Annotated in this window: 51 protein-coding genes, 2 tRNA genes, 1 other RNA gene and 2 pseudogenes (2 of these 56 only partly in view); 31 read left to right on the forward strand and 25 right to left on the reverse strand. The window is 50.1% G+C overall.

The genetic code is table 11. The features are described 5' to 3' along the window. The 4 genes from dauA to lolB form a co-directional block, all read right to left on the reverse strand. A protein-coding gene (gene dauA / locus OGV85_RS17005; protein ID WP_003020797.1) for a C4-dicarboxylic acid transporter DauA crosses the window boundary here: on the reverse strand, positions 1-879 show its 5' portion. It extends 804 nt beyond the left edge of the window; only the first 879 of its 1,683 coding nucleotides appear in the window; it begins with the start codon at positions 877-879; the stop codon falls past the left edge of the window. A gap of 124 nt (positions 880-1,003) precedes the next feature. Next, positions 1,004-1,951, reverse strand: coding sequence for a ribose-phosphate diphosphokinase (gene prs, locus OGV85_RS17010; RefSeq protein WP_001518537.1), 948 nt, complete (start codon positions 1,949-1,951; stop codon positions 1,004-1,006). A gap of 266 nt (positions 1,952-2,217) precedes the next feature. After that, a complete protein-coding gene (ispE, locus tag OGV85_RS17015) occupies positions 2,218-3,069 on the reverse strand; it encodes a 4-(cytidine 5'-diphospho)-2-C-methyl-D-erythritol kinase (protein WP_044700194.1) in 852 nt (283 codons plus the stop codon). Further along, positions 3,066-3,689: a lipoprotein insertase outer membrane protein LolB gene (gene lolB / locus OGV85_RS17020; RefSeq protein WP_003020792.1), complete on the reverse strand. Its 624-nt coding sequence runs from the start codon at positions 3,687-3,689 to the stop codon at positions 3,066-3,068. The genes ispE and lolB overlap by 4 nt, the downstream gene beginning before the upstream one ends. Before the next feature lie 211 nt (positions 3,690-3,900). On the opposite strand from lolB, the gene hemA reads away from it, so the two are divergent. From hemA to kdsA, 6 genes are read left to right on the forward strand one after another with little or no spacing between them, the layout of a single operon-like run. Further along, positions 3,901-5,157 (forward strand): glutamyl-tRNA reductase, encoded by a 1,257-nt coding sequence (gene hemA, locus OGV85_RS17025; protein ID WP_003020789.1) that lies wholly within the window; start codon positions 3,901-3,903, stop codon positions 5,155-5,157. 41 nt (positions 5,158-5,198) lie between these two features. Then, positions 5,199-6,281 carry a peptide chain release factor 1 gene (gene prfA, locus OGV85_RS17030; RefSeq protein WP_003020786.1) on the forward strand — a complete coding sequence of 361 codons (1,083 nt, stop codon included), beginning with the start codon at positions 5,199-5,201 and terminating at the stop codon, positions 6,279-6,281. Beyond that, positions 6,281-7,114, forward strand: a complete 834-nt coding sequence (gene prmC, locus OGV85_RS17035) for a peptide chain release factor N(5)-glutamine methyltransferase (RefSeq protein WP_032949424.1) — start codon at positions 6,281-6,283, stop codon at positions 7,112-7,114. The genes prfA and prmC overlap by 1 nt, the downstream gene beginning before the upstream one ends. After that, positions 7,111-7,503, forward strand: coding sequence for an invasion regulator SirB2 (sirB2, locus tag OGV85_RS17040; RefSeq protein ID WP_003020779.1), 393 nt, complete (start codon positions 7,111-7,113; stop codon positions 7,501-7,503). Before prmC ends, sirB2 begins: the two co-directional genes overlap by 4 nt. A gap of 2 nt (positions 7,504-7,505) precedes the next feature. Continuing rightward, entirely contained in the window at positions 7,506-8,315 is an 810-nt protein-coding gene (sirB1, locus tag OGV85_RS17045; protein WP_061548117.1) for an invasion regulator SirB1, read from the forward strand. A gap of 35 nt (positions 8,316-8,350) precedes the next feature. Then, complete coding sequence (kdsA, locus tag OGV85_RS17050; protein ID WP_003020772.1) at positions 8,351-9,205, forward strand: 3-deoxy-8-phosphooctulonate synthase; 855 nt, start codon at positions 8,351-8,353, stop codon at positions 9,203-9,205. Between the two features lie 99 nt (positions 9,206-9,304). Here the strand turns inward: kdsA and chaA are convergent, their stop codons facing one another. After that, on the reverse strand, positions 9,305-10,405 hold the full coding sequence (gene chaA, locus OGV85_RS17055; protein WP_003020769.1) for a sodium-potassium/proton antiporter ChaA: 1,101 nt from the start codon (positions 10,403-10,405) through the stop codon (positions 9,305-9,307). Between the two features lie 403 nt (positions 10,406-10,808). On the opposite strand from chaA, the gene OGV85_RS17060 reads away from it, so the two are divergent. Then, positions 10,809-11,504, forward strand: a complete 696-nt coding sequence (locus OGV85_RS17060; protein ID WP_003020766.1) for a gamma-glutamylcyclotransferase — start codon at positions 10,809-10,811, stop codon at positions 11,502-11,504. 54 nt (positions 11,505-11,558) lie between these two features. On the opposite strand, the gene OGV85_RS17065 is transcribed toward OGV85_RS17060, so the two are convergent. Together OGV85_RS17065 and OGV85_RS17070 are read right to left on the reverse strand one after the other, a co-directional pair. Further along, positions 11,559-11,804 (reverse strand): DUF1883 domain-containing protein, encoded by a 246-nt coding sequence (locus OGV85_RS17065; protein WP_003020763.1) that lies wholly within the window; start codon positions 11,802-11,804, stop codon positions 11,559-11,561. Between the two features lie 262 nt (positions 11,805-12,066). Beyond that, the gene (locus OGV85_RS17070) at positions 12,067-12,420 is read right to left on the reverse strand and encodes a DsrE/DsrF/TusD sulfur relay family protein (RefSeq protein ID WP_003020761.1); all 354 of its coding nucleotides are present in this window, start codon (positions 12,418-12,420) and stop codon (positions 12,067-12,069) included. A 175-nt stretch (positions 12,421-12,595) separates the two neighbouring features. Between OGV85_RS17070 and OGV85_RS17075 the strand changes: the two genes are divergently transcribed. Then, complete coding sequence (locus OGV85_RS17075; protein ID WP_044700186.1) at positions 12,596-13,981, forward strand: YchO/YchP family invasin; 1,386 nt, start codon at positions 12,596-12,598, stop codon at positions 13,979-13,981. A gap of 21 nt (positions 13,982-14,002) precedes the next feature. Here the strand turns inward: OGV85_RS17075 and narL are convergent, their stop codons facing one another. Next, entirely contained in the window at positions 14,003-14,653 is a 651-nt protein-coding gene (narL, locus tag OGV85_RS17080; protein WP_003020756.1) for a two-component system response regulator NarL, read from the reverse strand. Next, on the reverse strand, positions 14,646-16,442 hold the full coding sequence (gene narX, locus OGV85_RS17085; protein ID WP_003020754.1) for a nitrate/nitrite two-component system sensor histidine kinase NarX: 1,797 nt from the start codon (positions 16,440-16,442) through the stop codon (positions 14,646-14,648). The genes narL and narX overlap by 8 nt, the downstream gene beginning before the upstream one ends. 340 nt (positions 16,443-16,782) lie before the next feature. Between narX and OGV85_RS17090 the strand changes: the two genes are divergently transcribed. From OGV85_RS17090 to narI, 5 genes are all read left to right on the forward strand, one after another. Then, complete coding sequence (locus OGV85_RS17090; RefSeq protein WP_003020752.1) at positions 16,783-18,174, forward strand: NarK family nitrate/nitrite MFS transporter; 1,392 nt, start codon at positions 16,783-16,785, stop codon at positions 18,172-18,174. A gap of 515 nt (positions 18,175-18,689) precedes the next feature. Beyond that, positions 18,690-22,433, forward strand: a complete 3,744-nt coding sequence (locus tag OGV85_RS17095) for a nitrate reductase subunit alpha (protein WP_003841311.1) — start codon at positions 18,690-18,692, stop codon at positions 22,431-22,433. Continuing rightward, complete coding sequence (gene narH, locus OGV85_RS17100) at positions 22,430-23,968, forward strand: nitrate reductase subunit beta (protein WP_003020747.1); 1,539 nt, start codon at positions 22,430-22,432, stop codon at positions 23,966-23,968. Before OGV85_RS17095 ends, narH begins: the two co-directional genes overlap by 4 nt. Beyond that, the gene (narJ, locus tag OGV85_RS17105) at positions 23,965-24,675 is read left to right on the forward strand and encodes a nitrate reductase molybdenum cofactor assembly chaperone (RefSeq protein WP_003020745.1); all 711 of its coding nucleotides are present in this window, start codon (positions 23,965-23,967) and stop codon (positions 24,673-24,675) included. The genes narH and narJ overlap by 4 nt, the downstream gene beginning before the upstream one ends. Continuing rightward, positions 24,675-25,352: a respiratory nitrate reductase subunit gamma gene (gene narI, locus OGV85_RS17110; protein WP_003020743.1), complete on the forward strand. Its 678-nt coding sequence runs from the start codon at positions 24,675-24,677 to the stop codon at positions 25,350-25,352. Before narJ ends, narI begins: the two co-directional genes overlap by 1 nt. 236 nt (positions 25,353-25,588) lie before the next feature. Here narI and OGV85_RS17115 read toward each other — a convergent pair. The 5 genes from OGV85_RS17115 to OGV85_RS17135 form a co-directional block, all read right to left on the reverse strand. After that, positions 25,589-25,727: non-coding RNA, RtT sRNA (locus tag OGV85_RS17115), on the reverse strand. A gap of 44 nt (positions 25,728-25,771) precedes the next feature. Continuing rightward, positions 25,772-25,856: transfer RNA gene (locus OGV85_RS17120), tRNA-Tyr, on the reverse strand. 36 nt (positions 25,857-25,892) lie between these two features. Then, a tRNA-Tyr gene (locus OGV85_RS17125) sits at positions 25,893-25,977 on the reverse strand. Positions 25,978-26,133: 156 nt separating this feature from the next. After that, positions 26,134-26,976 carry a formyltetrahydrofolate deformylase gene (gene purU, locus OGV85_RS17130; RefSeq protein ID WP_003020737.1) on the reverse strand — a complete coding sequence of 281 codons (843 nt, stop codon included), beginning with the start codon at positions 26,974-26,976 and terminating at the stop codon, positions 26,134-26,136. Between the two features lie 54 nt (positions 26,977-27,030). Then, positions 27,031-27,486, reverse strand: coding sequence for a YchJ family protein (locus OGV85_RS17135; protein ID WP_003020734.1), 456 nt, complete (start codon positions 27,484-27,486; stop codon positions 27,031-27,033). 111 nt (positions 27,487-27,597) lie between these two features. Between OGV85_RS17135 and rssA the strand changes: the two genes are divergently transcribed. The 3 genes from rssA (at position 27,598) to galU (ending at position 30,726) form a co-directional block, all read left to right on the forward strand. Beyond that, positions 27,598-28,509 carry a patatin-like phospholipase RssA gene (gene rssA, locus OGV85_RS17140; RefSeq protein WP_003020732.1) on the forward strand — a complete coding sequence of 304 codons (912 nt, stop codon included), beginning with the start codon at positions 27,598-27,600 and terminating at the stop codon, positions 28,507-28,509. A gap of 90 nt (positions 28,510-28,599) precedes the next feature. Next, positions 28,600-29,613: a two-component system response regulator RssB gene (rssB, locus tag OGV85_RS17145; RefSeq protein ID WP_003841305.1), complete on the forward strand. Its 1,014-nt coding sequence runs from the start codon at positions 28,600-28,602 to the stop codon at positions 29,611-29,613. A 204-nt stretch (positions 29,614-29,817) separates the two neighbouring features. Continuing rightward, positions 29,818-30,726, forward strand: a complete 909-nt coding sequence (gene galU, locus OGV85_RS17150) for a UTP--glucose-1-phosphate uridylyltransferase GalU (RefSeq protein WP_003020727.1) — start codon at positions 29,818-29,820, stop codon at positions 30,724-30,726. Positions 30,727-30,862: 136 nt separating this feature from the next. Here the strand turns inward: galU and hns are convergent, their stop codons facing one another. Then, on the reverse strand, positions 30,863-31,276 hold the full coding sequence (gene hns / locus OGV85_RS17155) for a histone-like nucleoid-structuring protein H-NS (RefSeq protein ID WP_003020723.1): 414 nt from the start codon (positions 31,274-31,276) through the stop codon (positions 30,863-30,865). Between the two features lie 610 nt (positions 31,277-31,886). On the opposite strand from hns, the gene tdk reads away from it, so the two are divergent. Continuing rightward, on the forward strand, positions 31,887-32,504 hold the full coding sequence (gene tdk / locus OGV85_RS17160; RefSeq protein ID WP_003020720.1) for a thymidine kinase: 618 nt from the start codon (positions 31,887-31,889) through the stop codon (positions 32,502-32,504). A 236-nt stretch (positions 32,505-32,740) separates the two neighbouring features. Here tdk and adhE read toward each other — a convergent pair whose 3' ends face one another. Then, complete coding sequence (gene adhE / locus OGV85_RS17165; RefSeq protein ID WP_003020717.1) at positions 32,741-35,419, reverse strand: bifunctional acetaldehyde-CoA/alcohol dehydrogenase; 2,679 nt, start codon at positions 35,417-35,419, stop codon at positions 32,741-32,743. A 487-nt stretch (positions 35,420-35,906) separates the two neighbouring features. Between adhE and ychE the strand changes: the two genes are divergently transcribed. The 7 genes from ychE (at position 35,907) to OGV85_RS17200 (ending at position 43,831) form a co-directional block, all read left to right on the forward strand. Beyond that, positions 35,907-36,554: an NAAT family transporter YchE gene (ychE, locus tag OGV85_RS17170; protein ID WP_061547998.1), complete on the forward strand. Its 648-nt coding sequence runs from the start codon at positions 35,907-35,909 to the stop codon at positions 36,552-36,554. A gap of 771 nt (positions 36,555-37,325) precedes the next feature. Beyond that, positions 37,326-38,957 carry an oligopeptide ABC transporter substrate-binding protein OppA gene (gene oppA, locus OGV85_RS17175; RefSeq protein WP_003020712.1) on the forward strand — a complete coding sequence of 544 codons (1,632 nt, stop codon included), beginning with the start codon at positions 37,326-37,328 and terminating at the stop codon, positions 38,955-38,957. 122 nt (positions 38,958-39,079) lie between these two features. Then, on the forward strand, positions 39,080-40,000 hold the full coding sequence (gene oppB / locus OGV85_RS17180; RefSeq protein ID WP_003020708.1) for an oligopeptide ABC transporter permease OppB: 921 nt from the start codon (positions 39,080-39,082) through the stop codon (positions 39,998-40,000). A gap of 14 nt (positions 40,001-40,014) precedes the next feature. Further along, positions 40,015-40,923, forward strand: coding sequence for an oligopeptide ABC transporter permease OppC (oppC, locus tag OGV85_RS17185; protein ID WP_003020701.1), 909 nt, complete (start codon positions 40,015-40,017; stop codon positions 40,921-40,923). A gap of 11 nt (positions 40,924-40,934) precedes the next feature. Next, positions 40,935-41,948: a murein tripeptide/oligopeptide ABC transporter ATP-binding protein OppD gene (gene oppD / locus OGV85_RS17190; RefSeq protein WP_003020699.1), complete on the forward strand. Its 1,014-nt coding sequence runs from the start codon at positions 40,935-40,937 to the stop codon at positions 41,946-41,948. After that, a complete protein-coding gene (oppF, locus tag OGV85_RS17195; protein ID WP_003020696.1) occupies positions 41,945-42,949 on the forward strand; it encodes a murein tripeptide/oligopeptide ABC transporter ATP-binding protein OppF in 1,005 nt (334 codons plus the stop codon). The genes oppD and oppF overlap by 4 nt, the downstream gene beginning before the upstream one ends. Before the next feature lie 45 nt (positions 42,950-42,994). Then, entirely contained in the window at positions 42,995-43,831 is an 837-nt protein-coding gene (locus OGV85_RS17200; protein WP_003020693.1) for an ion transporter, read from the forward strand. Positions 43,832-43,868: 37 nt separating this feature from the next. On the opposite strand, the gene OGV85_RS17205 is transcribed toward OGV85_RS17200, so the two are convergent. After that, positions 43,869-44,198 (reverse strand): HI1450 family dsDNA-mimic protein, encoded by a 330-nt coding sequence (locus OGV85_RS17205; RefSeq protein ID WP_003020691.1) that lies wholly within the window; start codon positions 44,196-44,198, stop codon positions 43,869-43,871. A gap of 34 nt (positions 44,199-44,232) precedes the next feature. Then, on the reverse strand, positions 44,233-45,693 hold the full coding sequence (gene cls / locus OGV85_RS17210; protein WP_003020687.1) for a cardiolipin synthase: 1,461 nt from the start codon (positions 45,691-45,693) through the stop codon (positions 44,233-44,235). Positions 45,694-45,835: 142 nt separating this feature from the next. Here cls and OGV85_RS17215 point away from each other — a divergent pair, with 142 nt between their 5' ends. After that, entirely contained in the window at positions 45,836-46,009 is a 174-nt protein-coding gene (locus tag OGV85_RS17215; RefSeq protein ID WP_003020684.1) for a YciY family protein, read from the forward strand. A 236-nt stretch (positions 46,010-46,245) separates the two neighbouring features. Continuing rightward, positions 46,246-46,860, forward strand: a complete 615-nt coding sequence (locus tag OGV85_RS17220; RefSeq protein ID WP_008322523.1) for a serine acetyltransferase — start codon at positions 46,246-46,248, stop codon at positions 46,858-46,860. Between the two features lie 307 nt (positions 46,861-47,167). Here the strand turns inward: OGV85_RS17220 and OGV85_RS17225 are convergent, their stop codons facing one another. Beyond that, on the reverse strand, positions 47,168-49,177 hold the full coding sequence (locus tag OGV85_RS17225) for an acyltransferase family protein (RefSeq protein WP_061547997.1): 2,010 nt from the start codon (positions 49,175-49,177) through the stop codon (positions 47,168-47,170). 295 nt (positions 49,178-49,472) lie between these two features. Then, a complete protein-coding gene (locus OGV85_RS17230) occupies positions 49,473-49,769 on the reverse strand; it encodes a YciI family protein (RefSeq protein WP_003020675.1) in 297 nt (98 codons plus the stop codon). Between the two features lie 215 nt (positions 49,770-49,984). Between OGV85_RS17230 and tonB the strand changes: the two genes are divergently transcribed. Next, complete coding sequence (gene tonB, locus OGV85_RS17235) at positions 49,985-50,713, forward strand: TonB system transport protein TonB (protein ID WP_168150127.1); 729 nt, start codon at positions 49,985-49,987, stop codon at positions 50,711-50,713. 64 nt (positions 50,714-50,777) lie between these two features. On the opposite strand, the gene yciA is transcribed toward tonB, so the two are convergent. The 4 genes and pseudogenes from yciA to OGV85_RS17255 form a co-directional block, all read right to left on the reverse strand. Next, positions 50,778-51,179 (reverse strand): acyl-CoA thioester hydrolase YciA, encoded by a 402-nt coding sequence (yciA, locus tag OGV85_RS17240; RefSeq protein WP_003020670.1) that lies wholly within the window; start codon positions 51,177-51,179, stop codon positions 50,778-50,780. Positions 51,180-51,344: 165 nt separating this feature from the next. Then, complete coding sequence (locus tag OGV85_RS17245; RefSeq protein ID WP_003020667.1) at positions 51,345-51,884, reverse strand: septation protein A; 540 nt, start codon at positions 51,882-51,884, stop codon at positions 51,345-51,347. Between the two features lie 54 nt (positions 51,885-51,938). After that, the gene (locus OGV85_RS17250) at positions 51,939-52,682 is read right to left on the reverse strand and encodes a YciC family protein (protein ID WP_003020663.1); all 744 of its coding nucleotides are present in this window, start codon (positions 52,680-52,682) and stop codon (positions 51,939-51,941) included. Between the two features lie 28 nt (positions 52,683-52,710). After that, positions 52,711-52,797 (reverse strand): annotated as a pseudogene (locus OGV85_RS17255) (YkgJ family cysteine cluster protein); the annotation flags it as partial. Positions 52,798-53,080: 283 nt separating this feature from the next. On the opposite strand from OGV85_RS17255, the gene ompW reads away from it, so the two are divergent. Next, positions 53,081-53,734, forward strand: a complete 654-nt coding sequence (gene ompW, locus OGV85_RS17260) for an outer membrane protein OmpW (protein ID WP_003020660.1) — start codon at positions 53,081-53,083, stop codon at positions 53,732-53,734. 568 nt (positions 53,735-54,302) lie between these two features. Further along, on the forward strand, positions 54,303-55,019 hold the full coding sequence (locus tag OGV85_RS17265; protein WP_003020658.1) for a YebC/PmpR family DNA-binding transcriptional regulator: 717 nt from the start codon (positions 54,303-54,305) through the stop codon (positions 55,017-55,019). 72 nt (positions 55,020-55,091) lie between these two features. On the opposite strand, the gene OGV85_RS17270 is transcribed toward OGV85_RS17265, so the two are convergent. After that, on the reverse strand, positions 55,092-55,529 hold the full coding sequence (locus OGV85_RS17270) for a hypothetical protein (RefSeq protein WP_226794989.1): 438 nt from the start codon (positions 55,527-55,529) through the stop codon (positions 55,092-55,094). Between the two features lie 260 nt (positions 55,530-55,789). On the opposite strand from OGV85_RS17270, the pseudogene OGV85_RS17275 reads away from it, so the two are divergent. Next, positions 55,790-56,064, forward strand: a pseudogene (locus OGV85_RS17275) (hypothetical protein). 186 nt (positions 56,065-56,250) lie between these two features. After that, positions 56,251-57,671 carry the 5' portion of a GGDEF domain-containing protein gene (locus OGV85_RS17280; RefSeq protein WP_003020649.1) on the forward strand. The gene runs 64 nt beyond the window's last position, so the window shows 1,421 of its 1,485 coding nt (coding positions 1-1,421); its start codon is at positions 56,251-56,253; its stop codon lies beyond the right edge, outside the window.

The raw sequence follows: 57,671 nt of genomic DNA on the forward strand, positions 1-57,671 counted from the left end.
AGATTCGATCGCCCCGAGCATTGCCATCGAGAAGGCTGCCGGTAACAGCGCCTGTAACGAGCTCCAGCTCAGAGTAAAGTTTGACTCTGGCATATTCCACGGTAATACCAGTTGCGGCAGCAACTGTGGGATACCATTGCCCTGCGAGCCGTCAGCCAGAATATAGTGAAACTGAGATCCGATGGTGGCGACATGGCCGCCGGTCAGGTTCACGATACCCATTACCGCACAACCTGCCAGTAGTGCGGGAAGGTGGCCCGGTAATCGGATACCCAGACGCGGCCAGAAAATCAGGATCCCCAGTGTCACCACGCCAATCGCGGCATCACCCACGTTGATGGTCGGCAAGGCCATAAATAGCGCGCCCACCTTCTGCAAATAGTGCTCTGGCACGTGGGTCATTTGCAGGCCGAGAAAATCTTTAATCTGCATGGTACCGATGGTGATACCGATACCTGAGGTAAAACCTAACGTCACGGAGACCGGAATATATTCGATCAAACGACCAAAGCGGGCGAGGCCGAAAAGGATCAGGAATATCCCGGACATGAGCGTGGCAACCAGCAGGCCTGCCAGCCCAAACTGTTGCGACACCGGATACAGAATCACCACGAAGGCGGCGGTTGGGCCAGATACGCTAAAGCGCGAGCCCCCGGTAAGGGCGATAACAATCCCAGCAACGGCTGAGGTATACAGACCGTACTGCGGAGCAACGCCACTGCCTATTGCCAGCGCCATCGCCAGTGGAATGGCAATGATCCCAACCGTTATCCCGGCGATCAGGTCGCGGGTGAAGCGGGAAGCAGTATATTTTTCTTTCCAACAAGCGTCGATGAGGGCGCGGAAAGGCATCACATGTGAGGAAAATAATCTGTTCACAATAATGTTTCATCCATGGGCGCATCATCTGTCAACTGAATGGCAGGTGAAGGAGGCAAAAGTCATACAAATAAATATTACAGATAAAAAAACCCGCCGCAGCGGGTTTTTGAGCCGGGCTCGATTAATGCTCGAACATAGCAGAGATGGATTCTTCGTTGCTGATACGACGAATCGCTTCGGCCAGCATACCCGACAGGGTCAATGTACGCACGTTTGGCAGTGCTTTGATTTCGTCAGTCAGTGGAATGGTGTCACAGACAACGACTTCATCAATAACAGAGTTGCGCAGGTTGTTTGCCGCATTACCTGAGAAGATCGGGTGGGTTGCGTAAGCAAATACGCGTTTTGCACCACGTTCTTTCAGTGCTTCTGCTGCTTTGCACAGCGTACCGCCGGTATCGATCATGTCATCAACCAGCACGCAGTCACGACCTGCAACGTCACCAATAATGTGCATCACCTGAGAAACGTTCGCACGCGGGCGACGTTTGTCGATGATAGCCATATCGGTATCGTTCAGCAGTTTAGCGATAGCGCGGGCACGCACGACGCCACCGATATCTGGAGAAACCACAATTGGGTTGTCCAGGTTCAGCTGCAGCATGTCTTCTAACAGGATCGGGCTACCGAATACGTTATCAACCGGTACATCGAAGAAGCCCTGGATCTGTTCAGCATGCAGGTCAACGGTGAGGACGCGGTCAACGCCAACGCTGGACAGGAAATCAGCGACGACTTTAGCGGTAATCGGTACACGAGCGGAACGTACGCGACGATCCTGACGAGCATAGCCGAAGTAAGGAATAACGGCGGTGATACGGCCTGCGGAAGCACGGCGCAGCGCATCAACCATAACGACCAATTCCATCAGGTTGTCGTTAGTAGGGGCACAAGTGGACTGGATGATGAAAATATCACCACCGCGTACATTTTCATTAATTTGTACGCTGACTTCGCCGTCGCTAAAGCGACCTACAGCGGCGTCGCCGAGTGAAGTGTACAGGCGGTTGGCAATACGTTGTGCTAGTTCCGGGGTGGCGTTACCAGCAAAAAGCTTCATATCAGGCACGAGAAGAACCTCAGGCATGCGTCCATTGGTGGAAAGAATCTGCCGAAAACTGTGCGGGCCAGGCAGTATCCTCTCCATGCGGTGTATTAAAGAGCGCGATGCAACGTCTGGAACAGGGTGACGTTGTCACCGCAACTCAGCTTGCCCGGCTTACTCGTTATCCTTCGTGTTTCATGTTCGTTGGCATCAATTCCTCACATCAGTCACATACTTTTGTATGCTCCTGGCGGTTCGTCATTTCGCCATCTTCCTGAAACCAGAAGGATTTAGAGTAACGCTCTGTGCAATGGGGAGAGGTTGACGCCTTTCGCCACAAAGCCTTTGAGCCATTCCGGGGCTTGCTCAAGCACCTGGCGAGCACGAGACTCAGTGTCAAATTCAGCAAAGACACAAGCCCCTGTACCAGTCAGGCGCGACGGCGCGTATTCTAACAGCCAGGAAAGCGCCGCATCAACCTCGCGAAAACGTTTTCTTGCGATAACCTCGCAATCATTGCCGAATTCACATTTTAGTAACGTTTTTATTGACCTTTTTGGCGTGTTGCGCGGGAGGTCGGGATCGTTAAAAATCACCGGTGTCGGAATGCTGACTCCCGGGTGAGCAACCAGATACCACTTTTCTTCAGGCTCGACCGGCGTCAGAATTTCTCCTACGCCTTCGGCAAAGGCCGCATGGCCGCGCACGAACACGGGAACATCCGCTCCTAGGGTTAAACCGAGTGCCGCCAGTTCATCAATCGAAAGTCCACACTGCCAGAGATGGTTCAGCGCCACCAGAACGGTTGCCGCATTTGATGAACCACCGCCAAGACCGCCGCCCATCGGCAGGCGTTTGTCGATACTGATGTCCGCACCGCTCCCTTTGGGAAGGCGATTGCTTTCAGATGCCACCTTCATCAGCAAACGTGCCGCACGGACGATCAGGTTGTCTTCGTGCGCAACGCCTTCCACCGGGGTTAACAGGCGGATTTCGCCGTCGCCACGCAGCGCAATATCTATCGTGTCGCCATAATCAAGAAACTGAAATAGCGTTTGCAGCGAATGGTAACCGTCCGTACGTTGCCCGGTGATGTATAAAAACAGATTCAGTTTTGCCGGAGAGGGCCAATGAGTCATCATTTCACAATCCAGTTATCCATTTTTAGCTTAATACGCTGGGAGCCGTCCGACAGCTCCATGTTTGCCGGCATCGCTGGCTGCGTTTTGCTGTCGTAGGCGCTATAGACCACTTTCCAGCTTTTACCGTCTTTGCTGTAGTTCACTTCACTTAGACGATATTGATCATCGAGTTTGTAATCGGTGGCATCTCCCGGCAGACCCAGGATCCACTGGCGCAGGCTATTCAATGGGATAGGCATGCCGGTCAGTTTGCCGATCATCTCTTCAGCGTCGTCGGCGGTGTAGTGCTTACCTTTGTTATCGACAAGTTCAACGTTGCCCGGCTGCGCGTTGAGTTCCAGTTCCGTGCTGCCCAGCGGGTTGGTCAGCAGCAGACGATAGCGATCCTGACCGGTTTGCTGCCAGAAAAAGCGGGCATACACTTTCTGTTGATCGGAGATATAAGCGAACGCACCGCGCGTCTGATATTGGTTCAGGGCGCGTACTTCCTGCTGGTGCTGGCGCCACTGCGGGGAATCGGGGCTTTTGCCGGGACCTTTCGGCGCGTTGAGGGTACAGGCACTAAGAACCAGGGCCGCAAGGGGCAGCAGGCGAATCAGGCGAAAATCAGGCAGGGTCATAATGATGACAAATCCTTGAGATACGTTGCAGTTATAACTCTCAATGCTAGCGCCACCATCTGACATCGTCTACGTTCAAGTTATCTTAAATCGCTTAAATTTGTGCACTAAGCTATTACTCCAAAAGGGGTCAGTCTCTTTTATTGACCGCACGCATCCTGTATGATGCACCCAGTCTAACCTTATCAACGCTGGTACTATTCCCGCACACATGACCCTTTTAGCGCTTGGTATTAACCATAAAACGGCACCTGTATCGCTGCGAGAACGCGTAACGTTTTCGCCGGATACGCTCGATCAGGCGCTGGACAGCCTGCAAGCGCTGCCAATGGTGCAGGGCGGGGTAGTGCTGTCGACGTGTAACCGCACAGAGATTTACCTCAGCGTGGAAGAGCAGGATAACCTGCGAGAAGCGCTGATTCGCTGGCTGTGCGAATACCATAACCTCAATGAAGAAGACCTGCGAAATAGCCTGTACTGGCACCAGGACAACGACGCAGTCAGTCATTTGATGCGCGTTGCCAGTGGTCTGGATTCACTGGTGCTCGGTGAACCGCAAATTTTGGGGCAGGTGAAAAAAGCATTTGCGGATTCGCAAAAAGGCCACCAGAACGCCAGTGCGCTGGAGCGCATGTTCCAGAAATCATTCTCTGTTGCTAAACGTGTACGTACAGAAACTGACATCGGTGCCAGCGCCGTGTCGGTGGCGTTTGCCGCCTGTACTCTGGCGCGGCAGATATTTGAATCGCTCTCAACGGTAACCGTGCTGTTAGTCGGTGCGGGCGAAACCATCGAACTGGTAGCGCGACACTTGCGCGAGCATAAAGTGAAGAAGATGATCATCGCCAACCGTACGCGCGAGCGTGCGCAGGTGCTGGCGGATGAAGTCGGCGCCGAGGTGATTTCACTGAGTGATATCGACGCACGTTTGCAGGATGCCGATATCATTATCAGTTCTACTGCCAGTCCGCTGCCGATTATCGGTAAAGGAATGGTGGAACGCGCGCTTAAAAACCGCCGCAATCAGCCTATGTTGCTGGTGGATATCGCCGTACCGCGCGATGTCGAGCCGGAAGTGGGTAAATTGTCTAACGCCTATCTGTACAGCGTTGATGACCTGCAAAGCATCATTTCGCATAACCTTGCCCAGCGCAAAGCGGCGGCGGTGGAAGCCGAAACGATTGTGGAGCAGGAAGCCAGCGAGTTTATGGCCTGGCTACGCGCCCAGGGCGCAAGCGACACTATCCGCGAGTATCGCAGTCAGTCAGAACAGATCCGTGATGAACTGACCGCTAAAGCGTTGGCCGCTCTTCAACAGGGCGGTGATGCGCAAGCCATTATGCAGGATTTGGCCTGGAAACTGACCAACCGCCTGATCCATGCACCAACCAAATCACTTCAACAGGCTGCCCGTGACGGGGATAGTGAACGCCTGAATATTCTGCGCGACAGCCTCGGGCTGGAGTAGCAGCACACCAATCTTATTTTTTACAGGGTGCATTTACGCCTATGAAGCCTTCTATCGTTGCCAAACTGGAAGCCCTGCATGAACGCCATGAAGAAGTTCAGGCGCTGCTCGGTGATGCGGGTACTATCGCAGACCAGGATCGCTTTCGTGCGCTGTCGCGCGAATATGCGCAATTAAGCGATGTCTCTCGCTGTTTTACGGACTGGCAACAGGTTCAGGAAGATATCGAGACGGCTCAGATGATGCTCGACGATCCTGAAATGCGTGAAATGGCGCAGGATGAACTGCGCGAAGCAAAAGAGAAATGCGAGCAACTGGAACAGCATCTGCAGGTCCTGCTGTTACCTAAAGACCCCGATGACGAACGTAACGCCTTCCTCGAAGTGCGTGCGGGAACCGGTGGTGATGAAGCGGCGCTGTTTGCCGGCGATCTTTTCCGCATGTACAGCCGTTATGCTGAATCGCGTCGCTGGCGGGTAGAGATCATGAGCGCCAGCGAAGGCGAACATGGCGGGTTTAAAGAAGTCATTGCCAAGATTAGCGGCGAAGGCGTTTACGGGCGACTGAAGTTTGAGTCCGGCGGCCATCGCGTGCAGCGCGTACCTGCGACGGAATCGCAGGGGCGTATTCATACTTCTGCCTGTACGGTCGCTGTCATGCCGGAACTGCCGGATGCCGAACTGCCGGATATCAACCCGGCCGATCTGCGTATTGATACCTTCCGTTCATCAGGCGCGGGCGGTCAGCACGTTAACACCACCGACTCCGCAATCCGTATTACCCACTTACCGACCGGTATCGTGGTGGAATGCCAGGACGAACGTTCACAGCATAAAAACAAAGCCAAAGCGATGTCGGTGCTGGGGGCGCGAATTCGTGCCGCCGAAGTGGCAAGACGTCAACAGGCGGAAGCCTCTGAACGTCGTAACCTGTTGGGCAGCGGCGATCGCAGCGATCGTAACCGCACCTATAACTTCCCGCAGGGTCGTGTGACCGATCACCGCATTAACCTGACGCTCTACCGTCTGGATGAAGCGATGGAAGGCAAACTGGATATGCTGATTGAGCCGATTGTCCAGGAATACCAGGCCGACCAACTGGCGGCGTTGTCCGAGCAGGATTAATGGATTATCAGCACTGGCTGCGTGAAGCGATAAGCCAATTACAGGCAAGCGAAAGCCCGCGCCGCGACGCCGAGATTTTACTCGAGTTTGTCACCGGTAAGGGGCGCACCTTTATTCTGGCGTTCGGCGAAACGGTGTTAACCGAGGCGCAGCGTCAACGGCTCGATACATTACTGGAACGCCGTCAGCGGGGTGAGCCGGTGGCACATCTGACCGGCGTGCGCGAGTTCTGGTCGCTGCCGCTGTTTGTCTCTCCGGCTACGCTTATTCCACGCCCGGATACTGAGTGTCTTGTTGAGCAGGCGCTGGCTCGTCTGCCTGCCTCTGCGTGTCGTATTCTCGATTTGGGAACCGGTACGGGCGCCATCGCGCTGGCGCTGGCAACTGAGCGTCCGGATTGCGCGGTGACCGCGGTTGACCGCATGCCCGATGCCGTGGCGCTGGCAACTCGCAACAAACAGCATCTGGCCATCGACAATGTTTGCGTGCTGCAAAGCGACTGGTTCAGTGCTTTGCAGGGGCAGCAGTTTGACATGATTGTCAGCAATCCGCCGTATATCGACGAACAGGACCCGCACCTGGCGCTTGGCGATGTACGTTTTGAGCCGCTATCGGCACTGGTGGCGGGCGAGCAGGGTATGGCGGATATCGTGCATATCATTGACGAGTCTCGACACATGCTAACGCCCGGCGGCTATTTGTTGCTGGAGCACGGCTGGCAGCAAGGACAGGCAGTCCGTGACGCCTATACTCATGCCGGTTACCAGGCGGTTGAAACCTGCCGCGACTATGGCGGCAACGAGCGAATTACGCTTGGACGCATCCCATCATGAGTACTTTCAGCGTGTTACTCAACGTCCATCTCATCAGCATTGCGCTTTCAGTTGGTCTGTTAACGCTGCGTTTTTGGTGGCGTTACACCGACTCGCGCCTTGCCTGCGCGCGCTGGACGCGCATCGTGCCGCCGGTTGTCGATACCGTTTTATTACTCAGCGGCATAGCGTTAATGGTTAAAGCGCACATCCTGCCATTCACTGAGCACGGGACATGGCTGACTGAAAAGCTGTTTGGGGTTATCATTTACATCGTTTTGGGTTTTATTGCGCTCGATTATCGTCGGGCGCGCAGTCAGCAGGCGCGATTAGTCGCATTTCCGCTGGCGCTGGTGGTGCTGTACATCATCATTAAACTCGCCACCACAAAAATACCGTTACTGGGGTAAGCATGAGGTCGTTAGCTGATTTCGAATTTAATAAAGCGCCATTGTGTGATGGGATGATCCTGGCGTCGGAGTCTATCCGTCTGGATTTTCCAACACAAACTGTGTATGACGAACTGGAACGTCTGGTTAGTCTGGCGCAAGAAGAAATTAGCCAGCTCCTGTCTCAGGATGAGCAACTGGAAAAACTGCTGGCACTTTTTTACGGCGAATGGGGGTTTACGGATACCCACGGCGTCTATCGTCTTTCTGATGCATTATGGCTTGATAAGGTACTGAAAAATCGTCAGGGCAGCGCTGTATCTCTGGGCGCTATCTTGTTGTGGATTGCCAACCGACTGGAGCTACCGCTGGTGCCGGTGATTTTCCCGACACAACTCATCCTGCGTATTGAATCGCTCGATGGCGAAATGTGGCTAATCAATCCGTTTAATGGCGAAACGTTAAATGAGCACACGCTGGAAGTGTGGCTGAAGGGGAATATCAGCCCGGTCGCGGAGCTGTTTAACGAAGACCTGGATGAGGCGGATAATGCAGAAGTAATCCGCAAGCTGCTCGACACGCTGAAATCATCGCTGATGGAAGAGCGGCAAATGGAGCTGGCGCTGCGTGCCAGCGAAGCACTATTACAGTTTAATCCTGAAGACCCGTATGAAATACGCGATCGTGGATTAATCTACGCGCAGCTCGAGTGTGAACATGTTGCGCTGACCGATTTAAGTTATTTCGTTGAGCAGTGTCCGGAAGACCCGATCAGCGAAATGATTCGTGCGCAGATTAATACTATTTCGCACAAGCAAATTGTATTGCATTGATTAATGACACTTTACCTACCGTTTAAGGCGATCCTATGAAACAAAAAGTGGTTAGCATTGGCGACATCAACGTGGCAAATGACCTGCCGTTCGTGCTGTTTGGCGGAATGAACGTGCTGGAATCCCGCGATCTGGCGATGCGCATTTGTGAGCACTACGTAACCGTTACTCAAAAGCTGGGTATCCCTTACGTGTTCAAAGCCTCCTTTGATAAAGCCAACCGTTCTTCCATCCACTCTTACCGTGGACCGGGCCTTGAAGAAGGGATGAAAATCTTCCAGGAACTGAAGCAGACTTTTGGCGTAAAAGTGATCACCGACGTTCACGAAGCCAGCCAGGCGCAGCCTGTTGCTGACGTGGTGGATGTGATTCAGCTGCCGGCATTCCTCGCGCGTCAGACCGATCTGGTGGAAGCGATGGCGAAAACCGGTGCCGTTATCAACGTGAAGAAACCGCAGTTCGTAAGCCCTGGCCAGATGGGCAATATTGTGGATAAATTCCATGAAGGTGGTAACGATAAAGTTATTCTGTGCGACCGTGGCGCGAACTTTGGTTATGACAACCTGGTTGTGGACATGCTGGGCTTCAGCGTGATGAAGAAAGTCTCCGGAAACTCACCAGTGATTTTTGACGTTACCCATGCGCTGCAATGCCGTGATCCGTTTGGCGCAGCAAGCGGCGGTCGTCGTGCGCAGGTTACCGAACTGGCTCGCGCCGGTATGGCGGTAGGTCTGGCAGGTCTGTTTATTGAAGCGCATCCGGATCCAGCCAATGCGAAATGCGATGGCCCATCCGCGCTGCCGCTGGCGAAACTGGAACAGTTCCTGACGCAGATTAAAGCGATTGATGACCTGGTGAAAAGCTTCGACGAGCTGGATACCGAGAACTAATTCATTTTGTGTGCCTGATAGAGCTTGCGCTTATCAGGTATACGAAAGGAAATAAGAAGCCGGACCCCGACAAGTTATGTCGGTGTCCGGCTTTTTTCATCAGGCAAATATCGTCATCAGATAGGCGATAAACAGCGCCAGATGTGCCGCACCGTTAAGCACATTGGTGCGTCCGGTGGAGAAAGAGATATGGCACAGTACCAGTGAAGAAACCATCACAATCATCTCTGGCGCGCCCAGCGCAAACACCAAATCATTCCCGGTTGCCCATGCGATCAGCGTCACCACTGGTACGGTCAGTGAAATAGTGGCTAATACTGAACCGAAGAACAAATTCATCGCCCGCTGTACCTGATTGCTCAGAACCGCTTTCAGCGCGCCCAGCCCTTCAGGAGAGAGGATGAGTAACGCGACCAGGAAACCGGTAAAGGCCACTGGGGCATTCAGTTCAGTCAGCAATGTCTCCAGAGGGCTGGCGTTCATCTTGGTTACGGCGATAACGGCGATCAGATGAATGATAAGCCAGGCGGCGTGCCACATATTGCTGTGTGCTGACGGCTTGCCGTGATGCGGGTCGTCATCGTCGCCTTCATCTTCATGCTCGTAAATGAACAGGCTTTGGTGCGTTTTGGTTTGGATTAGTAAAAATACGCCGTACATCGCTGCAGAAATTAACGCGACCAACAACGCCTGCGCAGTGGTGAAATTAGCGCCCGGTAGAGCCATTGGGAACACCAGGACAATAATGGCCAGTGGGAACAGGGCAATTAAATACTGTTTAATACCAAACAGGTTCATATACTGAGTAGCAAATTTACGGCCACCCAACAGTAATGAAAAACCGACCAGACCGCCGGTGACGATCATAATGATTGAATACAGCGTGTCGCGCATGAGGGTAGGCGCAGCATCACCGGTCGCCATTAATGCGGAGATTAAGCTGACTTCGAGAATAACGACGGACAGGCTGAGGATCAGCGACCCGTAGGGCTCGCCAAGTCGATGCGCTAATACATCCGCATGACGGACAACGCTGAATGCGCTGCTTAATATACCAATAAGGGCCAGCGCATTAATACCGATGACCACTGGTAGTGACTGACTGCTCCCCCAGAAGAACAGGACTACCAGCGCCAAAATCGGGAAGACGAGAGAGGTCTCCTTGTGGCGGGTTTTTACCGCCTCATGTACTTGTGTCATTGAACTAATTCTCCATCTCTGCAGGTATTTATAATTATAAAAGTATTAAAGAATGTAAAAAATAACAGATCTTTCGGTATTTCCGATCCGATTTTACGTAATTTTACGGCATGGACCAATTTTTGCATCAAAGCGAATAAAATTGCATATCTTGTTTATAGAATATTTAAATAACAAAGCATTAGGCTTTAGCGTCAACAAAAATTGCTGATAATCCTGATACAAATGATAGTGCAGGACGTACCAACGCGAGAGGATATAAAATGCCGTTGACGCTTTGCTGGCTTGCAAGCGAGCGGTGAATTGCCTATTGTCCAGCTATTGGTTTCAAAATGAGCAGTAAAAAAGCCCGGAAGGCGTCAAAAAAGTTGTCGCAGGGAAGCAGCAGTGGCGGAGGTGTAAGGTGTTAACGCGTGATTTTTTATTGAATGCTGACTGTAAGACGGCATTTGGTGCTATTGAAGAATCACTACTCTGGTCAGCGGAACAACGGGCAGCCTCACTGGCCGCCACGCTCGCTTGCCGACCAGATGATGGACCGGTGTGGATCTTCGGTTATGGATCGTTGATGTGGAATCCGGCCTTAGAGTTTGATGAGTCCTGTACCGGGACGTTAGTCGGCTGGCACCGCGCTTTTTGCCTGCGCCTGACGGCGGGGCGAGGAACGGCGGGTCAGCCAGGACGTATGCTGGCCTTGAAAGAGGGCGGACGCACTACTGGTGTAGCCTACCGTTTGCCGAATGCGTCGCTGGAACAAGAGCTCTCTTTGCTGTGGAAGCGTGAAATGATCACCGGATGCTATCTGCCCACCTGGTGCCAGTTAGCGCTGGATGATGGTCGGACGGTGAACGCGCTGGTCTTTATTATGGATCCGCGTCATCCGCTGTTTGAGTCAGACACGCGCGCACAGGTGATTGCGCCGCTTATCGCCGCGGCGAGCGGACCTTTAGGCACCAACGCCCAGTATTTGTTCTCGCTGGAACAAGAGCTGGTCAAGTTGGGAATGCAGGATGACTGTCTTAACGATCTGGTGATCACGGTCAAACGATTGTTGGGAGAGAATCTGCCGGAAGGCGTTATGCGGCCAGGGTTTGCCTGAATCCAGCCGGGAACTGAATGCCCGAAAGCCAGGCGCTTTTCGGGCAATTAACGCTTAGGCTGCAATATAACTTATTGAATGCTCTAGCGACTGGCTGTGGCTGTCGATCAGCACATTCCAGATGCCGGTATAGGGCACGGTCAACCATGCGTTGTCACGATCCTGCACGCTTAAGATGTCGGACTGCGTGTCTTTGACGTGATTTTTCTCGCTCATCAGATGGATGTGACAGCGCTCGGAACAGCGCACAACCACCGTATCGCCACCAAATAACTTTAAACTTGCCTTCACTAATGCCATTTTTCACCCCGTTCTTGAAAACAACGTACTTTCTGTCGAAAGTGCTGCGTGATGTTGTTCACATTTCACTCATTGCATAACACCAAAGGGGGAGCAACGGGATGCTGATTTTGATCAAAAAATGGCATAACGATTAAACAAAAGTGACAAAATCCCTCAAAAGGATTGAAAGGGCGTGCTAACGTTCAACGAAACCGCGCCCATCTACGATTAAATCCGGAAATTATCGACACTTTCAGTGTGCTTGCCTGAAAGCGGTGTATCAGAAGGTCAGTACTTTATCTGCAGCCAGCGTCCATTGAGCCAGTTCAACCAGCGTGCCGACGGCTACTCCGTCAATTAACGGCAGCGTGGTGATTCCACGGCCATCGGTGCAGGTTTTGCACAGTTTTACCGGCACATTTTGCGCCGTAAGAATCTCCAGCATTTGCTGAATATTGTATCCTTCCGCAGGTTTTTGACCACGCAATCCCGCGGTTACCGCGTCCGACATTAAAAACAAACGCAGGTCGAGATCTCCTTCCTGCTCGCGCAAGGCGATAGCCAGACGTAGGCTGTTAAATAACGATTCGCTTCCATAGGCTGCACCGTTCGCGACGATCACTATCTTTTGCATTTTTACTCCTTTTGCTGCATGTGAGCGTTAAAAACTGACACATATGTTACACCTATTTCTAGATGCCAGGATAATGCCGAAAAAGGAAGGAAGGGCTGAAAATCAATACTGAAGACGTTATGGTTTAAGATAAGTATGCCGCTGTGGCTAATAGATATAAGAAACCACTAACGATTTGAGCCGTAATATTTATTTATCTCTCGCTGTATTTGCACTCTTGCCGTTGGCAGGCGGTACTGCCAGCGCGCAATCGTCATTTATTCACCAGGCGGAAAACCCTTTCGATAACAATAGTGATGGCTTGCCCGATCTTGGTATGGCGCCGGAGTCGCGGGCAGGCGAAAAGCACTTTGCCGAAATGGTCAAAGCGTTTGGTGAAGCCAGCATGACCGATAACGGGCTTGATACCGGTGAACAGGCGAAGCAGTTTGCGTTTGGCCAGGTGCGCGACAGGGTCAGCGAACAGGTGAATCAGCAACTGGAATCCTGGCTCTCTCCCTGGGGAAACGCCAGCGTCGGGTTGCAGGTGGATAACGAAGGCAGCTTTACCGGGAGTCGGGGAAGTTGGTTTATACCGTGGCAGGATAATCAACGTTATCTTACCTGGAGCCAGTTGGGGCTGACGCAACAGGACGGAGGCCTGGTCAGTAATGCGGGGATTGGGCAGCGCTGGGTTCGTGACGGTTGGTTACTGGGTTACAACACCTTTTATGACAACCTGCTGGATGAGAATCTGCCTCGGGGAGGCGTGGGGGCGGAAGCGTGGGGTGAATACCTCCGTTTATCTGCTAATTACTATCAACCGTTGTCCTCTTGGCAGGATCGTTTTGCAACTCAAGAACAACGGATGGCCCGGGGATACGACCTGACCGCGCAAATGCGCATGCCGTTCTATCAACATCTCAATACCAGCGTCAGCGTGGAGCAGTATTTTGGCGACCAGGTGGATCTGTTTCATTCCGGAACCGGGTACCACAATCCTGTGGCGGTGAATCTGGGATTGAGCTATACGCCGGTGCCGCTGATCACCGTGACAGCACAGCATAAGCAGGGTGAAAATGGCGTCAGTCAGAATAACCTCGGATTAACGTTAAATTACCGTTTTGGCGTGCCGCTAAAAAAACAGCTGATGGTAAGCGAGGTGGCAAACAGCCGATCGCTGCGCGGCAGTCGTTATGACGATCCACAACGTAACAATCTGCCGACGCTGGAGTATCGCCAGCGTAAAACACTGTCGGTATTTTTGGCCACGCCGCCCTGGGATCTCAAGCCTGGTGAGACGGTGGCGTTGAAGGTGCAGGTGCGTAGTTTGCATGGGATCCGTCGTCTGGCATGGCAGGGTGATACTCAGGCGTTGAGCTTAACGGCGGGCAGCAATAGCCGAAGCGCTCAGGGTTGGACGATTATTATGCCGAAGTGGGACAACAGAGAAGGTGCGACAAACCGCTGGCGGTTGTCTGTGGTGGTAGAAGATGAGCAGGGCCAGCGTGTCTCTTCCAATGAGATCACGCTATCACTGACCGAACCGTTTATTACCGTTTCGGAAAATGATCCTCGTTAACAATGACGCATGAGCGCGTTATCAGAAAATGCGTTCCTGGTGCACCCATACCGCGGCTTCAACGCGTGATTTGAGCTTCATTTTCTTCAGCATATGCTTCACGTGAACTTTTACTGTGCTTTCGGTGATGTCGAGGCGGCGGGCGATCATCTTATTAGGCAGACCCTGGGCGATGAGTTTAAGAATATCGCGTTCGCGCGGCGTCAGTTGAGTAACATCACGGTCGGATGTTGCGCGATTGGCGCGCAGGCTGGCGGCCAGAACCGGGGTTAAGGCTTCGCTCAGCACCATTTCACCAGCGGCAGCCTGCTGCAATGCTTTCAGTAAATCTTCCGGCTCCATATCTTTCAGCAGGTAACCGTCGGCACCACGCTTCAGTGCGGTAACCACATCTTCTTCATGATTGGATACGCTAAACACAACGATACGGCCCGACAGTGATTTTTCACGCAGCTTATCGAGGGTTTCCAGACCGTTCATGCCGGGCATGTTGAGATCAAGCAGGATCAGATCGGGATCAAGGGATTCAGCCAGCTCGATACCCTGCTCACCATTGCTGGCTTCGCCGACAACGGTAATATCGGGCGCCATGCTGACAAGCTGTTTTACACCGGTTCTCAGCATCGGATGATCGTCGATCAACAGGATAGTTGCCGGTTCCAGATTACTCATGGGTATCTCCTTGGACTTCTGTGAAGTTTGTTTCGGGAATAAAAGTGACAGCAACTTCAGTACCGCCCGTCTCGCGACGGCGTACGCGGCAATCGCCGCGCAAGCTCTGCGCGCGGTCGCGCATTATTATCATGCCGTAGTGGTTACTGCGTTCGGCGTTTTCCGGTACGCCGCAGCCGTTATCTTGCACTGTCAGTTTGACCTGCTTGCCATTTTGCACCACCGTCACGACCACTTCATTGGCCTGAGAGTGTTTCAGTGCGTTGCTCAGGGCTTCGCGCGCAATTTGTAGCAGGTGAATCGCCTGATGCGAAGGGACCAGGCGTGGCGGTAGCTGATAATCCAGCTTAACCGTAAATCCAAAACGGGCGCTGTACTCCTGACAGCTGGCTTCCAGCGCCGGTCGTAATCCAGGTTCCGTGAGCTGTAAACGGAAGGTGGTTAACAGTTCTCGCAGTTGTGCCCATGAAGCATTTAGCTCGTTACGAATCTGGCTGAGCAACTCGCGACAGTTATCTGAAAGTGCATCGCCCTGCATCTGTAAACAGCTAACCTGCATCTTCATACAAGAGAGCGATTGTGCAATAGAATCATGAAGTTCGCGCGCAATGGTGGCACGCTCTTCCATCACAATCAACTGCTGTTGACGCTCCTGATGCCTGTCGAGCGCAAGCGTTGCGGTCAGTTGCTCAACCAGAGTATCAACCAACTGCTGCTGATCGTGGCTGAGATGGCGTCCGTTCGGCAAGGTGGCGAGCAGAATACCATACTGGGTATGCGCGTCGGTCAGCCGCCATTTCAATGTAATCCCGCCGTCAATCGCGGGCAGCGTTCCGCGAGGACACAGATGGCAACCTTTCTCATCACAGCTGGCATTTGACTGACAGGTAAATTCCTGATGATTGTCTTCATCTTCCAGGTCGTAAACCCGGAGCTCAATATCATGCAGCAAGGTCAAATTTTGCAAACCATTCAGTACCGGAGAGAGGCGTTCGCACAACGGCACCTGAGAGTGCAGGCGGCGGTTAGCTTGCCACAGGAAAGAAAGAATCTGATTTTTGTGCTCCAGCCCCGCCGTTTTCTCCTGTACTCGCTGTTCCAGCACAGCGTAACTTTCGGCCAGTTCTTCCGACATATTATTTAGCGCCGAACCCAGAGCCGCCATCTCATTACGACCGCTGATATGCGCGCGTTGGGTAAAATCACGCTGGCTGACGGCTCGCGCCATCGACAGCAGCTGTTTCCACGGCTCTAACAGGCGCACGCGCAGCCAGATAATGGTGAAAACCAGCAGCAATGCCATAAATACGGCCATCAGGCGATGCAGCAGGACGACGCGTTCAATGCGTAATTCGGTGGTATGGTCAAAGGCGGTGACCAATTTATCCAGTCCGCCCACAAAGCGCGTCACATCCTGCGCTACCGCATCAGGCGTTTGCGCATGCGCAAGTCCCGGCGCAAGTTCAGTGTGCCAGTAATCCTGTAATGCTTTTAACTGCGCCTGTTGTCCGTCTCGTTTTGCGGCCCGCGTCAACTCCGGGCTAAACGCCGTTTGCTCCATTTCATCCAGTAGCGGTTGATCGCTAGCGTCCAGTGGTACGGCAGCCAGCAGGCGATAACTCTGCATGCGCAGCGATCCCGCTTTGTTGATTGCATGGGCGCTACCCTGAACGCCCTGAACCAGCCAGCCGGAGACAGCCATACCCGCCACGCCGATGGCTGTGGACAATAAAACAATCAGCGCCACCTGGTTGACCAGCGTAAGCGGGGAGAGACAACGTTTAAACATGGTGACTTGTTCCTTCGGGTTTTCGTCGAACAGAAAACCTTATTGAATGACGATTCTGCTGCAGGCAGTGGCGTTATTCTCGGCGATACACTGGAGTATACCCATACCTCAAACGGGCTACCTCTTAATTGCCAGTTGAGGGAGAGATCCTGGGCGACGGGGAGTAGGGGGCGACAGAAGCGTGAAAAACCACATCTTTTTTACCGAAGTTATGTACTCATTAAGGGTAATAATAAATTTTAGGCATGAATAATGACACCTTTTCCTTTGATTTATATCAACTTACCTCCAGCTGTAAACCCTAATGTTGCAGGCATCGAAACAAGTATCAGAGGTGTCTATGAGTCACTCATCTGCCCCGGAAAGGGCATCTGGAGCTGTAATTACCGAATGGCGGCCGGAAGATCCCGCCTTTTGGCAGCAGCGTGGTCAACGAATCGCCAGCCGTAACCTGTGGATTTCCGTCCCTTGCTTGCTGCTGGCGTTTTGCGTGTGGATGTTATTTAGCGCCGTGGCGGTGAACTTACCGAAAGTCGGATTTGATTTCACCACTGAACAGCTGTTCATGCTGACGGCATTACCTTCGGTGTCCGGCGCGCTGCTGCGTGTTCCGTACTCCTTTATGGTCCCCCTGTTTGGTGGACGTCGCTGGACGGCATTTAGCACCGGCATCCTGATCATTCCTTGCGTATGGTTAGGTTTTGCGGTGCAGGATACCTCCACGCCGTTTAGTACCTTTATTATTATCTCCCTGCTGTGCGGCTTCGCTGGTGCGAACTTTGCGTCCAGTATGGCAAACATCAGCTTCTTCTTTCCAAAACAGAAACAGGGCGGCGCGCTGGGTCTGAACGGTGGCCTGGGCAACATGGGCGTCAGCGTGATGCAGCTGGTCGCGCCGCTGGTGGTTTCATTGTCAATCTTTGCCGCATTTGGTAGCCACGGGGTTGAACAACCGGATGGTACACAGCTGTATCTGGCAAACGCCGCATGGATTTGGGTGCCGTTCCTCGCTATTTTCACGCTGGCCGCATGGTTCGGTATGAACGAACTGGCAACCTCCAAAGCCTCGCTGAAAGAGCAATTGCCGGTGCTGAAACGCGGGCATTTGTGGATTATGAGCCTGCTGTATCTGGCGACCTTCGGTTCCTTTATCGGTTTCTCTGCCGGTTTCGCGATGCTGTCGAAAACGCAGTTCCCTGAGGTGCAGATCCTGCATTACGCCTTCTTTGGCCCGTTCATTGGTGCGTTGGCGCGTTCTGCGGGTGGCGCAATCTCTGACCGTCTGGGCGGGACCCGCGTCACGCTGGTGAACTTTATTCTGATGGCTATTTTCAGTGCCTTACTGTTCCTGACGCTGCCATCAAACGGTGTCGGCGGCAACTTTATCGCCTTCTTTGCGGTATTCCTGGCATTGTTCCTGACGGCTGGTCTGGGGAGTGGTTCAACCTTCCAGATGATCTCTGTAATCTTTCGCAAACTGACGATGGACAGAGTAAAAGCTGAAGGTGGTTCAGAGGAGAAAGCGATGCGCGAGGCGGCAACCGATACGGCGGCAGCGTTGGGCTTTATCTCTGCTATTGGTGCGATCGGCGGCTTCTTTATCCCGAAAGCATTTGGCACGTCCCTGGCATTAACCGGTTCTCCGGTCGGTGCGATGAAAGTATTTCTGATCTTCTATGTCGCTTGTGTGGTTATCACCTGGGCGGTATACGGACGTCATTCTAAAAAGTAAAAAAGTGGTATACACAAAATCATTCTAACTGCATCAAGGCGGCAAGTGAGAAATCCCCAGGAGCTAACAGAAGTAAGTGACTGGGGAGAACGAGCGCAGCCAACGCGAAGCAGTTTGAAGGATGAAGTGTAAGTTGATTATCCATTGCGCGGTGTTAGACCGCGCTTTTTTTTTGTCTGTAATTAGTTACAACATACTTTTGTATTGTGGCATGACAACAGCCTGTGAGAACGGCGTACGCAACATGCTAAGCAGGGGGGATACCCCTTAATACCCACTTATAAAGAATTTAACATTTGCATGATAATTGAATTATTAAAAATCCTTTAAATTCAATTTATTACGTTAAATATCAATATCCCACTTTGGGGGTATGTAAAAACCAACCCTCATTTTTCATCCCTGCCTGCCTTGATCGTTATCAATTCTCACGCCCTTTCAGAGCGTTACCTTCGCTCTCAATCAAGCAATGTCGATTTATCAGAGAGCCGTCAGGCTCCTACAGGAGAAAACCGATGAGTAAATTCCTGGACCGGTTTCGCTACTTCAAGCAGAAGGGCGAAACCTTTGCCGATGGGCATGGCCAGCTTCTCAATACCAACAGGGACTGGGAGGACGGATACCGCCAGCGTTGGCAGCATGACAAAATCGTGCGTTCAACCCACGGGGTAAACTGCACTGGCTCATGCAGCTGGAAAATCTATGTGAAAAATGGTCTGGTGACCTGGGAAACCCAGCAAACCGATTATCCGCGTACCCGTCCGGACCTGCCAAACCACGAGCCTCGTGGTTGCCCTCGTGGTGCAAGCTATTCCTGGTATCTCTACAGCGCTAACCGTCTGAAATACCCGCTGATGCGCAAACGCCTGATGAAAATGTGGCGTGAAGCGAAAAGACTGCACAGCGATCCGGTAGACGCATGGGCCTCCATCATCGAAGACGCCGATAAAGCAAAAAGCTTCAAACAAGCGCGTGGTCGTGGTGGTTTCGTGCGTTCTTCCTGGCAGGAAGTGAATGAGCTGATTGCCGCTTCTAACGTTTACACCGTTAAAACCTACGGTCCTGACCGCGTGGCGGGCTTCTCGCCGATCCCTGCGATGTCGATGGTTTCCTACGCCTCCGGTGCACGATATCTGTCGCTGATTGGCGGCACCTGCCTGAGCTTCTACGATTGGTACTGTGACTTGCCGCCTGCGTCTCCGCAGACCTGGGGTGAGCAGACTGACGTTCCGGAATCTGCCGACTGGTATAACTCCAGCTACATCATCGCCTGGGGTTCCAACGTTCCGCAGACCCGTACCCCAGATGCGCACTTCTTCACGGAAGTTCGCTACAAAGGGACTAAAACGGTCGCCATCACCCCGGATTACGCCGAAATCGCCAAACTCTGCGATCTGTGGCTGGCTCCGAAGCAGGGCACCGATGCCGCAATGGCGCTGGCAATGGGCCACGTCATGCTGCGCGAGTTCCACCTTGATAACCCGAGCCAATACTTCACCGACTACGTGCGTCGTTACACCGACTTCCCGATGCTGGTGATGCTCGAAGAGCGTGACGGGTATTATGCGGCGGGTCGTATGCTGCGTGCCGCCGATCTGGTTGACTCCCTGGGTCAGGAAAATAATCCAGAGTGGAAAACTGTTGCCATCAATACCGACGGCGAAATGGTTGCGCCAAACGGTTCAATTGGTTTCCGTTGGGGTGAAAAAGGTAAATGGAACCTTGAACAGCGCGACGGCACGTCCGGTAACGAAACCGAACTGCAGCTCAGCCTGTTGGGCAGCCAGGACGACATCGCTGAAGTCGGCTTCCCGTATTTTGGCGGCGAAGGCACCGAGCACTTTAGCAAAGTTGAACTGGAAAATGTTCTGCTGCACAAACTGCCGGTAAAACGCCTGCAACTGGCAGATGGCAGCACCGCGCTGGTGACCACCGTTTACGATCTGACCATGGCCAACTACGGTCTGGAACGCGGTCTGAACGATGAAAACTGCGCCTCCAGCTACGACGATATCAAAGCGTATACCCCGGCATGGGCAGAGAAAATCACTGGCGTATCGCGCGCTCAGATCGTGCGTATTGCCCGTGAATTTGCCGATAACGCAGATAAAACGCACGGCCGCTCAATGATTATTGTCGGCGCGGGTCTGAACCACTGGTACCACCTCGATATGAACTATCGTGGTCTGATTAACATGCTGGTGTTCTGCGGCTGCGTCGGTCAGAGCGGCGGCGGCTGGGCGCACTACGTGGGCCAGGAAAAACTGCGTCCGCAGACCGGCTGGCAGCCGCTGGCGTTTGCCCTTGACTGGCAGCGTCCGGCGCGTCACATGAACAGTACGTCCTACTTCTATAACCACTCCAGCCAATGGCGCTATGAGACGGTTACGGCACAGGAACTGCTGTCCCCGATGGCAGACAAATCCCGCTATAGTGGCCATTTGATTGACTTTAACGTACGCGCTGAACGTATGGGCTGGTTGCCATCTGCGCCGCAATTGGGTACTAACCCGCTGTACATTGCGCGTGAGGCGGAAAAAGTCGGGATGACACCGGTGGATTACACCGTTAAATCTCTGAAGGAAGGTTCTATTCGCTTTGCGGCTGAACAACCAGAGAACGGTAAAAACCATCCGCGTAACCTGTTTATCTGGCGTTCTAACCTGCTCGGCTCTTCCGGTAAAGGCCACGAGTACATGCTGAAGTATCTGCTGGGTACTGAACATGGTATTCAGGGGCTGGATCTGGGTAAACAGGGGGGCGTGAAGCCAGAAGAAGTGGAATGGCAGGATAACGGACTGGACGGCAAGCTGGATCTGGTCGTCACCCTGGACTTCCGTCTGTCGAGCACCTGTCTGTACTCCGACATCGTGCTGCCGACCGCCACCTGGTATGAAAAAGACGATATGAATACCTCGGATATGCATCCGTTTATTCACCCGTTGTCTGCCGCCGTTGACCCAGCCTGGGAATCGAAGAGCGACTGGGAAATCTACAAGGCTATCGCCAAGAAATTCTCTGAAGTTTGCGTGGGTCACCTTGGCAAAGAAACCGACGTAGTGACGTTGCCTATCCAGCACGACTCGGCCGCCGAACTGGCGCAGCCGTTGGATGTTAAAGACTGGAAGAAAGGCGAATGCGATCTGATTCCAGGCGTTACCGCGCCGCACATCATGACAGTTGAGCGTGATTACCCGGCAACCTACGAACGCTTCACGTCCATCGGCCCACTGATGGATAAAGTCGGGAACGGCGGGAAAGGGATTGCCTGGAACACCCAGAGCGAAATGGACCTGCTGCGTAAGCTCAACTACACCAAGGCTGAAGGCCCGGCAAAAGGCCAGCCGATGCTGAATACGGCGATTGATGCCGCTGAGATGATCCTCACCTTGGCACCGGAAACCAACGGTCAGGTGGCGGTGAAAGCCTGGGCGGCGCTGAGTGAATTTACCGGCCGTGACCATACGCATCTGGCGCTGAATAAAGAAGACGAGAAAATCCGCTTCCGCGATATTCAGGCGCAGCCGCGCAAAATTATCTCCAGCCCGACCTGGTCAGGACTGGAAGATGAACATGTTTCTTACAACGCTGGTTACACCAACGTTCACGAGCTGATCCCATGGCGTACGCTGACTGGTCGCCAGCAGCTGTATCAGGATCATCAGTGGATGCGAGACTTCGGTGAAAGCCTGCTGGTTTACCGCCCACCAATTGATACTCGTTCGGTGAAAGAGGTGATGGGCGAGAAATCAAATGGTAACCCTGAAAAAGCGCTCAACTTCCTGACGCCACACCAGAAGTGGGGTATCCACTCCACCTACAGCGATAACCTGCTGATGCTGACGTTAGGCCGCGGCGGTCCGATCGTGTGGATGAGCGAAGCGGATGCGAAAGATCTGGGTATCGAGGATAACGACTGGATCGAAGTCTTTAACAGTAACGGGGCACTCACCGCCCGTGCGGTTGTGAGTCAACGTGTCCCGGCCGGGATGACCATGATGTACCACGCCCAGGAACGTATTGTGAATATTCCGGGGTCGGAGATTACCGAGCAGCGCGGCGGGATCCATAACTCGGTGACCCGTATCACACCGAAACCGACGCACATGATTGGTGGTTATGCCCACCTGGCCTACGGCTTTAACTACTACGGCACCGTAGGTTCGAACCGTGATGAGTTCGTGGTGGTTCGTAAGATGAAGAACATTGACTGGTTGGATGGCGAAGGCAATGACCAGGTACAGGAGAGCGTAAAATGAAAATTCGTTCACAAGTCGGCATGGTGCTGAATCTCGATAAGTGCATCGGTTGCCACACCTGTTCAGTAACCTGTAAAAACGTCTGGACCAGCCGTGAAGGTGCGGAGTATGCCTGGTTTAACAACGTTGAAACCAAACCGGGTACTGGCTTCCCCACTGATTGGGAAAACCAGGAAAAATGGAAGGGCGGTTGGATCCGTAAGATCAACGGTAAACTGGTGCCGCGCATGGGTAACAAAGCGCTGCTGCTGGGCAAAATTTTTGCTAACCCGCATTTGCCAGGTATTGATGACTACTACGAACCGTTTGACTTCGATTACCAGACTCTGCACAACACCCCGGCAGACAGCAAAGCGCAGCCGATTGCCCGCCCGCGCTCGCTGATCACCGGTCAGCGTATGGATAAAATCACCAAAGGTCCGAACTGGGAAGATGACCTCGGCGGTGAGTTCGAGAAGCTGGCGAAAGACAAAAATTTCGAGAACATGCAGAAGGCGATGTACGGTCAGTTCGAAAACACCTTCATGATGTATTTGCCGCGTCTGTGCGAGCACTGCCTTAACCCGGCGTGCGTGGCGACTTGCCCGAGCGGTGCCATCTACAAGCGTGAAGAAGATGGCATCGTGCTGATCGATCAGGACAAATGCCGCGGCTGGCGTATGTGCATCACCGGTTGCCCGTATAAAAAAATCTACTTCAACTGGAAGAGCGGTAAGTCAGAGAAGTGCATTTTCTGCTATCCACGTATTGAAGCCGGTCAGCCGACCGTGTGCTCCGAAACCTGCGTCGGTCGTATCCGTTACCTCGGCGTACTGCTGTATGACGCGGATGCGATTGAAAGCGCGGCAAGCACCGAGCATGAGAAAGATCTGTACCAGCGTCAACTGGACGTGTTCCTCGATCCGAACGATCCGGCTGTTATTGAACAGGCGCTGAAAGATGGTATTCCGCTGAGCGTTATCGATGCCGCACAGCAGTCTCCGGTTTATAAAATGGCGATGGACTGGAAGTTGGCGCTGCCGCTGCATCCGGAATACCGCACATTGCCGATGGTTTGGTACGTGCCGCCATTGTCACCGATTCAGTCTGCCGCCGATGCGGGCGAGCTGGGCAGCAACGGTATACTGCCGGACGTTGACAGTCTGCGTATCCCGGTTCAGTACCTGGCGAACCTGCTGACCGCAGGCGATACTCAGCCGGTGCTGTTGGCGCTGAAACGTATGCTGGCAATGCGTCACTACAAACGTACGGAAACCGTTGACGGTAAAGTCGATACCCGTGCGCTGGAAGAGGTGGGCTTGAGCGAAGCGCAGGCACAGGAAATGTATCGTTATCTGGCGATCGCGAACTACGAAGATCGTTTCGTGGTACCGAGCAGCCATCGTGAACTGGCGCGTGACGCGTTCCCGGAGAAAAGCGGTTGTGGCTTTACCTTCGGTGACGGTTGCCACGGTTCTGATACTAAATTCAATCTGTTCAACAGCCGCCGCATCGACGCTGTCGATGTGACCAGCAAAACGGAGCCGCACCAATGATTGAACTCGTCATTGTTTCGCGTTTGCTCGAGTACCCGGATGCTGCCCTGTGGCAGCATCAGCAGGAACTTTTCGATGCACTCGCGTCATCTGAGAACCTGGATAAAGAGGATGCCCAGACTCTGGGCGTTTTCCTGCGCGATCTAATCGCGCAAGACGTGCTGGATGTGCAGGCAAGTTACAGCGAACTGTTTGATCGTGGCCGTGCCACCTCGCTGCTGCTGTTTGAACATGTACACGGTGAATCCCGCGATCGCGGTCAGGCGATGGTTGACCTGATGGCACAGTATGAACAGCACGGTTTGCAGCTCGACAGCCGCGAACTTCCCGATCATCTGCCGTTGTATCTGGAATATCTTGCGCAACTGCCGAAAAGCGAAGCGCTAGGTGGCTTGCAGGATATTGCGCCGATCCTGGCTTTGCTCAGCGCTCGTTTGCAGCAGCGTGGAAGCCGTTATGCAGTGCTGTTCGATTTGCTGTTAAAACTGGCGAATACCGTTATCGACAGCGATAAAGTGGCTGAAAAAATTGCGGATGAAGCCCGTGATGATACTCCACAAGCGCTGGATGCGGTCTGGGAAGAAGAGCAGGTAAAATTCTTCGCCGATCAGGGGTGTGGCGAGTCGGAAATCTCCGCTCACCAGCGTCGTTTTGCCGGGGCCGTTGCGCCGCAGTATCTGAATATCACCACCGGAGGACAGCACTAATGCACTTCCTGAATACGTTCTTCTTTGACATCTATCCGTACATCGCGGGTTCTGTCTTTCTGATCGGCAGTTGGCTGCGTTATGACTACGGGCAGTATACATGGCGTGCGGCCTCCAGTCAGATGCTGGATCGCAAAGGGATGAACCTGGCGTCAAACCTGTTTCACATTGGGATCCTGGGGATTTTTGCCGGGCACTTCTTGGGTATGTTAACGCCACACTGGATGTATGAAGCGTGGCTGCCGCTTGAAGTGAAACAAAAGATGGCGATGTTCGCGGGTGGCGCTAGCGGCGTAATGTGTCTGATTGGCGGTGTACTGCTGCTGAAACGTCGTTTGTTCAGCCCACGAGTGCGGGCTACCACCACCGGAGCGGATATTCTGATCCTCTCTCTGTTGGTTATCCAGTGTGCGCTGGGTCTGCTGACCATTCCGTTCTCCGCCCAGCATATGGACGGCAGCGAGATGATGAAGCTGGTGAACTGGGCGCAGACAGTGGTGACCTTCCATGGCGGAGCGTCTCAGTATCTGGATGGCGTCGCATTTATTTTCCGTGTGCACCTTGTGCTGGGTATGACGCTGTTCCTGTTGTTTCCATTCTCGCGTCTGGTACACATCTGGAGCGTCCCGGTCGAATATCTGACACGCAAATACCAGATTGTTCGTGCACGTCACTAATCGTATTTCTGTGAAAGATAAAACCCTGCTTCGGCGGGGTTTTTTTATGCCTGTTTGCCGGATGGCGGCGCAAGCGCCTTATCCAGCCTACGCAGGTTTAAGCGAGCGCCGTAGGCCTGCGTAGTGCATCAGGCAATTTGTGGGCATGTGTCGAGTTTGTAGGTCTGATAAGCACAGCGCATCAGGCAAATAAAGGGCATTGCAGATTGATTTTGTGTTGGTGCTTTATGAAGTGATGGTGGTGGGGGAAGGATTACTCAGCGCTGCGCGCTTCGCCCTTCGCCCTTCGGGTCGTTGCCTGCGGCAACGCTTTCTCGCTAACACTCGAATCGAACCCTGGTCGAAGCTTCTCATCCTTCCCGCATAGGAAGAATATGAGGCATTGCAGATTGATTATGTGTTGGTGCTTTATGAAGTGATGGTGGTGGGGGAAGGATTCGAACCTTCGAAGTCGATGACGGCAGATTTACAGTCTGCTCCCTTTGGCCGCTCGGGAACCCCACCAGGGGTATACTAATTTTGTGAATCTAAAAGAATGAATGGTGGTGGGGGAAGGATTCGAACCTTCGAAGTCGATGACGGCAGATTTACAGTCTGCTCCCTTTGGCCGCTCGGGAACCCCACCACGGGGTAATGCTAATTACTGGCCTGCTTCCGTTGGAAGCGGGGCGCATCATATCAAATGATGCGCCCCTGTAAAGCATTCCGTTGATAAAAAAGAACTGGTTGCCTGATTTTTACACGTAAAGATGTAAAGGTAACCAATTAACTTATCAATCGATTACAGAATAATCGTTCGGTTACCGTAAACAAAGACGCGCTGAGCCAGAACCTGATACAGCGCACGGCTTAAAACATTTTTTTCAACGTCGCGACCCGCACGCATCATATCTTCGGCAGTGTAAGTGTGATCAACATGGATCACGTCCTGCATAATGATTGGCCCTTCATCAAGGTTATCATTTACGTAGTGGGCCGTCGCGCCGATGATTTTCACGCCGCGCTCATAAGCTTGATGGTACGGGCGAGCACCAATGAATGCTGGCAGGAATGAATGGTGAATATTGATAATTTTATTTGGGAAGCGTGAAACAAATGTCGGGGTCAGAACGCGCATGTATTTAGCCAACACGACATAGTCCGGCTGGTGGGCGTCGATAGCGTCAGCCATTTTCTGATCATGTTCGTCACGTGTTAAACCTTCATGGCTGACCAGCTCAAACGGAATATCAAACCGTTCAACCAGAGGACGCAACGTCTCGTGATTGCCGATCACCGCGGCGATTTCAACATCCAGCCCGCCATAATTGGCCTTCATTAACAGATCGCCCAGGCAATGCGCTTCCTTAGTGACCAAAATGACGATGCGGCGGCGGCCTGCTGGGGTTAATTCACGAATTGAGCCTTCAGGTAAGGCGCTGTCCAGATCGGCAAGCAGCGTGACGTCGTTAAAAATGCCCTCAAGTTCGGTGCGCATAAAAAAGCGTCCGGTGCGGTGGTCCACAAACTCATTGTTTTGCACGATGTTCAGTTCATGCTTGTAACAGATATTCGTAATGCGCGCGATCAGACCTTTTTGGTCCGGGCAAATAGTACGCAGCACTTTTCTTTGTAATGAATGCATTTGCAGCGGTGATCCTGTTGAGAATGTTTGCAAAATTGATACTGTCGGCGTTGATTAGCCGCAGCACTTTTTAAATTTTTTACCGGAGCCACAAGGGCAGGTATCGTTTCGTCCAATTTGAGGGCGTGTACCGTCTATATAGTACCACTGACCGTTTTCTTTTAAAAAACGAGAGCGCTCGATAATTGCACCTGTTTTACCTTGTTCAGAAAACCGCGCGACAAAACTGACATAGCCGGTATTTTCTGTGTCTGCCGTCTCTTGTTCAAAAACGGTCAGTCCGAGCCATTCTGTATGACTAAATCCTGCGATAATGTCGTCGCGAAACGAGGCCGCATGACAATCTGGATGCCAGGTCCTGATAAGGTAATCTGCGTCTTTCATCACAAAAGCACAGTAACGAGAACGCATGAGGTGTGACGGCGTAGGTGCTACTTGCGCGCCGGACACATAACGGTAGCAACATAGGCTATACTCGACAGCGCTACCACAGGGACAAAGCTGAGACACAAAGTACTCCCTGGAATATAAAAACGGCGTAAAAACGCCAGAGTGGCACTATGTTAACTGAGCGGTAGCGATGTTGCTACGTCTGCAAGCCAGGGGAAGTTTGTACGTATAATGAGAAAAATAAAAATTGGGCTGGCGCTAGGTTCCGGCGCGGCGCGAGGTTGGTCGCATATTGGGGTTATTAAAGCCCTTAAGCATATGGGCATCGATGTTGATATCGTGGCAGGGTGCTCCATCGGTTCGCTGGTTGGCGCTGCCTACGCCTGCAATAAGTTACCTGCTCTTGAAAAGTGGGTATGTTCTTTCAGCTATTGGGATGTTTTACGGCTGATGGATCTCTCGTGGCGCAGGGGAGGTTTACTGCGCGGTGAACGGGTATTCAATCAGTACCGTAATGTCATGCCGGTAGAAGCAATTGAGCAATGCACACGCCGTTTCGCAACAGTTGCTACTAATCTGAGTACGGGGCGGGAGCTGTGGTTTACCGAAGGTGATTTGCATCTGGCTGTCCGAGCCTCCTGTAGTATTCCTGGTCTGATGTCTCCCGTGGCGCATAATGGTTACTGGCTGGTCGATGGCGCGGTGGTGAATCCCGTCCCAGTATCCCTGACTCGTGCGTTGGGGGCCGATATTGTTATCGCGGTCGACCTGCAACACGATGCTCATCTCATGCAACAAGATTTACTCTCCTTCAACGTCAATAGCGATGCCGAATCGGGTAATGATGCTGACGAGCTTTCATGGCATGCCCGCCTGAAAGAGCGATTGAGCAACATTACGGCCAGGCGTGCGGTCACGGCACCGACGGCGATGGAGATCATGACGACGTCTATTCAGGTTCTGGAAAATCGTCTGAAACGTAACCGCATGGCCGGCGACCCTCCAGACATACTGATTCAGCCGTTTTGTCCACAAATATCCACGCTGGATTTTCACCGCGCCAGTGCAGCAATTGCTGCCGGGCAGTTGGCGGTCGAGAAGAAAATGGATGAACTTCTACCCCTGGTGAAAACCAACGTCTAACGCATTTTTTATCAACACTTAAGCTAATTCTGACAGGCGTGAGTGGCAATAGCATGCCACTATTTATTAAAGCCAGTCAGGGGGGAGAATATGACGCAGCCATTGGTCGGAAAACAGATTCTTATCGTTGAGGATGAGCCGGTATTTCGCTCACTCATGGACTCATGGTTTTCCTCTTTGGGAGCGACAACGGCGGTGGCTGGCGACGGGCTTGAAGCACTTGAACTACTTGGACACTTCACACCAGACCTGATGATTTGCGATCTGGCTATGCCAAGAATGAACGGCCTCAAACTGGTTGAGTATCTACGCAATCGTGGCGATCAGACCCCGATACTGGTGATTTCTGCGACGGAAAACATGTCCGACATAGCCAAAGCGCTACGACTCGGGGTGGATGATGTCCTATTGAAGCCGGTGAAAGACCTTAATCGCTTGAGAGAAACCGTCTTTGCATGTCTTTATCCCAACATGTTTAATTCACGCGTAGAAGAAGAAGAGCGGCTGTTTCGCGACTGGGATGCGATGGTGGACGATCCTGCCGCCGCCGCGAAGCTGCTAAAAGAATTACAGCCTCCAGTGTCGCAAGTGATTTCGCACTGTCGCATTAACTATCGACAATTGGTAGTAGCCGACCAACCGGGGCTGGTGCTGGATATTGCGCCGCTGTCGGATCATGACCTTGCATTCTATTGCCTTGATGTGACGCGGGCAGGGGATAATGGTGTTTTGGCTGCATTATTATTGCGGGCGCTATTTAATGGTTTACTGCAGGAGCAACTGACACAACAAAATCAGCGCTTGCCGGAGTTAGGTACGTTATTGAAACAGGTAAATCATTTGTTGCGGCAAGCCAATTTACCAGGGCAGTTTCCCTTGCTGGTGGGGTATTACCATAGCGGATTAAAAAATCTGATTCTGGTATCTGCAGGGCTGAATGCGACATTAAATACAGGTTCCCACCAAGTGCAAATCAGCAATGGCGTTCCGCTGGGTACCTTAGGTAATACGTATCTTAATCAGTTGAGCCAACATTGTGAGTCATGGCAATGCCAAATATGGGGGGCGGGAGGGCGCCTGCGCTTGATGTTGTCTGCGGAATGAACAATTGAGAGGCGTGCAAATGAAATTGGTTCACCCTCCCCGTGCTGTGAGTGCTACTATCAGCGCCAGATTTATTCGTATTTATCTTAATTATACCGACGCGCGTCCTTTTCAGACCAGAAGTTTGTCGCTGTACTGATATACTCGGATGCGATACAGAATGATGAACACGTTCAATACATGAACAGTCCAGGAGAGTTTTAAATGGCTGCCCTTAATTCAAAAGTCAAAAAAGCCGTTATCCCAGTTGCGGGATTAGGAACCAGGATGTTACCGGCTACGAAAGCAATCCCGAAAGAGATGCTACCGTTGGTTGATAAGCCATTAATTCAGTACGTCGTAAACGAATGTATTGCTGCGGGCATCACTGAAATTGTACTTGTAACTCACTCGTCTAAAAATTCTATTGAAAACCACTTCGATACCAGCTTTGAACTTGAAGCGATGCTGGAAAAACGTGTAAAACGTCAGCTGCTGGAAGAAGTGCAATCTATTTGCCCGCCGCATGTGACTATTATGCAGGTACGTCAGGGTCTGGCAAAAGGTCTGGGCCACGCAGTATTGTGCGCGCACCCTGTGGTTGGCGATGAACCGGTTGCTGTAATCCTGCCGGACGTAATTCTTGACGAATACGAATCTGATTTATCCCGCGACAACCTTGCCGAAATGATTCATCGCTTTGATGAAACAGGTAGCAGCCAGATTATGGTTGAGCCGGTAGAAGATGTTACGGCTTATGGTGTTGTTGATTGTAAAGGCGTTGAATTATCCCCGGGCGAAAGTGTCCCGATGGTTGGCGTGGTTGAAAAACCAAAAGCTGACGTAGCGCCTTCTAATCTGGCCGTTGTGGGTCGTTACGTTCTTAGTGCCGATATCTGGCCTCTGCTGGCTAAAACGCCTCCGGGAGCGGGTGATGAAATTCAGCTGACAGATGCAATCGATATGCTGATTGAAAAAGAGACGGTTGAAGCTTATCACATGAAGGGCAAAAGCCATGACTGTGGTAATAAACTGGGCTATATGCAGGCGTTCGTCGAATATGGTATTCGCCATAATACTCTCGGCGCTGAATTTAAAGCCTGGCTGGAAGACGAGATGGGTATTAAGAAGTAACCTTCTTGCATTATCTGGTCAGAACGGCGCTGTATTAACAGCGCCATTTTTTTATACCTAATCCGGGTAAGGCTGAGCGAAGTACCAGTAAAAAAAATCCCGCCAATGGCGGGATTTTAAGCAAAGTATTTCTGAATTATTCCTTGATCAGGAAATCGTCCAGTTGTTTACCTTGCTCTTCCATCGCTTTTTTGATCACTGCCGGTGTACGACCCTGGCCAGTCCAGGTTTTAGTTTCACCGTTTTCGTCAACATAGCTATATTTAGCCGGACGTGCAGCGCGTTTAGCTTTGGTGCCAGATTTAACAGCAGCCATGCTATTCAGCAGTTCGTTCGGATCAATGCCGTCAGCGATCAGCATTTCACGATATTGTTGCAGTTTACGAGTGCGTTCTTCAACTTCAGCGGCAGCAGCGCTTTCTTCTTCGCGACGCTCGCTAACTACAACTTCTAATTTTTCCAGCATTTCTTCAAGCGTTTCCAGAGTGCATTCTCTTGCCTGCGCACGAAGAGTACGGATGTTGTTCAGAATTTTAAGTGCTTCGCTCATTGTAGTAATCTCAAACTTATATTGGGGTGGTTTGTTGAGCTAATAATAGAGCGATAAATTCAGTTGTGCAATAGCCAGGAATGTAAGGAATTCAAAATTGCGCTTTATTTAGTAACAGAATTAATTCTCCTGTCTTAAATTCCCCATGATGTTGGGCATAAAAAAGGCTTATTGGCGAGGGGGCTTCTCAGCGGCTGAGAGTAAAAATTCAAGATTCAGGTCACATTTTATGGTGTACAAATAGTATCTCTTTGCAGTGATTTCAACCTTTTGTATTAGTTTTGCTTACGTGAATTCGCTAATACATGGTGAGAGTGGGTAGATTCAATAACAATATGGGAAGGGTTTCTTTATTGCCGTATGATGATAAGTGACATTGATAAATTTCATGAGCACTATTTGTGAAAGAGAGTGTATATACGCGTCCGAGCTCGGGCTGTATGGTCGATGGTTGTATGCTCTCTCACAACCTGCTACTTAAATTCAGGCGGCACTGAGCGGGCTTGCCCGCGCATTTATACGCCTTTGGGCGCAACGCTACACCGACACTTTCGTGAAATATGATACAATCCCGCGCATATTTATTTCCCCATGTGAGGGCCTTCGGTCAATGGCACAGCTATATTTTTACTATTCTGCAATGAATGCCGGTAAGTCGACTGCATTGCTGCAATCTTCGTACAATTATCAGGAACGTGGGATGCGTGCTGTTGTATATACAGCGGAAATTGATGACCGTTTTGGTGCTGGAAAAGTAAGTTCACGTATAGGTCTGTCGTCGCCTGCAAAATTGTTTAACCAAAATTCATCTTTGTACGAAGAGATTCGTGCTGAAAATGAGCAGCAAAGAATACACTGTGTACTGGTTGATGAGTCGCAGTTTCTGACTCGACAACAGGTTTATGAATTATCTGAAGTTGTCGATCGGCTGGATATTCCTGTGTTGTGCTATGGCTTACGCACAGATTTCCGTGGTGAATTATTTGGCGGTAGCGAATACCTGCTTGCGTGGTCAGATAAGCTCGTTGAATTAAAAACCATTTGTTTCTGTGGGCGTAAGGCCAGCATGGTTTTACGTCTTGATCAGTCTGGAAGGCCCTATAACGAGGGCGAGCAGGTGGTTATTGGCGGGAATGAACGCTATGTGTCGGTATGCCGTAAACACTACAAACAGGCGCAGTCTGAGGGCTCTCTGACGGCGATACAAGAACGACACAGCCACGATTAACCTGCAGGCTTCTGAGCGCTTATAAATACAGGGTAGGCCGGGACATTCGTCAATATTCTCTACCCTGTCAGACTCTCTTCTGACGGCTATTCTCACATCTTCCTGAATACATCTCTTACCGTGCCATTCTATTCACATGGTTAAATTGGGGAGCACTCAATTTTCATAACACAAGACGAAAAAAAACGGTCCCAACTGGGACCGTTTATAGTGAAACTAAAACTTATCTGAGAAAATTAAGCGGATTTCTTCGCTTTCTTTTCTGCTTTCGGTGCAGCTACTGCTTCAGTCTTAGCGGTGGTCTGGCCTTCGCTGTACTCACGACCGTAGTATGTATCCAGCAGGATCTGTTTCAGTTCAGCAATCAGCGGGTAACGTGGGTTTGCACCAGTACACTGGTCATCAAACGCATCTTCAGACAGTTTGTCCACGTGTGCCAGGAAGTCAGCTTCCTGAACGCCAGCTTCACGGATAGACTTAGGAATACCCAGCTCAGCTTTGATTTCTTCCAGCCAGCCCAGCAGTTTCTGGATTTTCGCGGCAGTACGGTCGCCCGGTGCGCTCAGACCCAGATGGTCTGCGATTTCAGCGTAGCGACGGCGTGCCTGCGGACGGTCGTACTGGCTGAATGCAGTCTGTTTAGTCGGGTTGTCGTTCGCGTTATAACGAATAACGTTGCTGATCAGCAGGGCGTTCGCCAGACCGTGAGGAATGTGGAACTGAGAACCCAGTTTGTGCGCCATTGAGTGACATACACCCAGGAAGGCGTTAGCAAACGCGATACCGGCGATGGTTGCTGCACTGTGTACACGCTCACGTGCTACCGGGTTCTTAGAACCTTCATGGTAGGACGCCGGCAGGTTTTCTTTCAGCAGTTTCAGCGCTTGCAGAGCCTGACCGTCGGAGAACTCAGAAGCCAGTACGGAAACGTAAGCTTCCAGAGCGTGAGTGACGGCATCGAGGCCACCGAACGCACACAGGGACTTCGGCATATCCATCACCAGGTTGGCGTCAACAATCGCCATATCCGGAGTCAGCGCATAGTCTGCCAGCGGGTATTTCTGCCCAGTTGCATCGTCAGTAACAACCGCAAACGGAGTCACTTCAGAGCCGGTACCGGAAGTGGTGGTGACGGCGACCATCTTCGCTTTCACACCCATTTTCGGGAACTTGTAGATACGTTTACGGATGTCCATAAAGCGCAGCGCCAGTTCTTCGAAGTGAGTTTCCGGGTGCTCGTACATAACCCACATGATTTTCGCGGCGTCCATCGGGGAACCGCCGCCCAGCGCGATGATTACGTCTGGTTTGAAGGAGTTAGCCAGCTCAGCACCTTTGCGAACAACGGTCAGAGTTGGGTCAGCTTCAACTTCAAAGAACACTTCGGTTTCAACGCCAGCAGCTTTCAGAACGGAGGTGATCTGGTCTGCATAACCGTTGTTGAACAGGAAGCGGTCGGTCACGATGAGCGCACGTTTGTGACCATCGGTAATCACTTCATCCAGTGCGATTGGCAGAGAGCCACGACGGAAGTAGATAGATTTCGGAAGTTTGTGCCACAACATGTTTTCAGCTCGCTTAGCAACGGTTTTCTTGTTGATCAGGTGCTTAGGACCAACGTTTTCAGAGATGGAGTTACCACCCCAGGAACCACAACCCAGAGTCAGGGAAGGTGCGAGTTTGAAGTTGTACAGGTCACCGATACCACCCTGAGAAGCTGGGGTGTTAATCAGGATACGTGCGGTTTTCATCATCTGGCCGAAGTAAGCAACACGTTCTGGCTGGTTGTCCTGGTCAGTGTACAGGCAAGAGGTATGACCGATACCGCCCATCGCAACCAGTTTTTCAGCTTTAATGACTGCGTCTTCGAAGTCCTTCGCACGGTACATTGCCAGCGTCGGAGACAGTTTCTCATGAGCAAACGGTTCGCTTTCATCGACAACCGTCACTTCACCGATCAGAATCTTAGTGGTTTCTGGTACGGAGAAGCCTGCCAGTTCAGCAATCTTGTATGCCGGCTGACCAACGATAGCTGCGTTCAGCGCGCCATTTTTCAGGATAACGTCCTGGACTGCTTTCAACTCTTTGCCCTGCAGCATGTAGCCGCCGTGAGTCGCAAAACGCTCACGTACTGCATCATATACAGAGTCAACCACGACGACAGACTGCTCAGAAGCACAGATTACGCCGTTATCGAAGGTTTTAGACATCAGAACAGATGCAACAGCACGTTTGATATCAGCGGTTTCGTCGATAACAACAGGGGTGTTACCTGCGCCTACGCCGATAGCCGGTTTACCGGAGCTGTATGCCGCTTTAACCATGCCTGGACCACCGGTCGCAAGGATCAGGTTGATGTCCGGGTGGTGCATCAGCGCATTAGACAGTTCAACGGAAGGTTGATCGATCCAGCCGATCAGATCTTTCGGTGCGCCAGCAGCGATTGCTGCTTGCAGAACGATGTCTGCTGCTTTGTTAGTTGCATCTTTTGCACGCGGATGCGGAGAGAAGATGATGGCGTTACGGGTCTTCAGGCTGATCAGCGATTTGAAGATAGCGGTAGAAGTTGGGTTAGTGGTTGGAACGATACCGCAGATGATACCAATTGGTTCCGCAATGGTAATGGTACCGAAAGTGTCGTCTTCAGACAGCACACCACAGGTTTTTTCATCTTTGTAAGCGTTGTAAATGTATTCAGAAGCAAAGTGGTTTTTGATCACTTTATCTTCGACAATACCCATGCCGGATTCGGCAACGGCCATTTTCGCGAGAGGGATTCGAGCGTCTGCGGCAGCCAGAGCGGCGGCGCGGAAGATTTTGTCAACCTGTTCTTGAGTGAAACTGGCATATTCACGCTGGGCTTTTTTTACGCGCTCTACAAGTGCGTTAAGTTCAGCGACATTAGTAACAGCCATGATGCTCTCCTGATAATGTTAAACTTTTTTAGTAAATCATCTGCTCGATACGAGAGTATAGACAGACCGACGAAAATTTGTGTAACGGTTTGAAAATCAAACGGTTAATTAACGTCCACTTTACTTTGATTTACTAAAAGAGCTTATACGCTAGTGCCAGTTAACTCTAACGCGTTACCTCCAGGTGGCGTAAGCAAGATTACTCACTTCTGAGTAGTAATTGCGTGATCTGGATCAAAAAATCGCAAAGCTGACACCTTTCAGCAGGCCCTTTTAGCGTTTCTCGTTAAGTGTTAATAAATTGACGTAATGAATGCTAATAACGTTAGCATAATTAATACATATTAATAACACTGAGTATTGGTAGCGTATTTACGTAGATATACGAAGATAGAAGGTGAAGTATGCTGACAAAAGGCGTATCTTCAGCGCGGATTTTATCAATTTTTATGACTCATTTTATCCGGCTAACGCTTCGGAGCTAACCGTGATCCAAACGCTATTTGATTTTCCTGTCTATTTTAAATTTTTCATTGGGTTATTTGCGTTGGTCAACCCGGTAGGGATCATCCCTGTCTTTATCAGTATGACCAGTTATCAAACTGCTGCAGCGCGAAACAAAACCAACCTTACGGCAAACCTGTCGGTCGCTATCATTCTGTGGACTTCGCTGTTTCTTGGTGATGGTATTCTGCAACTTTTCGGTATCTCAATAGATTCGTTCAGGATTGCCGGCGGCATTCTGGTTGTGACTATCGCGATGTCAATGATTAGCGGAAAACTAGGGGAAGATAAACAAAACAAACAGGAAAAATCAGAAACCGCAATTCGTGAGAGTATCGGCGTTGTACCGTTGGCATTGCCGTTGATGGCGGGACCGGGGGCGATAAGCTCAACTATTGTTTGGGGTACGCGATATCACAGTGCGATTAACCTGTTTGGCTTTTTTGTCGCGATTGCGCTGTTTGCCCTGTGCTGCTGGGGGCTGTTTCGCATGGCGCCATGGCTGGTACGACTGTTGGGACAAACTGGCATCAACGTCATTACGCGTATTATGGGGCTACTGTTAATGGCCTTGGGTATCGAATTCGTTGTTACAGGTATCAAATCCATTTTCCCTGGTTTGCTGGCCTGATATCTCTCTTCTGTACAAACGGAGTCGGTCCCGGCTCCGTTTCCTTTCATTATCAGTAAAACTTCTCACTAAAGTTGAAAATCAGCATAGTGATAATAAAAAATGCTGATGGTTATTCATTTGTTTATTCATTGATTTTATGAATGTAACGCTCATCCATCTGCCAGAGAGAGCCTGATATCGCTGTTATTTAATTAACATCATACTCTGGGGCTTGCTGAAGGATTATCGAAATGTTATTAGTTATTTCAGCGTTTTTTTCAGTTGAATGTGCTAATTAATAACCAATTGTTAAATTTATGTGCATTTTGACGTAGTGTTGACACCTGACAGGGTAGTTAACACCTGGCTTGATGTAATTTATTGTTTTTTATGGATTTTTTATAAAAAACCTTCATTCGTAAGACTTTCTTTGTGAGATTTATTTCCAATAAAAGAGAATTGGTTAACAAATTTGTAAAATGTATTGGCGGTTAAGAAACGCATTTGATACTTTCCGGCCAGGTATTATGCAGAAGAATTCACGTTGATGAGAATCATTTGCAGTTAGTTTCTCTCAACAGGGTAATAGCGTGTTTCCGGCAGGGGAGGCACGTAGATAATCGACGAAAGGCGGTCATACGAACCGCCAGAATAAATAAAGTCGGTGATAGCAAGCAGTAAAACAAAAAACGACCTGACGGCAGAAAATCTCCGGTGCCGTACAGTGATCCTGACAGGATTAACAGTCTGGTTAAAAAACCAGCCATAATAATGAGGGAGTACAACACAATGACTAACATCACTAAAAAAAGTTTAGTAGCTGCGGGGATCTTAACTGCGCTAGTCGCTGGAAATGTTGCCACGGCGGCAGTAGTGCCAGCGGGTGTGCAGCTTGCTGAAAAGCAGACTCTGGTGCGTAATAACGGTTCGGAAGTGCAGTCACTCGATCCCCACAAAATCGAAGGTGTACCTGAATCCAACATTAACCGTGACCTGTTTGAAGGTTTATTAATCAGTGATGTCGATGGCAAACCATCGCCTGGCGTGGCTGAAAAATGGGAAAATAAAGATTTTAAAGTCTGGACATTCCATCTGCGTAAAGATGCTAAGTGGTCTGACGGCACGCCTGTTACCGCGCAAGATTTCGTGTATAGCTGGCAACGTTTGGCTAATCCAAATACTGCATCACCGTACGCCAGTTATTTGCAGTACGGTCACATCGTCAATATTGATGATATTATCGCCGGTAAAAAACCGATCACCGATCTCGGCGTAAAAGCTCTCGACGATCATACTTTTGAAGTCACCCTCAGCGAACCTGTTCCTTATTTCTACAAACTGCTTGTGCACTCTTCCGTTTCACCAGTTCCTAGAGCTGCTGTTGAAAAATTCGGCGAGAAGTGGACCCAGCCCGCTAACATCGTTACTAACGGTGCGTATAAACTGAAAGACTGGGTTGTGAACGAACGCATTGTGCTTGAGCGTAATACCAACTATTGGGACAACGCCAAAACGGTTATTAACCAGGTAACCTACCTACCTATTTCTTCTGAAGTGACTGACGTTAACCGCTATCGCAGCGGTGAAATCGACATGACCTATAACAACATGCCGATTGAGTTATTCCAGAAACTGAAAAAAGAGATCCCGAACGAAGTCCACGTTGACCCGTATCTGTGCACCTATTATTACGAAATCAACAACCAGAAAGCACCGTTCAACGATGTTCGTGTTCGTACCGCCCTGAAGCTGGCGTTGGATCGTGACATTATCGTCAATAAAGTGAAAAACCAGGGTGATCTGCCAGCGTATAGCTTTACTCCTCCATACACCGATGGCGCGAAACTGGTTGAGCCAGAGTGGTTCAAGTGGTCTCAGGAAAAACGTAATGAAGAAGCGAAGAAACTGCTGGCTGAGGCTGGATATACCGCTGAGAAACCGCTGACCTTTGACCTGCTGTATAACACTTCAGACCTGCATAAGAAGCTGGCTATTGCCGCGGCATCTATCTGGAAGAAAAATCTGGGTGCTAATGTGAAGCTGGAAAACCAGGAATGGAAAACGTTCCTCGATACCCGCCATCAGGGCAACTATGATGTTTCACGTGCGGGCTGGTGTGCGGACTATAACGAACCGACGTCCTTCCTGAATATGGTGCTGTCCGACAGCTCCAATAATACCGTCCACTATAAGAGCCCGGCATTTGATAAGCTGATTGCGGATACGCTGAAAGTGACGGATGAAGCGCAGCGCAGCGAACTGTATTCGAAAGCGGAACAGCAGCTGGATAAAGATTCTGCGATTGTACCGGTTTATTACTATGTTAATGCCCGCCTGGTGAAACCATGGGTTGGCGGCTACTCCGGTAAAGACCCGATGGATAATATCCACGTTAAAGACTTGTATATTATCAAGCATTAATGGCAAGACGTGGGGCAATCATTTTTGCCCCACAGTGTCTTTTTTCTTCGAACTATTAATACCGCTTTACCTGAACGTCGGGGTTAAAGAGGTATAAAGGCACACGCCAGAAGGTACGGGCAATGTTAAAATTCATATTACGTCGCTGTCTGGAAGCGATTCCGACGCTGTTTATTCTTATTACGATTTCATTCTTTATGATGCGCCTTGCGCCCGGAAGCCCATTCACCGGGGAACGCGCGTTACCGCCAGAGGTGCTGGCGAATATTGAAGCGAAATATCATCTTAACGATCCTATCTCGACGCAGTACTTCAGCTATCTGAAACAGCTGGCGCATGGCGATTTTGGACCATCCTTTAAATATAAAGACTACACGGTTAACGACCTCGTTGCCTCGAGTTTTCCGGTTTCTGCGAAGCTGGGTGCGGCAGCCTTTATTCTGGCGGTACTCGTCGGCGTTAGCGCCGGGGTGATAGCCGCGCTGAAGCAAAATACACGTTGGGATTACACGGTGATGGGGGTGGCAATGACTGGGGTAGTTATCCCCAGTTTCGTGGTCGCTCCCTTATTGGTCATGATATTTGCCATAACCTTGAAATGGCTGCCCGGCGGGGGCTGGAACGGTGGGGCGTTGAAATTTATGATCCTGCCAATGGTGGCCTTATCACTGGCCTACATCGCCAGCATCGCTCGTATTACTCGCGGTTCGATGATTGAAGTGCTGCACTCTAACTTTATTCGTACCGCGCGCGCCAAAGGGCTGCCGATGCGGCGGATTATTTTCCGCCATGCGTTAAAACCTGCGCTGTTGCCAGTGCTGTCCTATATGGGACCGGCATTTGTCGGCATCATCACCGGTTCGATGGTTATTGAAACCATCTATGGTTTGCCTGGCATTGGTCAGTTGTTCGTCAACGGCGCGTTAAACCGCGACTATTCGCTGGTTCTGAGTCTGACCATACTGGTGGGTACTCTGACCATCGTATTTAACGCGATTGTCGATGTGCTTTATGCCGTTATCGACCCGAAAATTCGTTACTGATACTGGAGCTCGCTATGATGTTAAGTAAGAAAAACAGCGAAGCGCTGGAGAATTTCAGTGAAAAGCTGGAGGTCGAAGGCCGCAGCCTGTGGCAGGACGCGCGTCGACGCTTTATGCATAACCGTGCTGCGGTAGCAAGCCTGGTGGTGCTGGTTATTATTGCGCTGTTCGTGACGCTCGCGCCGATGCTGTCGCAGTTTACCTACTTCGATACTGACTGGGGCATGATGTCCAGCGCGCCGGATACGGAATCAGGCCACTATTTCGGTACTGACTCGTCGGGACGCGACCTGTTGGTGCGCGTGGCGATTGGCGGGCGCATCTCGCTAATGGTCGGCATTGCGGCGGCGTTGGTCGCGGTGGTTGTCGGTACACTGTACGGTTCTCTGTCGGGCTACCTCGGCGGAAAAATCGACTCGGTGATGATGCGTCTGCTGGAAATTCTCAACTCCTTCCCGTTCATGTTCTTCGTGATCCTGCTGGTCACCTTCTTTGGGCAAAATATCCTGCTGATTTTTGTCGCTATCGGGATGGTCTCCTGGCTGGATATGGCGCGTATCGTGCGTGGACAAACGCTGAGCCTCAAGCGCAAAGAGTTTATTGAAGCGGCGCAAGTGGGTGGGGTGTCTACCGTGCGTATCGTTATCCGCCATATTGTGCCGAACGTGCTGGGTGTGGTGGTGGTATACGCTTCATTGCTGGTGCCGAGCATGATCCTGTTTGAATCCTTCCTGAGCTTTTTGGGACTAGGTACGCAGGAGCCGTTAAGTAGCTGGGGCGCTCTGCTCAGTGATGGTGCCAACTCAATGGAAGTCTCACCATGGCTGCTGCTGTTTCCGGCAGGTTTCCTGGTGGTCACTTTGTTCTGTTTTAACTTTATTGGCGATGGCTTGCGTGATGCCCTCGACCCGAAAGACCGTTAAGGAGTGCAGCCATGAGCGTAATTGAAACCTCAACCGCGCCGCTCGCGCAACAACAGGCTAACGCACTGCTGAACGTAAAAGATTTGCGTGTGACGTTCGCTACCCCCGACGGCGATGTAACTGCGGTCAACGATTTAAACTTTTCTCTGCGAGCTGGAGAAACGCTGGGTATTGTCGGAGAATCCGGTTCAGGTAAATCGCAAACGGCCTTTGCCCTGATGGGCCTGCTGGCGGCTAATGGTCGTATCGGGGGCTCCGCAACGTTCAACGGACGTGAAATTCTGAACTTACCGGAACGTGAACTGAACAAACTGCGCGCCGAGCAAATCTCGATGATTTTCCAGGACCCGATGACGTCTCTCAATCCGTACATGCGGGTCGGGGAGCAGTTGATGGAAGTTCTGATGCTGCATAAAGGCATGGGCAAAGCGGAAGCTTTTGAAGAGTCGGTCAGAATGCTGGATGCGGTGAAAATGCCGGAAGCGCGTAAGCGCATGAAAATGTATCCGCATGAATTCTCCGGTGGTATGCGTCAGCGCGTTATGATCGCTATGGCGTTGCTGTGCAGGCCCAAATTACTGATAGCCGATGAACCGACCACTGCGCTCGATGTGACGGTACAGGCGCAAATCATGACGCTGCTGAATGAACTGAAAAGCGAATTCAACACCGCGATTATCATGATCACCCACGATCTGGGGGTTGTTGCCGGTATTTGCGATAAAGTTCTGGTGATGTACGCCGGTCGTACGATGGAATACGGCAGTGCGCGGGATGTCTTTTATAAGCCCGTTCATCCGTATTCGATTGGTTTGCTGAATGCCGTACCTCGTCTGGATGCAGAAGGGGAAGAGATGCTCACGATCCCGGGCAACCCACCGAACCTGCTGCGTCTGCCAAAAGGCTGTCCATTCCAGCCGCGTTGCCCGCATGCGATGGAAATCTGTAGCAGTGCTCCGCCACTGGAGGAATTTAGTCCAGGCCGTTTGCGCGCCTGCTTTAAGCCGGTGGAGGAACTGGTATGAATGCGGTAACCGAACAACGTAAAGTGCTCCTTGAGATTGCTGACCTTAAAGTCCATTTCGATATTAAAGATGGCAAACAGTGGTTCTGGCAACCATCTAAAACCTTGAAGGCAGTTGATGGCGTAACCCTGCGACTGTATGAGGGCGAAACCCTGGGCGTGGTCGGTGAATCAGGCTGCGGGAAATCGACCTTTGCCCGTGCGATTATCGGCCTGGTGAAGGCCACCGATGGAAAGGTTGCCTGGCTGGGTAAAGATTTACTCGGCATGAAACCCGATGAGTGGCGGGAAGTACGCAGTGATATCCAGATGATTTTCCAGGATCCGCTGGCATCGTTAAACCCGCGCATGACCATTGGTGAAATCATTGCCGAACCGCTGCGTACTTATCATCCGAATCTTCCTGGTCAGGAAGTCCGCGATCGTGTGAAAGCGATGATGATGAAGGTAGGATTACTGCCCAACCTGATTAACCGCTACCCACATGAGTTTTCAGGTGGCCAGTGTCAGCGTATTGGTATTGCCCGCGCGCTGATCCTCGAACCGAAGTTGATTATCTGCGATGAACCCGTTTCGGCGCTGGACGTGTCAATCCAGGCCCAGGTGGTTAACCTGCTGCAACAACTTCAGCGAGAAATGGGATTATCGTTAATCTTCATTGCCCACGACCTCGCGGTGGTTAAACATATCTCCGACCGTGTGCTGGTTATGTATCTCGGACATGCGGTGGAATTAGGGACCTATGACGAGGTGTACCATAACCCGCTGCATCCTTATACCAAAGCGCTGATGTCTGCGGTGCCTATCCCCGATCCGGATCAGGAAAGGAACAAGGTTATCCAGTTGCTGGAAGGCGAGTTACCGTCCCCGATTAACCCTCCTTCCGGTTGCGTGTTCCGTACGCGCTGCCCGATTGCAGGGCCGGAATGCGCAAAAACGCGCCCGGTTCTCGAAGGAAGTTTCCGACACGCAGTTTCCTGCCTGAAAGTAGACCCGCTATAATTCCGAGGGCTGACAAAAGTCAGCCCTTTTTTTGGTGAGGTATCTGTGCCAGGTTTAGTCTCTTCTGTCCGCCGCGCGCTCTTTCGCAAATTATTCGATTTAAACACCCGTTCAGGGCGTCGCTTTGAAGGTATGTGCGCGCTATTCGCCTTGCTCAGCGTTATTGTTATCTTCATTGAGTCCGGAGTAGGGACGCAATACCATTTAACCTTTGAGGAATGGCGCGTTTTTGTCTGGCTGGAGATCTTTATTACTCTGGTCTTTACTCTCGAATATCTTCTGCGCTTATGCTGTTGGGCCAATCCCGCCAAATATGTGTTTAGTTTCTGGGGGATAGTTGACCTTGCCACCATTCTGCCGCTGTATGTGATGTGGCTATGGCCGGAAATCAGTCTGAGTTATGTTTTCGCCTGGCGGGCGATGCGTGTCCTGCGCGTCCTGCGTATTCTCAAGCTGTTGCGCTTTATGCCTTCTCTACGGGTGTTCTGGAATGCGTTAAAAAGTGCCCGACATCAGCTGATGTTGTTCTATTCCTTTATCGCCATTCTGATGGTGGTTTTTGGTGCGATGATGTATCTGATTGAAGGGCCAAAATATGGATTTACTACGCTGAATGCGTCGGTGTATTGGGCGATTGTTACTGTAACCACCGTCGGCTATGGCGATATCACACCGCACACCCCGTTGGGGCGCATGGTAGCGTCCGTGCTTATCCTGATTGGTTACTCGGTGATTGCCATACCGACGGGATTGATTACCACGCACATGAGCAGTGCGTTCCAGCATCGCGGGCACCAACGAAAATGTCCCCAGTGTCAGCAGGCGCAGCACGAACATAGCGCGCAGTTTTGTAACCGTTGCGGAAGCAAACTACCGGGCTAAAAATAAAAAAAGCTGCGAGAGCAGCTTTTTTGTTTGATTATTCGCGCCAGAGAATATGGCAGAGCTTATGATCTTTTTCGCGACATAATAAAACGCGCGCAAAAATATCGTTAATCTCACCGTCTTCTGTATCTGCCAGACCAATCACCACTTCGGCGAAGAAATCAGGGTTCAGGTCAAAATCAACATGCTCCTGCCAGTCTTCTGCCGGATCGAATAACTCGGCACCGCCGCGTTCTTCAAACTGCAAATTGAACAGAATGATATCTGCCGGATCGAGGTTATCCGCAGCCAGTTCGAGAAAAATGTCGTAAGCCTGCTCAAGCGTTTCGTCTTCGGTCAGGCGATTGTTCAAATCCATATCCATAATGACTACCTGTTTACTGTCTGATGGGCACGTTTTACAGCAACGGACTAAAGAAGTAAAACAGTCGCTCTGCTATCCGCTGCCAGAGTGGTCGTTTTACCCACAAACGGGCATCAAGCAGGCGGGAACGCGAAATATAATCATCCTGCACGGCGGCGAGATCGCCGCCGAATCCAGCATCGTCAATGACCAGCGTGATTTCAAAATTGAGCCATAGACTGCGCATATCCAGGTTAACGGTACCGACCAGGCTCAGCTCGCCATCGACCAGTACGCTCTTGGTGTGCAGCAGGCCGCCTTCGAACTGATAAATTTTAACGCCAGCTGCCAGCAACTCAGTGAAAAAGGCCCGGCTTGCCCAGCCAACCAGCAGGGAATCATTCTTACGTGGAAGAATGATACTGACGTCGACCCCACGCTGCGCTGCTGTACAAATTGCATGCAGCAAATCGTCGCTGGGAACAAAGTAAGGCGTGGTCATAATTAAATATTCGCGCGCTGAATAAGCTGCGGTTAACAGCGCCTGATGAATCAAGTCTTCTGGGAAACCAGGACCCGAGGCAATTGTGTGAATGGTGTGCCCGCTGGCCTGTTCAAACGGCATGATATTAACGTCCGGCGGCGGGGGCAAAATGCGCTTTCCGGTCTCAATTTCCCAGTCGCAAGAATAGACGATGCCCATAGCGGTGGCTACCGGGCCTTCCATTCTTGCCATTAAATCAACCCATTGCCCAACGCCTGCATCTTGTTTGAAGAAGCGCGGATCGACCATGTTCATGCTGCCGGTATACGCAATGTAGTTGTCGATCATGATCATTTTGCGGTGCTGACGCAGGTCCATACGGCGTAAAAATACACGCATCAGGTTCACCTTCAGCGCTTCTACAACCTCGATACCTGCGTTACGCATCATGGCCGCCCAAGGGCTGCGGAAGAACGCCACGCTGCCGGCGGAGTCCAGCATCAGTCGACAGTGAATGCCTCGCCTCGCGGCAGCCATTAACGACTCGGCTACCTGATCGGCCATACCACCCGGCTGCCAGATGTAGAACACCATCTCTATGTTGTGGCGCGCCAGCTGAATATCGCGGATCAGCGCCTGCATCACGTCATCTGAACTGGTGAGCAGCTGCAGCTGATTACCCTTAACGCCGGCGATTCCTTGACGACGCTCGCACAGTTTAAATAAGGAGGAGGCGACGCTGCTGTTTTCCTGCGCAAAAATATGCTTACAGGCTTTAAGATCGTTCAGCCACTTGGCCGTTGACGGCCACATTGCCCGGGCACGTTCGGCGCGGCGTTTACCCAGGTGGAGCTCACCGAAGGACAGATAAGCAATGATCCCTACCAATGGCAGAATATAGATGATCAAAAGCCAGGCCATTGCGGAGGGCACTGCGCGTCGTTTCATTAGAATGCGTAATGTTACGCCAGCAATGAGTACCCAGTAACCCAGAATGACCAGCCAACTCACCACGGTGTAGAAGGTTGTCATAAATTTAAAAATCCTTTTGAAAGCGTATTGTTAAGAGTTTACGCATCAGGATTAATCTGGCAAATAAAAACACGGGAAAACCGCTGGTCTGCATTCGGTGTGGCGTTATAATGGTCACTCAGTGACTGAAAGAGTAGTAAACATGAAGCGTAGTAGAACGGAAGTGGGACGCTGGCGGATGCTGCGTCAGGCTAGCCGCCGTAAAGCACGTTGGCTTGAAGGACAATCGCGTCGTAATATGCGTATCCACACTATCAGAAAGTGCATTCTCAACCATCAACGCAACTCGTTGCTGTTTGCGATCCACAGCATCTGATCCCAAAAGGGCACCGCTGGCGGTGCCCAATGTCTGTTTTCTCGTTCTGATCCTTAAATACTTGCCTGACTATCATGATCGCTTTTGGTCCAGGTAAGAGATAACCATTTTATTATTTATATTATTGTCATCTTTCAGGTACCGTATCTACTTGAAAAGAAAAATGCTGCTGACAAGAAAATATGTTTTATTTCAGTAAGAATTGATACATTTTAACGATTAAACAACGAGACAGTATGATGGCATTCGACAACATTAAAGCCGATACCCACCGTGAATTTGGTTATTTCTCATGGAGTAAACTAATAATTGGCACAGTAATTAGCAGAACATTCCGTATCATTGTGATGATGCGTATATGCCAATACTGTGCGGTTTCGCGCACACCGCTGCGTATCATGCTCTATCCATTTAAGATATTGCATCGGTGTGCTGCACATATGGGTTCAATGGATTTTCCATCGAGCACGCAGGTTGGTGCCGGGTTGGCTATCACTCATGGCTGGGGGATAGTGATATCGCCGAGTGCAAGAATTGGAAAAAACGTTACCTTATTTCATGGTGTAACCATCGGTCAGCGAGATACTATTCAGGGACAAGGAACCCGCATTACAGCTTACCCCATTATTGAAGATGAAGTTTGGATTGGTCCAAATGCTGTCATCGTCGGTGGGGTTATCATTGGGCAAGGGAGTAAAATTGCTGCTGGGGCGTTTGTTACCGAAAGTATCCCGCCTTTTTCTGTCGTTGTTGGTAATCCTGGTGTGATTGTTAAAACCGGGTGCATCCCGGACGTAATGAATAAAGCGCCTTTGTTGCAAGGAAGAACTGTTGAAAAAACGGCGGCGTAAATTTCTCGCTGATTATACTTTTCTTTTTATTATCAAAACGATAACTCTATTTTGGAGTGCGTGGTACATAATAATGTGGTCAGGTATTACCCGTTATCCTATTCTGTAAGTTTATTGTCTTTTGAGGAAAGTCATTATGTGTACAAATCTTTTTGACAACGCTCGTCGCTACACTGACGAGAAAAAGTAACAATCAAAGCCGCTATCTGGACTGACCCCATAAAGTTGGACAGTTCATGTTAAGCGGCTTTTTACTTGGGTGAATATTGGTATCCGAATGGATGTGACCCCATATTTTGGTCAAGCGTCAACGCTGCAGGGCGCTAGTCGCCTCGGTATGTTCTGCTTGTTTAAATGCGCGTTGAAACATGGGGAGCAAAAGAGTACTGCCAAATGCGCTCAGATGGTTACTGTCTGAGTAAAGTGGACGTCCAGCTGCATCTCCCCAACACCGGCCATCCTTGCAAAGATAGGGTAACGGATTGAGAATATTGACGCCGCAGCGCAGGGCAGCCTCATCCTGTGCTGCCCAAATGGCTGTTTGTCGATGGTAATATTCATCGAGCGAAATAGATACTTTATTGTCTGACTTCCCAAACATCAGTGCCCTGGCCATTGTATTAGGCACATCGATTGCCATTTCAGGAATAGGGCGGACCAGAAATACCCTCTGACTATTCTCTATGGAACACAGAGTTTTTACGAGTTGCTGGCTAAACTGTTGTGTTAAATTCTGATTGGGGTGTTCAATCGGCGTATCAAAAAATCCCATAGGAATATTAAAAAAATCGTCCTTTTCATTTTGTCCCAGGATAGCGAGGCTGCTTCTGTTAGCGATAAAGACGAGTTTATTTTTATATTCATTATTTAGTAAATTAATAGCTCGATCATTAAATAGTTTACAGTCATCATTAATATCCTCTCTTCGTTTCATGCCTAACACGGTCGGACAGCTCGCATAGGTCATCTCAATAACCTCACCGGGTGCAGCCTCTGCGACAGCTGAAACCAGCATGCTTGCATGGCTGTCTCCCAGGACAATGGCTGTTAACTCTCCCTTGCCATACCTGCACATCGGAGACTCACTTCCTCTACCCGGCGCGAGCAGGCATTTTTCAAATCGGGATGCGTAATCAAGTTTCGGGATCATCGCTAATTCAATTGCCGGGTTAATTCTGCCGTCGACTTGCTGATAACGAGCCCCTGCAGCCATTCCACCAGTGCTCAAAATCAACAGTAATAATACCCAGCTCTGTTTGCGTGCAGGGGTTATTGCAAGCTGTTTGCGTGTCGGAATCTCCACGAGCAATAAAGAGATCTTTCCCAACAGCACACTCATTACGATGCCAGTAGCAATCCACCAGGCGTTGTGCTGTTTGTCGGCATAACTGAGCAGTACCGCCAGCGGCCAGTGCCACAAATAAATTGAGTAAGAACTGGCACCTATCTGTCGAAAAATTGCCGTAGAGGTAAAAAAAGACTGCTGGCGATTAGCCGCAAGAACCAGCATGGTCCCCAGCACAGGAACCACGGCATAACTTCCCGGCCATGGTCGTGTCGCATCCAGGAATGTGACTGACAGGGCAATTAAAATAAAACCCATCAACTCTAGTATTCGGGCTGGGCGCTGCGACATAGAATGCTGACGAGTTATCCACCATACAGCTCCTCCAGATAATAATTCCCAAATGCGGGTAGGGAGTAAATAAAATGCACTACCTGGGAGTCGAGGGCTCACGTAAATTGATAGTGCTAATGACAGTACGCCTGCGGCGATAAGTGCAAACTTAACACCCTGCTTGCCAAACCAGCGCCAGAGTAAAATGCAGCCAACAGGCAGCAAAATGTAAAATTGCCACTCCACTGAAAGAGACCATGTGTGCAGCAACCAATTTTCTCTGGAAGTGATATCGAAATAACCCGCTTCGCGCCAAAATTTTAGATTGGAAACGAAAGTAAGCGCTGTTATGGCATTGATTGCCAGCACATGATAATCAGCGGTAGGCAACCAAAACCAACCTAAGAAAAGTAATGTGCTACATAATGCAATTAAGGCAGGAATAATTCGTCTGGCACGTGCCAGATAGAAACCCCATAATGAAAAATTACCACGTTCAAGGCCGTTTACGATGATGGCGGTCATCAGGAAACCTGATATAACAAAAAAAACATCAACACCGATAAAACCACCGCTAAATCCGGGTACGCCAAAGTGATAAAATACGACCGCTAATACAGCCCATGCTCGCAGGTCATTGATATCATGGCGGAATGATTTAGGCGTGGGAGAGGCGGGACGGAACGAATCAAAAGCCATAATTGACTAAAATCCCGTATATCGTGACAACACAGCCTGTCTGCATTGTGACAAATTAATCTCGATAGGTAATAAAATACACTGGGGTTGAGTAAGAAACAATCAATGAAACGCTAATATACGGTCGTTGCTACCTTTTAAAAGGGTACTTATCATTGCTTTGATATGCTGAATTAATGCAAAGAGACGAGAAGTGAGGGCGTTTAGACTAATGTGCACCTAAATGCGCCCTCACTGGCTATGTATTTTGCTTACTGCTCAGTATTTTTATAAATGAAAATGGCTTTTTGTTTTGTCAAAATACTTTCTTGTAAGGTTTTACTGAAACCTGAGCATAAACGCCCGCTGCAACATACGGATCGGCTTCCGCCCACGCCTGTGCCGCCTCCAAAGATTCAAATTCGGCAATCACCGTCGAGCCGGTAAAACCCGCCGCACCGGGATCGTTACTATCGACCGCTGGCATGGGGCCCGCCGTGAGCAAACGACCTTCGTCATGAAGGAGTTGCAGGCGAGCCAGATGAGCAGGGCGCACGGAAAGACGTTTTTCGAGAGAGTCTGCGATATCTTGGGCGTAAATAACATACAGCACGGGTAGAACTCCTTGAACGGTAAAAGTCGTTAATAACGTTATTGGAAAGGCCTAACAACTGCAACGGAAAGATAACTGATATGTTAAGGCCATACTCTGAAAGTGGTTTATTATCATAAAATCGCGTTTTAAATGTCAGTTACCGCCACGGGCTTATTGAATATGATTGCTATTTGCATTTAAAATCAGGGCCTGGTTTTTTTACTGAAACGATTATGACTTCAATGACCCTTGATTTACCTCGTCGCTTTCCCTGGCCAACATTACTGTCTGTAGGCATTCATGGTGCCGTAGTGGCTGGTTTGCTGTATACCTCGGTACATCAGGTTATTGAACTGCCTGCGCCAGCGCAGCCGATCTCTGTCACGATGGTCGCGCCTGCCGATCTCGAACCACCTCAGGCCGTTCAGCCGCCGCCGGAACCCGTTGTCGAGCCTGAACCGGAACCAGAGCCGATTCCAGAGCCACCAAAAGAGGCGCCGGTGGTGATTGAAAAACCGAAGCCCAAGCCTAAACCGAAGCCAAAACCGGTGAAAAAGGTGGAAGAGCAGCCGAAACGCGATGTTAAACCAGCAGAACCGCGCCCGGCCTCCCCGCTGGAAAATACGGCACCTACGCGCACAATGACCAATACCGCGCCGGCAACTACCAGCAAACCGGTGGTCAGTGCGCCATCGGGTCCACGCGCTTTAAGCCGTAATCAGCCTCAGTATCCGGCGCGAGCTCAGGCGCTGCGCATTGAAGGGCGGGTAAAGGTCAAATTTAACGTAACGCCGGATGGTCGGGTTGAAAATGTGGAGATCCTGTCTGCACAGCCTGCCAATATGTTTGAGCGTGAAGTGAAAAACGCGATGCGTAGATGGCGTTATGAAGCAGGTAAACCCGGTTCTGGACTCGTGGTGAATATTGTTTTCAAATTAAACGGCACAACTCAGATCGAATAAGTATCAGGCCGTCCGGCAATGATCAAGAGTGATGATTGCCGGATAGCATTACTGGCGTGTGCTATCAGGCCAACGTGGGGATTGGACGCGGTTTCCCGTCTTTATCAACGGCAACGTAGATAAACAGAGCTTCGGTGGCCTTATAACGCTGGCCAATAGGTTCAGAAGCGACTTTCTTCACCCAAACTTCAATATTGATGCTGATTGAGGTTGTCCCGCGCTTCACACAGCGCGCATAGCAGCACACTACATCACCTACGGCGACCGGGCGCAAAAAGCTCATTCCTTCAACCCGCACCGTTACCACACGACCATGTGCGATCTCTTTGGCCTGAATCGCGCCACCTATATCCATTTGTGACATCAGCCAGCCGCCAAAAATATCACCGTTCGCGTTGGTATCGGCAGGCATGGCCAGAGTGCGTAAAACAAGTTCACCCTGGGGAGTGTTATTCGTTGTTGTCATTGTAGAACCGACTATAGAGAAAGATTACAGGCGCGATGCTACTAGAATTTGTGCGTTGAGAACAGAGGGGATGCGGCATGCAGAGCAGATGTAAGTCAGGTTGTCAGCTCTATGGAACGCGAGGGGATAAAAATTCGCCAGATCCGCAGATCTGGCGAGCATGTATTACGATTTATCTTCTTGCGGCAGATGACGGTAAATATAGACCCCACTCAGCAGCGTAAAGAATAAAGTCAGGGCGGTCAGGCCGAACACTTTGAAGTTGACCCAAATGTTCTGCGGTAGCCAAAATGCAATATAGATATTCGCCAGACCACACAGGATGAAAAAGACTGCCCAGGCTAAATTTAGTTTCGACCACACTGGCTGCGGCAGGGTCAGTTCTTTACCTAACATGCGCTGGATCAGCGGCTTTTTCATCACCCACTGGCTTACCAGCAATGCACCAGCAAACAGCCCGTAAATCACCGTTACTTTCCACTTAATGAATTCATCGTTGTGGAAAAAAATAGTCAGGCCACCAAATACGGCCACCAGGACAAAGGTGATTAACGCCATCTTCTCGACCTTGCGATAGCGAACCCAGCTGTAAATCAACACTACAGCCGTCGCGACAATCAGCGCCGAGGTCGCCGCATAGATGTCGTAAAGCTTATAAAAAGCAAAAAAGACAACCAGCGGTAAAAAATCAAGAAACTGCTTCATTCTTCGATTCCGTCATCAAAAGCACCGGGTACAAGCCCGGAATGCGTTCAGGGTTTATTGGCGAATCAGCATGTACAGGCGGAACAAATAGATCAGCAACACCGCGGAGATCATATTGCTCAGCGTATTCGCCAATACCGCGCCTACATTCGGCGTAAGTACTGCAAAACTTGGCGCAAAAAGCAACAGCAGCGTTTTTGCCAGCAACCAACCGATTACTGCCGGCGCAACCAGTCGCATATTCGACCACGCCAGACGCATACTGTTGCGCATCGCGGCAAAGACACCCATTTTGTCCTGTACCAACATCACAGGTGCGAGTGCCAGCAGGATGGCCAGCAGAATACCGGGAACAACAACCAGCATAATACCGATTTGCACCAGCAGAGTAGTCAAAAAAATCAGAATAAACAGCTTTGGCAACACTGGCGCACTGGCGCCGATGGCACGTAATGCGCTGACCCGATGACCTGCTGAAATCAGCTGAATCATCAGGATGACACCACCGGCGAGGATGGCATTACCAATCAGACCGGAAAACGTAGACGCCGCGGAAGCGCGTAGCAAAATTTGCTGTTGCTCCGGGGTCATGTTTTGCACCAGATCGAACAACCCCACGCTGCTGGTTAACTGATCGCCTTCACTGAGTTGCGCAATTTGTGCGTCAGTGGGGGAAAAGGCATGCCCTAACACCACTGTGATAAACGCGCACAACAACGATACCAGCAAGATGGTAATGAATTGATTACGGAAAAAGTTTCCCGTGTCACGGTAAACGGATTTCGCCGTGATAGACATGCACTCTCCTTGAGTTTTGCAGGTGTTCATTTGCGGGCAATTGTACCCTGGATAACTCTACAGTGGCAGCATCGCGCGATGTATGGAAAAGCATATCTTTGTAAAGCTGCGGTAATTTTTGGCTATGACTTCAGCGTCGTGCATGAACGCTGTTTGTTATCTGCGCATCGCGTGCAGATAACAATCACCCATCAGCAATGAGCTGGAGGTACTTGCACATTGAAAATATATCAAAATTGATCTGAATTAATTTAACCAGGATTTTGAATGCAAGTTCTAACTTAATCTGGATCAATAAATGTTAAATTATCAAAGTCAATGTGATCCATGTTAGATCATTTATTACTCCAAAGTAGGTATATTCATTCCGCTTTTATAACCATAACGATGGAGCGGACATGAAAAAATTAACAGTTGCAGCATTGGCTTTAACAACTCTTCTCTCTGGTAACGCATTTGCGCATGAAGCTGGAGAGTTCTTTATTCGTGCAGGTTCAGCCACCGTCAGGCCGACGGAAGGTGCAGGTGGTACGCTGGGCAGCTTAGGTGGCTTTGATGTCAGCAATAACACGCAGTTGGGTCTGACATTTACCTACATGGCAACCGACAATATCGGTGTTGAATTACTGGCGGCTACGCCGTTCCGCCATAAAATTGGTACTGCAGCAACGGGTGATATTGCCACCGTACATCATTTGCCGCCGACGTTAATGGCACAGTGGTACTTCGGTAACTCCAGCAGTAAACTGCGTCCGTACGTAGGTGTTGGTGTGAACTACACGACCTTCTTCGATGAAGGCTTTAACGATAACGGTAAAGAAACAGGATTATCGGACCTGAGTCTGAAAGATTCCTGGGGTGCAGCAGGGCAAGTCGGTATGGACTATCTGATTAACCGCGACTGGCTGATTAACATGTCGGTCTGGTACATGGATATCGATACTACTGCGAAGTACAAATCTAATGGTGCTGTTCTGCCGCAAGCCCGTTATAGCGACAGTGTACGCCTCGATCCGTGGGTGTTTATGTTCTCTGCGGGTTATCGTTTTTAAGTTCTTCTGCAAAACTCCTCTGCAAAACTGGTCATCAAATGACCAGTTTTTTCCATTCTTTTCCACGCGTATTGTTGTTTTGACCAGCCGTAGTCAACTGAGTCACGTGTGCTTCTGAACGCATCAGTCAGAGATGCTGGTTGTACCGCTCCACCCATTTAGCATTTCCCTTTGTTGGAGTGGTGGAGTAAATATAGGCTAAGTATCTTGTCCCGGTACTAAACGAACACACTATCAAATAAGGCGCAGTGCAAGATGACTTGTAGCGCTCTCTTTAAGCAGTACCGCGGTAACTTTAATAGCCAGTGTGTTTATCTGGAATATCGCTTTTGTTTCTATTCTCTTATGCATTATTACTGCGGCTCATTTATTACGTACAAAAAAGAACCTGCAGATAATCAGGGGATAACTTATCCAAAATGTTAACTATTGATAAAATTAAAGTAACATATCGTAAAATTTGGATATTTTATTTTTCATGGACTAAGGTTTATACATCATGATATAATGTGATGGCAGATTATTTACCATTCAATAATGTAAATGAATTTTCGAGGAGATCATTCCAGTGGGACGTAAGTGGGCAAATATTGTTGCTAAAAAAACAGCTAAAGACGGTGCAACGTCTAATGTATATGCAAAATTCGGTGTAGAAATTTATGCTGCTGCTAAACAAGGCGAACCAGACCCAGAATTAAATACATCTTTAAAATTCGTTATTGAACGTGCGAAACAAGCGCAGGTTCCAAAACACGTTATTGATAAAGCCATTGATAAAGCCAAAGGCGGCAGCGATGAAACGTTCGTGCAAGGGCGTTATGAAGGCTTTGGTCCCAGTGGCTCACTGATTATCGCTGAAACATTGACTTCAAACGTTAACCGTACGATTGCTAATGTCCGCTCAATTTTTAATAAAAAAGGCGGGAATATCGGAGCGGCGGGTTCTGTCAGCTATATGTTTGACAATACCGGAGTAATTGTATTTGAAGGGACAGACCCTGACCATATTTTTGAAATTCTGCTTAATGCTGAAGTAGATGTTCGTGATGTAACCGAGGAAGAAGGAAACATCGTTATTTATACTGAATCTACAGATCTTCACAAAGGCATTGCAGCTCTAAAAGCAGCAGGAATTACTGAGTTTTCAACCACAGAATTAGAAATGATTGCTCAATCAGAAATTGAACTTTCACCAGAAGATTTAGAAGTCTTTGCAGGGCTTGTTGATGCTCTTGAAGATGACGATGATGTTCAAAAAGTATATCATAACGTTGCAAATCTCTAATGATAGATTAAAGAAATCTGTCATTATGGCAGATTTTTTTAACTCATAAAGTTGTAATGAGTGCACTATTTATTACAAACTCGGATATTTTCCATCATCATCAACTAAAAATATCTGAGATAGGTACCAGGTATCATTCTCTTTGGACAATTGATATTCATAAATAGGTGAATAATACTGCCTCGATAATCTGGTCGTCACGGTCGCTACTTTTTCAGAAATCTGAACCGATATGATGTTCTCTTGCTCAGGATCATGACTAGACTCAGAACCAAAAGCTATAGGCTCGCCCTGAAAACCAGGTTTTGTATATTTATTCAAAAGCTCATTCCAACCCTTCTGGGCCAGGAGCATAACTTCTTGCTTTCCGTAGTTCTGATTTCTCTGAAATGACTGGTCATTCCAATATTTATAATCCCTCTGGAAAGCGGTGATTACCTGTTCCGGAGTATTTGCCAGTATGTCCCCAGCGCTTAAAAATCCAACGCTTAACATAACTAATTTAATCAACAGATGTCTCAACAAGTTCACCCATATTTGGCATGCTTTCCTTCAGTGTCTCGCAAAGGACTTTTTGAAGTCAACTTCATTAATGGTTGCACAACCAAAACGACTGAACTGTATAGATTCCGGGCATACCGGCCCGTGGTTAGCAACCAGGAAAAATTCCTCTCGTTCTTCATTTAAAAAATTCTGGGGAAAACATCCTGCCTTTCTCCCCTTTGATGTAGTGCTACTCTTTAAGCAAACCAACTTTGAGGGTATTGCTGATGATGTTGACCCGCCATCTGCTACAGCAAAAATCACACTTCTGGAACCGTTCTACGAGGATCAAACGGCAGCGTTTGCCGTGAGTGTTGCACGTGAATTATTGCTTTACATGGATAAAACTGAGGCGCTGGAGAAACTTATTGCGACTCCGGTTACACTACCTTATTGCAGCGCAAGTCCGGTTTGTGAGATTGAGGCGGGCTATGCCGCAGGCGTAAACGACTGCCGCGAGGCCATCCGGCGGGCAGGGTATCCTATCGAAGGTGATGATTAGTTTGCGCTTATGTTAACAAATATGTGCTTTTATTGTATAAATCTGTAACCTAAGCGCGCGATTGCGGGCTACATCAACGTACCTGCTTCGGAGTGGCAAACATCCTCTATCAACGTACAACGCTGTTATGCAACAACATAAACGGGTAACCGATTTGGCAATACTGTTAACTATCAGGGTGGACTCGTGAAGATTGTGCAGGATAAGCTCAGAAACAGGCAGGCTCTGCTGGTATCCGGGCTCATTACGTTGATTTTTACCTCGTTGTTTCTGTTTATCATTTATGAACAGCGTATGGCTGCCGCCAGTGAAGGCGTTAGCCGCCTGCAAGCTCACATGTTGGACATTTTTAACGATAATGAACTGATTGCCGATGCGATTGGCGAGCGTTATTACCACATCAAAACCGGCGAACAGTGTGGTGTTATGGCGCAGTTTGTTCCGCGAAACAAAGATGAATGGGGAATTAACGCCGACCCAAAGCGGGTTCATTCTGCAACGGGGACGATTATTGCCCAGCAACCCAGCCATAATGCGCTGTGTATGTATACTGCGGCGGAGTTCATTCGCGGAATGGTTAATGAGCTAAATCCAGGCAGCTTCGATGCGCACCGTTACATTATCGCCAGCAATTCAGATTATTTTTATTGGTTTATGGCTTCTGACTCGCGCAATTTCAGTTTTTCTGACTCCGAAATGGCGATGGATATAACGCATTTTTTCTATCCGCCCACCGATTTCTATACCCGGTTGTTGCAAAAAAACGTCAAAAATAAAGCTCTCAGTTCAACAAACTTCTATACCGATAAAATTACCGGTGAAAAAGCCTACAGCGTAGTGAGCTATATCTACGATCTGTCGGGTAAGGAGATATCAGACCAAATCGTTGCCTATCTGGTCTATGATCATTCGAAGCCTGAGCTGCAGGAAGCGTTAGCCGAGGCGTTTGATAATCAAATCCTTCCCGGATTGAACGTGGAGTTAGTGAATCTGACCAACAAAGAGAGCCTCTGCTTATCCGGCAAATGTGCGGGGCAATCCAGCTATTTGGTGCGCAATTTTTCGGAGAAATATGCGCTGCACTATTCGCTTTCATTAGGCCGTTTTATGGCGCGCGATACACATGCCGGGATTGTTATCCTGCTGGCGCCGTTCTTTTTCATCATCATTAGCTTCTCGTTAAAGTCATGGCTAAACGAAAGCGACCTCAAGGTTTATATCGATACTCTGACCGGCTGTTTTAACCGCCGAATACTCGACATTATCAAGCGTCGGGATTTATCACACTGTTCGGTGGTGCTACTGGACTGCAATAAATTTAAGGCCGTCAATGATACCTGGGGCCACGCGGCAGGCGATCGCGCGTTGCAAATTATCGCCAACAGGATGCTGTCAAACACCCGCACCAGCCACGATATTGTGATTCGTACCGGCGGGGATGAATTTATGATCCTGCTGTTTCGATCGCAGGCAACTGACGCCATAGCAATCGCGCAACGTATTAGCGGGCAGGTGACCAGTCATGTGTTTGTGGTGGATGGGCATACCGTGCCATTGTCAGTATCGTGGGGAATTGCAGAGGTGAACGGTGAACTGGATGTGGCCAT

This window comes from Citrobacter sp. Cf132, from assembly GCF_030333885.1.
GTDB lineage: Bacteria > Pseudomonadota > Gammaproteobacteria > Enterobacterales > Enterobacteriaceae > Citrobacter > Citrobacter freundii.

Coding starts and splice junctions, on each gene's coding strand:
- lolB (WP_003020792.1), bottom strand. CDS start 3,689: ATGACCCTGCCTGATTTTCGCCTGATTCGCCTGCTGCCCCTTGCGGCC.
- narI (WP_003020743.1), top strand. CDS start 24,675: ATGCACTTCCTGAATACGTTCTTCTTTGACATCTATCCGTACATCGCG.
- OGV85_RS17090 (WP_003020752.1), top strand. CDS start 16,783: ATGAGTCACTCATCTGCCCCGGAAAGGGCATCTGGAGCTGTAATTACC.
- galU (WP_003020727.1), top strand. CDS start 29,818: ATGGCTGCCCTTAATTCAAAAGTCAAAAAAGCCGTTATCCCAGTTGCG.
- yciA (WP_003020670.1), bottom strand. CDS start 51,179: ATGACAACAACGAATAACACTCCCCAGGGTGAACTTGTTTTACGCACT.
- OGV85_RS17065 (WP_003020763.1), bottom strand. CDS start 11,804: ATGGCATTAGTGAAGGCAAGTTTAAAGTTATTTGGTGGCGATACGGTG.
- OGV85_RS17250 (WP_003020663.1), bottom strand. CDS start 52,682: ATGTCTATCACGGCGAAATCCGTTTACCGTGACACGGGAAACTTTTTC.
- OGV85_RS17220 (WP_008322523.1), top strand. CDS start 46,246: ATGATGGCATTCGACAACATTAAAGCCGATACCCACCGTGAATTTGGT.
- ispE (WP_044700194.1), bottom strand. CDS start 3,069: ATGATGACTCATTGGCCCTCTCCGGCAAAACTGAATCTGTTTTTATAC.
- adhE (WP_003020717.1), bottom strand. CDS start 35,419: ATGGCTGTTACTAATGTCGCTGAACTTAACGCACTTGTAGAGCGCGTA.
- prmC (WP_032949424.1), top strand. CDS start 6,281: ATGGATTATCAGCACTGGCTGCGTGAAGCGATAAGCCAATTACAGGCA.
- hemA (WP_003020789.1), top strand. CDS start 3,901: ATGACCCTTTTAGCGCTTGGTATTAACCATAAAACGGCACCTGTATCG.
- OGV85_RS17215 (WP_003020684.1), top strand. CDS start 45,836: ATGAAGCGTAGTAGAACGGAAGTGGGACGCTGGCGGATGCTGCGTCAG.
- oppB (WP_003020708.1), top strand. CDS start 39,080: ATGTTAAAATTCATATTACGTCGCTGTCTGGAAGCGATTCCGACGCTG.
- OGV85_RS17095 (WP_003841311.1), top strand. CDS start 18,690: ATGAGTAAATTCCTGGACCGGTTTCGCTACTTCAAGCAGAAGGGCGAA.
- OGV85_RS17205 (WP_003020691.1), bottom strand. CDS start 44,198: ATGGATATGGATTTGAACAATCGCCTGACCGAAGACGAAACGCTTGAG.
- OGV85_RS17225 (WP_061547997.1), bottom strand. CDS start 49,177: ATGGCTTTTGATTCGTTCCGTCCCGCCTCTCCCACGCCTAAATCATTC.
- OGV85_RS17245 (WP_003020667.1), bottom strand. CDS start 51,884: ATGAAGCAGTTTCTTGATTTTTTACCGCTGGTTGTCTTTTTTGCTTTT.
- narX (WP_003020754.1), bottom strand. CDS start 16,442: ATGTTTAAACGTTGTCTCTCCCCGCTTACGCTGGTCAACCAGGTGGCG.
- narJ (WP_003020745.1), top strand. CDS start 23,965: ATGATTGAACTCGTCATTGTTTCGCGTTTGCTCGAGTACCCGGATGCT.
- tonB (WP_168150127.1), top strand. CDS start 49,985: ATGACTTCAATGACCCTTGATTTACCTCGTCGCTTTCCCTGGCCAACA.
- sirB1 (WP_061548117.1), top strand. CDS start 7,506: ATGAGGTCGTTAGCTGATTTCGAATTTAATAAAGCGCCATTGTGTGAT.
- ompW (WP_003020660.1), top strand. CDS start 53,081: ATGAAAAAATTAACAGTTGCAGCATTGGCTTTAACAACTCTTCTCTCT.
- chaA (WP_003020769.1), bottom strand. CDS start 10,405: ATGACACAAGTACATGAGGCGGTAAAAACCCGCCACAAGGAGACCTCT.
- oppA (WP_003020712.1), top strand. CDS start 37,326: ATGACTAACATCACTAAAAAAAGTTTAGTAGCTGCGGGGATCTTAACT.
- cls (WP_003020687.1), bottom strand. CDS start 45,693: ATGACAACCTTCTACACCGTGGTGAGTTGGCTGGTCATTCTGGGTTAC.
- prfA (WP_003020786.1), top strand. CDS start 5,199: ATGAAGCCTTCTATCGTTGCCAAACTGGAAGCCCTGCATGAACGCCAT.
- sirB2 (WP_003020779.1), top strand. CDS start 7,111: ATGAGTACTTTCAGCGTGTTACTCAACGTCCATCTCATCAGCATTGCG.
- narL (WP_003020756.1), bottom strand. CDS start 14,653: ATGAGTAATCTGGAACCGGCAACTATCCTGTTGATCGACGATCATCCG.
- OGV85_RS17070 (WP_003020761.1), bottom strand. CDS start 12,420: ATGCAAAAGATAGTGATCGTCGCGAACGGTGCAGCCTATGGAAGCGAA.
- kdsA (WP_003020772.1), top strand. CDS start 8,351: ATGAAACAAAAAGTGGTTAGCATTGGCGACATCAACGTGGCAAATGAC.
- narH (WP_003020747.1), top strand. CDS start 22,430: ATGAAAATTCGTTCACAAGTCGGCATGGTGCTGAATCTCGATAAGTGC.
- oppF (WP_003020696.1), top strand. CDS start 41,945: ATGAATGCGGTAACCGAACAACGTAAAGTGCTCCTTGAGATTGCTGAC.
- rssA (WP_003020732.1), top strand. CDS start 27,598: ATGAGAAAAATAAAAATTGGGCTGGCGCTAGGTTCCGGCGCGGCGCGA.
- tdk (WP_003020720.1), top strand. CDS start 31,887: ATGGCACAGCTATATTTTTACTATTCTGCAATGAATGCCGGTAAGTCG.
- oppD (WP_003020699.1), top strand. CDS start 40,935: ATGAGCGTAATTGAAACCTCAACCGCGCCGCTCGCGCAACAACAGGCT.
- oppC (WP_003020701.1), top strand. CDS start 40,015: ATGATGTTAAGTAAGAAAAACAGCGAAGCGCTGGAGAATTTCAGTGAA.
- purU (WP_003020737.1), bottom strand. CDS start 26,976: ATGCATTCATTACAAAGAAAAGTGCTGCGTACTATTTGCCCGGACCAA.
- hns (WP_003020723.1), bottom strand. CDS start 31,276: ATGAGCGAAGCACTTAAAATTCTGAACAACATCCGTACTCTTCGTGCG.
- rssB (WP_003841305.1), top strand. CDS start 28,600: ATGACGCAGCCATTGGTCGGAAAACAGATTCTTATCGTTGAGGATGAG.